Origin of the sequence: Microcoleus sp. C2D2 (genome assembly GCF_036702495.1) — a bacterium.
Taxonomy (GTDB): Bacteria; Cyanobacteriota; Cyanobacteriia; order Cyanobacteriales; family Microcoleaceae; genus Microcoleus.
Map to the genome: position 1 here is coordinate 1 of NZ_JAUBTO010000016.1, position 57,671 is coordinate 57,671.

Genomic DNA, 57,671 nt, shown 5'->3' on the forward strand with positions numbered 1-57,671 from the left:
ATTGGGTCAACAGGTAAAAGATGAGTAATTTTACTCATTGACAATAGTGCTTTTAGCTTAACTTGTGAGTAATGAGTCTAGCCCCATCTTTCCCGATTTTTGCGATCGATATTCACACATTTCTGGACCCAGCAACCGGGTTTTTTCCCGAAAATCCTCCGTTGAGGGCGATCGATCGGGCGTGGAAAAACCCGGTTTCTGAGCGTCAAGAGTGCGTCAGTCTTATACTCTTGATTGCTATCAGCTCAGACTATCGGGATCTATCCCCAACTCCCGCAATCGCTGAGCTAATCGATCGGAACGTTGGGCCAATCGATCGGCGCGCTGGGATTCCTGTTGGGCGCGCTGGGATTCCTGTTGGGCGCGCTGGGATTCCTGTTGGGCGCGCTGGGATTCCTGTTGGGCGAGTTGCGCTGATTCTTTCACCTGTTCTTCAGGAGTCAGATAACGTTTTCCCTCGGCATCATACCAATACAACCACTCCCTTGTCACCCCAGAATAATTGCCCCTTTCACAACCAATTCCCAAACCAATTTCTGGCATCCAAACTGGATGTCCTGGCTGTAATTCATACTTCCCATTGACTAACTTATGTACTTCCAAACGGGGTTTACGGCGGCGGCGGGAAGAATAAATGACGTAATAAAGTACGCCTAAAGCTTGATATTCCTCCAACTTTGTGGTGTATTCTTTGCGGTAATTTTGGGAAACTACTTCCAGCACAAAAGTCGGCAGAACATTTTCATCCCACAGGACGTAGCTGGGACGCAATTCTTCATCATAAAACCTTTCTACACCTAAACTCAAGAAAGCATCGGGCACAATGGCAGGTTTGTCTGGGTGATAGTAGATACCCATATCTATGCCAAAGAACCAGTCCATGCGTTCTGCCCAAAGTATGAGCAATATTGCTTTTAGCAATCCTGGTATTAATTCTTGCAGTTCGTTATCCACAGGCGTTTCATCAGAGTCTGGTAGTTCATCGGCTGAGGGCCAATGCCTCGGGAATTTGTAATCTAACATGGCGGCTTTCCTCAAAACTCATTAAGATTATAGCGTTTACTTGTTTTGCGATACTTGTTTATCTGGCTACCAACTACTTTATAAATACTAAAAGAATATTTATTTAATGAACCGCGAAGGCGCGAAGGACGCGAAGGAAGAGAAAGAATAGAAGGAAGAAGATAGGTAATCTCGACTGAGTTAATCTGAATGAATTTTTGTAAAATATTTGCTGAGATTTACGCGATCGACTAAACTATGTCTAACCAGTCGGTTCTAATGGGGAGCAGCCGTTAGAGGAAACGGGGAAAGTTCGGTGCAAGTCCGGCGCTGTCCCGCAACTGTAATGAAAGTCATGTCGCTTTTTGAGTCAGGATGCCCGCCGATGTGTTAGTTTACATAGTCTCCTCTGCGAGGTTCAGCGTGAAGACCAGAAATCGGAAATTGGTCAGCTTGGGATTGATGGCTGGCTTGAGTTGTTATATTGTCCTGGGTTCGGCAACGCCCGCCGCAGCTATGCACATTTCGGAAGGTTTTTTGCCGGTGCAATGGGCTGCGTTTTGGTGGATTGTGGCGTTGCCTTTTTTTGCCTTTGGGTTGCGATCGATTACTCGCATTACAAAAGAACACCCGGAACTTAAACTATTGCTTGCTTTGGCGGGTGCGTTTACTTTTGTGCTTTCTGCTTTAAAAATTCCTTCGGTAACGGGCAGTTGTTCTCACCCGACGGGTACCGGTTTGGGGGCAATTTTGTTCGGCCCTTCGGTGATGGCTGTACTGGGGGCTTTAGTCCTGTTGTTTCAAACGTTACTCTTAGCGCATGGTGGCTTGACAACGCTGGGAGCGAATATGTTTTCGATGGCGATTGTCGGCCCTTTCGCTGCGTATTTTCTCTATCGATTGCTGTTGCGAACTGGTAGCCAGCGGGCAGCAATTTTTTGTGCGGCGGCTTTGGCAGATTTACTGACTTATGTAACTACTTCGATTCAATTAGCATTAGCTTTTCCGGCAGCAAGTGGCGGTTTTATGGCTTCGTTTCTCAAGTTTGCTGGCATCTTTGCTATCACTCAAGTACCTCTGGCTATTAGTGAGGGATTGCTGACTGTATTAGTCTGGAATTGGCTGCATTCTTACGGGAAGGAGGAGTTGGAAACTTTGAAATTATTGAGACAGGAGTCATAAGCCGTGAATCAAAAACCTACAAAAAATTACCAATCTACTTCGCGACAAAATTGGCTGTTGGCTGGCGCTGTGATTGTTATAGCAGCGTTTCCTCTCGTTTTTGTGCGAGGTGAATATGGCGGTGCCGATGACCAAGCTAAGAAAGCAATTACGGAAATTCAACCGGGTTATAAACCTTGGTTCAATCACTTGTTTGAGCCGGCTAGCAGCGAAATTTCAAGTCTATTGTTTGCGTCTCAAGCGGCGATGGGGGCTGGCGTAGTTGGGTACGTCATTGGGTTGTATAAAGGCCGATCGCAATCTCGGCAGGAGTCCGATCGTAAATCGTCGGAATGAACCATCAGATTGATAGTCTGGCTTATACAAATCGCTTGCGGGGGTTGCCGCCATCTCACAAGTTATCCTTTGCGATCGCTCTTTTAATTCTGTCTCTAGTTTCTGGGGCGATCGTCCAATTGTCGATCGGTCTTTGGTTGGCTGTCTGGACCGTCATCTATGCGGGTATTCCGGGGAAACTGTATTTGCGGTTGCTGTCGCTACCGTTGATGTTTTTGCTGACAAGTTTGCCTGCTTTGGCGATGGGTGCGGTTGAGTTAAGTCAAATCCAAGAAATTCAGTGGGATATTTGGCAAGGTTGGGGCCTTAGCACCGGCACTTTTTATCTGTATGTGAGCCGCACCGGAATATACCAAGTGAGTCTGCTATTAGCCCGCGCCTTCGCATCGACAAGCTGTATGTATTTCATCCTCTTGACGGTTCCATTTACCGAAATCTTGCAGATTCTCAGACAATTACGCTGTCCAGAGTTAGTCACAGAACTGCTATTACTAATGTATCGGTTTATTTTTAGCTTATTGGCGATCGCCGATGAACTTTGGATAGCCCAAAACTCGCGCTGCGGCTACCGCACTTGGAAGCGGGGAATGCACAGTTTAGGCATTTTAATCGGGCAATTGCTTCAGCGAACTTTGGAAAACTACCGTCAAGTATCGCTGAGTTTAGCGTCGCGCGGCTTTAATGGAAAACTGCGAGTTTGGCATTCTTACCCTTATAAACCTTCGCGAAGATATACATTGGAAGCCGTGTTTGGTTGCACGGTTTTAACTTTGTTAGGTGTTGTCTTTTAATCTAATTAAACTTTGGGGCTGGTCGAAGCCAACACCACTCATGGTTTCAAGAAACAGGATTGTAAAAATTAGATGTGCACCACCTTAGCACTTCTAAATGAATTGTGGGATGGGCTTCTAGGCCGTCCAAGCTAGAAGCAAACCATCCCAAGCTTCATTTTATCAATATGACTTTTATGAACTAAAGTAATGATTTTTATGAATTGACCTTACAAGAAACCTATTGAATAATTGTAATCAATAGCTATTATGTAGGGGTATTATATTATGAACAAACGGCAGTTCAAAAAAATACTTTATTTCTTAATGACCTTTTTGACCGTATTTATGGTCACAGTCACTCATGCAGCAGCCCAACAACTACCGTTTGGCAATATTGCTGCGGAATGAAACCCGTAAAAATGGAGAAAATGGAGCACAATTACCTGTAATTAATGTCAAGAAATGTAAGTCTGTCGTTGTGGAAACTGTGGCCGAATCACCAGTAGTAAATGTGCATTCGGTGGAGTCGCCGGAGTCTCCTAATCATTCACCAGTTGCTCAGTATGTGGCTGTTGTTGAAACTGATATTGACTCGGCATTTGGTGAATTGACTGACGATATTTGAGTTAATTTGTGCAGTTTTAATAGAGAATTTTTGTCCTCTATTAAAGCTTTTTGTTGAGCCTGAAGGTTGACATTTATGAAAGTTATAGGCACAAAATTATGACCTTTATAGTTGGAAATAAACATATGTATTTACCAAAGTCGATCGCAATTACTTGTTTTACACTCCTAGCATTATCTGGAAATGGACTGTCTGCGATCGCAGCAGAAACGCAACCTGCCAACAAAACATTTGGTGATTGGTGTCGCAAAAAAGCTGATTTGAGTCCTGAAGCTAGACATACTGTTGAGGTGATGTTGAAGGAAGCAGGGACTACTGAGTGCGATGCGGCTAATCGGAAACTTTCGAGTCTCACGGAACTCACCCTCGATAACAATAAAATCAGCGATATCAAACCGCTAGAATCCTTGACTAACCTGATTGGAATCGGTCTCAATAATAATGAAATCAGTGATATCAAACTGCTAGAATCCTTGACTAACTTGATTGCGCTCAGTCTCGGAAATAATAAAATCAGTGACATTAAACCCTTGCGATCCTTGACTAAGCTGAGTTCCCTCGCTCTGAGCAATAATAAAATCAGCGATATCACACCGCTAAAATCCTTGACTAACCTGACTCAGATCTTCCTCGACAACAATCAAATCACCGACATTACACCCTTACAATCCTTGACTAAACTGAGTGTACTCTTCGCCAACAACAATAAAATCAGTAACACCAAACCTTTGCAGTCTTTGACTAAACTGACGAATATCTTCCTGGGCGACAATCCGATCGCTCCCAAAACTTGCCCTGTCAAGCCAGAGTCTATCTGTAATTGGGAAAGAGTAATTGAATTATAAAATTTTCTAGCTCCAAAAATTAGAGGCACAAAATCGTGACGCTTATAGTTGGATACAAACACATGAATTTACCAAGGGTGATGGCGGTAGTTGCTTTTAGTGCGATCGCTCTATCATCATGTGGAAATGGACTATCTGCGAAAGCCGCAGAAACGCAGCCGCGAAAAAGTGGAAAAACATTTGCTGACTGGTGTCGCGCTCAAGCTTCTTTGAGTCCTGAAGCTAAACATACTGTTGAGGTGCTGTTGAAGCAAGCAGGGACTACTGAGTGCGATGCAGCTAATCAGACACTTTCGAGTCTTACAGAACTGGACCTCGACAACAATGAAATCACTGATATCAAACCGTTAGAATCCTTGACCAAGCTGACTGACCTCCGTCTCGAAAACAATAAAATCAACGATATTAAACCGCTAGAATCCTTGAGTAAGCTGACAGTCCTCGTCGTCAAAAACAATAAAATCAGCGACATCAAACCGCTAGAATTCTTGACCAACCTGACTTCGCTCGGTCTCGACGGCAATACAATCAGCGACATTAAACCGCTAGAATCCTTGACTAAACTGACTGGGATTGGTCTCAGCGAGAATAAAATCAGCGACATCAAACCGCTCGAATCTTTGACTAACCTGACTGGTCTGGATCTCAGCAAAAATAAAATCAGCGACATCAAACCGCTAGAATCCTTGAGTAAACTGACTGATCTGGACCTCAGAAACAATCTTCTGGGCGACATCAAACCGCTAAAATCTTTGACTAACCTGAGTCAGATAGGTCTCAGCGACAATTCAATCAGCGACATCAAACCGCTAGAATCCTTGACTAACCTGACTCGGCTCCACCTCAGCAACAATCTTCTGGGCGATATCAAATCGGTAGAATTCTTGACTAACCTGACTGAACTCTTGCTCAGCAACAATCAAATCAACGATATCAAACCGCTAGAATCCTTGACTAAACTGACTGGGATCTTCCTCAGCGACAATCAAATCAGTGATATCAAACCGCTAGAATCTTTGACTAACCTGACTAATCTCGTACTCGGCAAAAATCAAATCAGTGATATCAAACCGCTAGAATCTTTGACTAAACTCACTGACCTAGAACTCAACAACAATAAAATCAGCGACATCACGCCCTTACAATCCTTAACTAATCTGGATGGACTGTTGCTTAACAACAATCAAATCAGTGATATCAAACCGCTAGAATCTTTGACTAAACTGACTTGGCTCTCCCTCAGCAGCAATCAAATTAGTGAGATCAAACCGCTAGAATCTTTGACTAACCTCATTGAGCTAGAACTCAGCGGAAATCCGATCGAACCCAAAACTTGCCCTCTCCAGCGAGAGTTGGCCTGTAGTTGGGAAACACCATTTGTATTCTAAAAGTTGACTGTTCAGCCAAACAGCCAAATTTGCTAAAACTCTTGTGGGGGTGGGCATCCTGCCCGCCCTAAAAATACAAATATGACTTTTATGAACTTAATTAGTGAATTTAATGAATTGACTTTAACAGAAATCTCTTGAATACTGATTGTAGTTAGCAGCTTTTCTGTAGAGTCTGTATAAATTATATAAGGAGAAAAAATTATGTCCCAAGATACTAACCAAAGAAAAAGTCCCCCGCCGATCTTTTTTATTGTTGCTCTCGGCTTAATTGCATTTGGCGGGTACAAGTTCCTTCCCGGTTTATTCGCACCCCAAAGTCCAAATATATCTACTTCTACTTCTACTCCTACACCTACATCGGCTGCAAGTCCATCGGATGCGAGTCCATCGGGTGCGAGTCCATCGGGTGCGAGTCCATCGGGAACGATCGCAAGTCGCATCAGTTTAGGAAACCAGATATTGCTAACATCCCAAACAACAGCAGCAAAAGAAGCAGGCGTTAAAGCTTTTGCCAAGGGAGATTACCAAGGTGCTGTCCAAAATTTTCAGGCTTCGCTGCAACAGAATCGCAACGACCCAGAAACCATTATCTATTTGAATAATGCCACAGCCAGCAATGGTTCTTTCTTAAAAATTGCTGTCAGCGTCCCCATTGGTACTAACCCCAATATCGCCCAAGAAATCCTCCGAGGTGTCGCCCAAGCTCAGGATGAAGTCAATAAGAAGGGTGGCATCAACCAGGTCAAACTGCAAGTAGAAATTGTCAACGATGACAACAATCCAGGAGTGGTCAGAGAAGTTGCAAAGACATTGGCCAAAGATCCGAGTATACTAGCAGTTATTGGACACAATGCTAGCACCGCCTCTGTCGAAGCTGCTCCGATCTATCAGCAAGAAAAACTGGTAATGGTGACACCGACGAGCTTTGCCAATAATCTATCAGGATTTGGCAGCTACATATTTCGCACAATCCCCAATATTAGCGTCATGGCGGCTCCCTTAGCAGAATATGCCGTCAAAACAGGCAAAACTAATATTGCCATTTGTTATGACTCCCAAGCACCGGATAACATATCATTTAAAGATGAATTTGTGGCATCTCTTACTGCTGCTGGAGGCAAATTAGTTCCCACTATTTGCGATTTTTCATTACCCTCTTTTAATCCCGAAAGTGCGATCGCCGATGCTGTCAGCAAAGGTGCACAAGGATTGATGTTAGCACCCCACATCGATCGCATTGACCGTGCGATTTCTCTGGCTCGCATCAATCGAGGCAAATTGTCACTCTACGGCAGCACGACAATGTATACCTTTCAAACATTAAAAGACGGACAAAAAGACGTTGACGGGCTTGTTTTGCCGGTTCCCTGGCATCCTGAAACTAATCCCGGTAGCGGTTTCTCAGAAAATTCCCGCCAGCGTTGGGGAGGAATTGTGAATTGGCGAACAGCAACGAGTTTTGACGCGGCTCAAGCTGTCATCGCTGGATTGCGACAAAGCAATACGCGGTTCGGGTTACAACAAGCACTCAGAAATGCGAGTTTTTCAACACCGGGATCCAGCGAGGATGTGAAGTTTTTGCCAACGGGCGATCGGGCTGGTAAGCCGATTTTAGTGCAAGTTAAACAAGGAGGAAGCACTGGCTATAACTTTGTCCCGCTGCGGTAAGTTTGTTAAGTGCGATCGGACTCACATCTTGCACATTCTCAATCAGCCTTTCAGGTGTGGGTGCTCCTGCCCACCCCCACCTGAAAATTCCCTCTTTGTGGAACGAACAGGCATCTTGCCTGTTTATTAGCATGATTAAAATCTATTTTTCTGTTGAATTAGCATAATTTTTAAGATAAACTGAAATGAGTAGATTAAAGGAGAGCGTTGTGTATGATCGCGCCAGTTGAAACCAAAACCTACACGGCCCAGGAATATCTAGAATTGGAAATCAATTCTCAGGATCGGCATGAATTTATCAATGGGGAGATTGTTCTGATGGCTGGCGGCACACCGGATCACAATGAAATTACCACTAATTTAGTTGTTGCGCTGAAACTGGCGTTAAAAGGGAAACCATATCGGACTTTTAGTTCGGATCAGCGGCTGTGGATTCCCCAGCTTAATAATTATACTTACCCGGATGTGATGGTGGTTGCGAAACCGATCGAGCTGCAATCTGGACGGACGGATACAATTACCAATCCTCTGCTGATTGCTGAGGTGCTATCTAAAGGTACTAAAGCTTATGACCGCGATGAAAAGTTTGCTGCCTATCGCAGTATTCCTAGTTTTCAGGAGTATTTGTTAATCGATCAATATCGGCTACGGGTGGAGCAATATTCTAAAACTGATGCGAATAAGTGGATTTTTTCGGAATATAGCTGTATGGGCGATCGGCTCAGTTTAACGTCTGTTGCTGTGGAATTTTCGCTGGCCGATTTGTATGAAAATATTGAGTTTGGTGAATAGGCGGACGGTTTTTTGTCAAATATCCCAAATAGTGGTAATATTCCCGTATATCGATCGGCTCTGATGGAGAACAGCCATCAGACGCAAGGGGGAAAGTTCGGTGCGAATCCGGCGCTGTCCCGCAACTGTAATGAGATTATTGCATCTCTGAGTCAGGATGCCCGCCGATTTGTTTACCTGTTGTTTTTCATCTGCGAGGTATGGATGATGGTGAGTTTATTATTTTTTTAATTATTGGATTGAGGTTTTTTAACCGCAGATATCAGCAGATAAACGCAGATGAACGCTGATGTAATTCGATCTGTGTTCTGAAGCGTATGTTATTTTAATGGAAAAGAAATGCGAATTGAAGATAGTGTTTGGCAGGGGAGTTTTGGCTACTGGCAAAACTTGTTTATTCACCAGAATATTTTGCCGATCGGACATACTGCTTGGAATGGCTTTTTGCATCGAGGACGAGGCTTGGTTGCTTGCAAAATTAATACTCCCATTAACGGTTCTGTGAATTGGAGCGTAGATACTATCAACTACGATCTGCAATTTATTTCCCAATTGTACGCAACTGCTTATTTGCAACAACTAGAACTCGAGGAAAACACTGTTTCAAATCTGCTCTCTATTATTGCTAGCTACGATCCAAAGGAAGCAATTATATTTTTGTCGATCGCTAACGGTCAGATTGATATCAATTTGTTGCAAAACTTGGCAATTTCTCCTGTTGAGTGCTATGAACAGGTATGCAAGCGCTGGGAAGAATTTCAACTCTGCCCCAAATCCTAAAACTTACTAAATTTTCCGAATGTCGCAGCCAAAATCAATCGAAGTTTCCAAGGTAACTCGCTACCAAAATGCAGCGCTTAATTACTATTTGGGCCTGACAGATTCGCCCTACCTTCACTACGGCTATTGGGAAACCCTACCTGTGCCCGCTGAGGAACTGACGATCGCCCGATTGCGCATCGCTCAGCAAGCTTATACTGTAAAACTGTTGGATGCTATCCCCAAAGGCACTCATACGATACTGGATGTGGGCTGCGGGATTGGCGGAAATGCGGCTTATTTGCTCGATCGAGGTTTTGCAGTGGAAGGACTCGCACCCGATCCGTTCCAACAACAGCGCTTTGTTAAGTGTACGGGCGATCGGGCAATCTTCCACCTCACCAGGTTTGAAGACTTCAAAGCAACCCATTTCTACGATCTTATTCTCTTTAGCGAAAGTAGCCAGTATATGTCGGCTGTGGATATTGCTAGCGGTGCCGCCAAAATCCTCAATCACGGTGGCTACGTGCTGCTTGCCGATATGATGCGCTCCGATCCTAACTATAAAGAGGGAATGTTCTCTAATTGTCATGTTGTTACGGAACTTCATGCAGCATTAAAGCAGGCTGGATTCACTTTAGTAAAAACTGAGGATATTTCCGCCCATATTTTGCCGACAATCGATTTGTATGTCGATACTTTCCGCAGGTATGGACTGAATACGATGATCTATGTTGCAGATTTAATTGCGATCGCAGTTCCCCCCGTCCACAAATTCCTGCGCTGGATATTTCGTCGCTGGTTCAAGAAGCTGGTGGTTGAAGGATTGGAGGCGAGCCAACTTTTTGAGCAACATCTCTGTTATGAACTTCAACTTTGGCAGTTGTCAAAATCAGATGCAGGCTGACACAAATACCATGGTAATTGGTAATCGGTAATCGGTAATTGGAGGCACAGCCTCCGGGTAGTTATTCCCAGGCAGAGCCTGGAAGGCTATAAAAAATTAAAAATAACGAATATGTCTGAATGGATTCTCGAATTCGATCGCACTTCCTACTCCTATCCCTGCGGTTCGCGATCGGCAATTCATGATTTAAACCTCAAAGTTCCCGCCGGGAAACGCTGCGGGCTGATCGGTCAAAACGGCTGCGGCAAAACTACCTTTTTTCTGTTAGCAAATGGCTTGTACCAACCGCAACAGGGAATTATTCGCTGGAAAGGCGAACCGTTTTGCTACGATCGCAAATCTTTGATGCAACTGCGCCAACAAATCGGACTCGTCTTTCAAAATCCCGAACATCAATTAGTAGCTTCGACGGTAGAAGAAGATATTTCCTATGGATTGTACAATTTAGGCTTGACAGAATCGGAAATTGCTCAACAGGTACAGCAGGCGATCGACCAATTCGATCTAAGCGAACTCGCCCGCGAACCAATTCACAATCTCAGTTTGGGGCAGAAAAAGCGGGTTTCCATCGCCGATATCATGGTTCTCAAGCCGAAACTGCTGCTGTTAGATGAACCTACCGCCTATCTCGACCCGCGTCACACCCGACAACTGATCGGTTTACTGCAACAAATTCATAACGCCGGAACCACTATCCTTTTGGCAAGTCACGACCTCGATTTCATCTACCGCTGGGCAGATTGGGTGTTTGTGATGGATCGAGGAAAATTGATTTTAGAAGGAACACCGGAAACAGTTTTTGCTCAGCGGGATGTCTTGGAACAATTGCAGCTTGGGGTACCGCTGGCGATCGAGCTAATCGAGCAAATAAGGGCGATCGTGGAGAAAGATGATAACTCAAAAAGCCACACTTTTGAGCAATGGCAACAACAGATTTTACAAGCGCGTCGGCTGCTTTAAAGATTAAGCAGTTGTGTCATCTGCCCGGACAGGAACTTCATAGCGCAACTCTGCGAAGGCTTCTCCATAAACCTTCGCGGATAAAAGTCTTAGCGGGGGTGTTGCGATCGTGCGCGGTAGCAAGGGTGCTCCGCTACCAAGTGTCACCGATGCAATTGACACAATTACCTCATCAAGCAACCCGCGATCGTAAAATTGACCAACCAGATCGCCACCTCCTACAAGCCAAATATTCTGATTTCCTGCCGCCGCCATCATCTCTTGATGGACAGGTAAGACATCCCCTTTCACAAATCGAATATCTGCACCCTCGATCGCAGGCATAATCCGAGAGGTAAATACCCAAGCCGGTTGTTCATAAGGCCATGCTTGGGGACGATCGGCACCTTCATCGATCTGATGGGTCAGAATCCATTCATAAGTAGTTGCTCCCATTGCTATTGCCCCTACTTCGCGGATGAAATTAGGATAGCTGTCTCCCGCCTCGCCGAACTGAAACAACCAATCGAGAGAGTGGTGTGAATCAGCAATAAAACCATCTAAGCTGGCGGCAGTGTAATATTGAGTTTTCATTAAAAGTAACGTCTCAAATGCCTTTACGGATGAAAATACCCAACCCTTTCTATTGTATATCGTTCAAGTGCGCCTTGTCTATAATTTAAAAAAGTGAAAAATCGCGATCGCACTCTTTACCTTCATTTCCTATTATTTGGTGAGGAGATGAAGGAGGCGGCTCATTGGTTAACTGCCTGGTTCTTTTGACTACCTGAATCCTTCCATCTTGATATCCAAACTAGGAAAAGAGCGATCGCATTCTTGAGCAGTCTGAATCAGAAGTGTAGTCCACTTCAACGTCACAGCACCAAAAATTCCAGCGATAATGACGCACACTAGAAAGAAAACCTTAATCGCTTCACCATTTTTGCCGGAAACCAAGCCCCAAATCAAACCAGCAGTAATGAACCCATTACAAGTATTGTTCGCAGCTCGTCATCATCAAAACCACCTAACCTGTGCTTGATTGCTTTAAAGCTACGCCTTTGCCACTTCTCATGCTCCAACAGTTGTCTGGCCACTTGTTCTGCCATAAATTCAGTTCGCATCTGGGCAAACTCAAACTTTATTCTTCGCTCTTGAAGAAGAAAAGACGCCAAATTAGTAACAATTGCTGTTCCAAAAGCTGTGACGATAGATGTTAGGACGGTTGTAAGCATAACTTCTAATCCTCAGATAACTTTTTTGGGTCAAAATTTACGTCTCCTATCATCGCTTCTGCGTCGGCGAAAGCTGCCACTAATTTTTCCGGGGAGCTACTACCAGTGTGAAATCTCCTTGATTCAGCTCTTAAGTGTCTTTGAGCTTGACGAAATCCATTACCTTTTCGTTTAAGATCTGTTGTGTTAATCAAAGCTAATGAAATTGCGCAGATTGCAGAAAGCACTTTTGTTCGATGAGTTCATAGTTCTTCAACAAAGGTAGCCACAAGTAAAGATGACACGATTGAACTTACTCCCAGAAACAGATAAATGGAATGTAAAATATATGCATACTGATGCCATTTTTTGATGGGAGTCTCAATTTTTTCTGGTATTTATTGCATCACAAAATTAAACTATTAATTAAATGGGTAAATTGTTGAATTAGGAGAAAGAGCGATCGCACCTGCAAGCTTCATTTCCGGTTATTTAGTGAGGAGATGAATGGGTGACTAGGTGCGATCGTCCGTACAACAGTTAGACCGCTGCGCTTCTGGCGTTTAAACTTGTGGGAACTTAACCGAACAATGCAATAGGACTATAAACAACTCTCCCATCTTCAGGAGTTGCTCTCAGAACTTGCTTACGGTTGCGAGGAGCAGCACTAAGGTGTATCCAGTTAGGATCCTCAAGCGTACCAAATTCAAGAATAACCTGATCGAACTCTGGGCAGTTTTGATCCACCCATTCTGCTAATCTCCTTGTGCTGACACTAGCCGGAATTACATCTGCTGCAAAACCCAGTCGATGATCGCTATTACTAACGCCCCCTACGGCTCTGTTGAGTTCCTCTGAGCGAAACCCAGATGAGATTTTTATGGGCCCAAGCGCATCACGAGCAGGTTGAAGAATTTTTTCACATAATGTCTGAAGATTTCTAATCTCTTCTGCATTAGGAGTATTATCAATTCCTAAGCGATCTGCTGTTGAAGACTTAACTAACTCCCAAAGGTGAAAGTTTGTAGTCAACTTCATATTAAGATCCACCATTTAAAGCCACCTATTCCCCAATTGCTAGAATTGCAAAAGACAAGAGTTTATCTGTCGGAAGTCCATCTTCGATAGTTTCTGGCTCATCAAATGCCTGCCTTCTTTCGTCATCGCCTTCAAATTAAACTTGTAAATAAGCTGGCATTGTGACAGATTTCTTACTATCTACTTCAACAGGTCTGCGTAAATCTCAAACCTCGTAAAGAGAGCCCGCATGGGGATGAAAGGTTGTAGGTTTTCCCAAAAGGTTTTCAACTTCCCAGCGATACATCCCAAGCTTTAGAAACTGGAAGAGATAGCCCAATTCCCAAATACTATTGTTTTTGGGAATTCATCAGCTATTGCGCCTACATCTAGATCCATAGAATTGCTCCTCAATTCTGGATGATTAAAAGCCCAATACGAGTTTAAAACACTCGGTATTGCAATATCTCCCTATGAAAGATAAACTACAATACACCAGTAAGTCATCTAGCTCTATTTAGCTCCAGCACGCTCTAGTGCGTAAGCAAATTTCTTGGCGTAAGCTTCAATCTCAGATGCTTTATCGTCACCGTTGATCACTCTCCTAGCATTGTAATAATCAACAGTTTGTCCTTTCTCTGGATCGCCAATATAGTGCTTTAATGCATGATCTGTGAAAGAACCTTGAAACATCCCATAAAACATTATGACGGATGCAAACTTAGGATCTTTTACAGCTTCAGGATCCTTTGTAAAGTCTGGGCTGTTAGGATAAAAACTACGTACAATGGGAGTCATTTTTTCATAGTTTCTGCGCCCGGTCAGTTGAACGTAGCCACGTCCGCGAAATCTAGCACCATCGCCTGGTTGGTTGTTACCCAAGTCGGAGCGATTGTCATACCGCCTAAAGTAATCATCATCCCCGTATTCCGAAATTGGCTGCATGGTAAATGCAGTTTCATGATACACAGTGGCAAGCATATACGCTAACCACCCAATACTGCGGATATCCCAATTGACTTTGAATTCACCCGTTGGTGCAACTGGTGGAGATTCCCAAAAATCGAGAATTGATTCCATACCATCCACTTGTCCTTGACTAAGCTTGCCATTGAATAATTTATTTCGGACACTATCGTAAAAATCTGCTCTATTCATCACAAAAACTCCATACAAAACCTCTGGCTTAACTAAAAGAATAAACTACCCCCGATCGCCCTGCCGGTGAGAAAAAGTGACAAGTTTTTGTAAACTTACGTAAATTCCCTTAAAGGCTGCTAGCAGTCAATCGATTTTAGATGTTAAATTTTATTGAGATAATGGAATTGACTTCACAGCCTGTACCTGGGGCTTGTAACCCTATTGATTTCGCTCAATTGTGTAAATTTCTTTTTTTTCCTGAAAAGCAAATCGCAGTCATGGAACCTCAGTAAATTTACTTAAGAGATCAAAATCGCTATGACAGCAGAAGAAGCGATCGCTCTAGTTGATAGTCTGTTACAATCCGCAAACAAAAAGCAAAAACTCAATGACATTCAATCCCTCGTCTTTCTGGAAACCTGGGAGGGACACTCTTATCAAGAGATAGCCGCGCGCTTAGGTTACGAACTCGACCATATCAAACACGTCGGTTCGCATTTGTGGCGAAATCTCTCTCAACTTCTTGGGGAAAAAGTCTCAAAGCAAAATCTTCAAGCAGTCTTGCGCCGATACCAGCATGGCAGTGTAGCCATCTTGCCGGCTAGCGAAGGAGATAACAGAACTCAAGATTGGGGAGAAGCGATCGATGTTTCCCACTTTTACAACCGGCAACAGGAACTAGAAACTTTAGAAACTTGGATTAGCAGCAATTCTACCCGCCTGATCGGTATTTTTGGAATTGGCGGTATCGGCAAAACTTCTCTGTCTGTCAAACTCGCTCAACAAATTCAATCTCAGTTTGAATTCGTGATTTGGCGGAGTTTGCAGCAAGCACCAACCTTAGATGTTATCCTCAGCAATATTTTACCGATTTTAACTAATTCATCAGCCAGAAACAATAACTCTATTGATGTTCTCATGGAACAGTTGCGACAAAAACGCTGTTTGTTAATTTTCGACAATATGGAGTCGATTTTGCAAGCAGGAAATCGCAGCGGACAATATCAACAAGGGTTTGAAAATTACCGACAGTTATTGGCGCGCATTGCTGACGAACCGCACCAAAGTTGTCTGATTTTAACCGGACGAGAACAACCGGGCGGGTTTGCTGTGCGATCGGGGGAATTTTTACCAGTGCGATCGCTTAAACTCTTGGGAGTTTCACCGCGAGTATGCCAGCAAATCCTCGCGGCTAAAGGATTAAATTCAACGCTATTGCAGTGTCAAGATCTTGTCAACTACTTTGGCGGCAATCCCCTCGCCCTCAAACTTGCGGCAACGACTATTAAAACACTTTTTAGCGGTGACATTCACGCATTTTTAGTGCAAGGAAATACTGTTTTTAGCGATTTCTGGGATTTGCTCGATCGCCAGTTCGAGCGCTTGTCTACCCTGCAACAACAAATCATGTACTGGCTCGCCATTAACAGAGAAGGAGCGACTCCTGCGAAGTTAAAATCTGAAAATTTGCCCAAAGTTTCTGGACGGCAACTGATGGAAGCATTGGAGTCGCTGGCTGAGCGATCGCTCATTGAATATCGGCGATCGCCCGACAATACCGCATCGACAAGTTTAACGCTACAGCCAGCGATCGTCGAGTATCTCACAGAACGCTTGCTCCAAACTGTTGAGCAAGAAATTATCACAAACAAACTTAACTTATTGAAAACTCATGTATAAATTGAATTTCCAACCGAAGACTACATCCGCGACGCACAAATTCAACTTATTTTGTATCCTTTAATTGAACGTCTCTTAACCCATTTTGAAACTGCAATTCAACTCAATCATATCAAATCCGTTAGCATCGGAATAGTAAATTCGAGTTCACTGTTGACGGTTGACTGTTGACGCCGCGAACAGTGAACAGTCAACCGTCAACCGTCAACATCATTTCGGTGTAACCGGAAATGATATCAAACAGCACCTAGGCAATATTTTAGTTTGGTTGCGCGATCGAACAGCAAACCAGACAGATTATGCTGCGGTTAATCTGCTGAATTTATCCAGCAATCTCAAAACCGATATCAGAGGCTTTGATTGCTCTTAGGATTTACGCAGGGGTGGTCAGAAACCGGGTTTTTTACGAAAATACTGCGTTGTGGCCTGCAGATTCGGTAAAAAACCCGGTTTCTTTGTCGGAGTGGGTCCAGGACTGATTAAGTGCGATCGTACCAACTTTGCAGCGCCAAGCGGTGAACTTCGCGCCAACTAATATTTTTCACTCGGGCAATGGACGCGCAATCTTCGTATTCCGGCTGCACATTAGCAATCATTTGTCCAGACTTCGCAACTTTTATTTGCACTTCGCCGTATTCTGTTTGAACTGTCTGGATTTCTCGATGTAAAATAGTTCTTTCTTGAGTCGATCGCCTAATTCCCAGAGTAGTAGTCTCGCGAAAGATAACTGCTTCGCAAGCATCCTGAAATTGCGGATGACAAATCGCAGTTAACAAAACCCCCAGCCGCGACTTTTTCATCACAATTGGGGCAGTAAAAACATCCAGAGCCCCGGCGGCAAACAAAGCATCAAAAACATAGCCGATCGCCTGCGGACTCAAATCATCAATCTGCGTTTCCAATACCGCAATAGTTTCTAAGGAATTGGTAATCGGTAATTGGGAATCGGGAATGGGGAATTGGGAATTAGTAGCCGTCTTTCTCCCACTCTCCCACTCTCCCCCTCTCCCCCTCTCCCCCTCTTCCTTCTCCCCAATCCAGAGGCGCAAAATATTAGGAATTGCCAGGTTTCGAGAACCTGCACCCAAACCGATCGCCTGAATTTGCATCGGCGGTGGCGGGCCGAAACCAGCGGCGAGAGTACAGGCGATCGCAGTTCCCGTAGGAGTACACAATTCGCGATCGATACCATTGCTATAAACCGGCACTCGGTGCGTTTCCCACAACCGCATCACCGCCGGCGTCGGCACCGCTAACTTACCGTGGGCGGCCTTCACCGTACCCCCACCAGTCGGCATCGCCGAAAAGTAAAACTCCTGAATATCCAACCAATCCAAACCCAAACAAGTACCGACAATATCAACAATTGCATCCGTCGCCCCCACCTCGTGAAAGTGAACCTCGTTTGGGGGGATACCGTGTACGGCACCTTCTGCCTCTGCTAAGAGGCGAAATACGGCCAAACTCCAGGCTTCCACGCGCGGAGGCAATTTTGCAGAGACGACGATATGCTCAATTTCGGGCAAGTGGCGATGATGAGTGTGGCTAATTTCGGCATCTGCTTCCCCGTGACTGTGAGAATGTTCTTCCCCGTGATGGTGGTGGTGGCCCTCGAAAGTCGGGGATTCCGTTTCCGACGGATCGAGTGTAAAGTCGGTAGCGGGATTTTCTGGTTTTAACGACAAATCCGCAGCTAAATCGACATAAAATTTTGTTGCTTGTTGAGTATTGCGGTGGACTAATTCCGTCCGCAACTGGTACTCTGTCGAAATGCCCAGTAAATTAAGTTTTTCGATTAGGTAGTCTAAAGGAACGCCGCCGTGGACGAGAGCCCCGAGGCACATATCGCCAGCAATGCCGGTCGGACAGTCAAAATAAGCTATTTTATTCATTATTAACAATTAATTTTCAGCATTGATTGTTTCACTCGATATTTCGATCGCCCACTTAGCCTGCAAAATCTTAACATGGCAACTATTTACGAAGTGCATCCAGTTGCACCCCAAAAAAACAGGATCGAGAAAATTAAAAAAGCTCTGAAAGATGGGGCAGTGATGCTTTATCCGACAGATACAGTTTACGCGATCGGCTGCGATATCAACTCCAAGTCTGCAGTAGAACGAGTCAGGCAGATCAAGCAACTATCCAATGATAAGCCTTTAACGTTTTTGTGTTCCTCTCTGTCAAATATCACCGACTATGCTGCAGTCAGCGATGAAGCATACAGAATTATCAAGCGATTAATTCCCGGATCTTACACATTTCTGCTGCCAGCTACCAAGCTAGTGCCGCGGTTGGTAATGAACCCAAAACGCAAAACCACCGGAATTCGAGTTCCCGACCACCCGCTTTGTTTTACACTGTTGGAAGCTTTGGGAAATCCGATTATTTCAACATCCGCTCACATTACCACTGATGATGAAGGTGAAGCACCAGTCCCTGCATCAAATGCAGAAAGCTTTGGCAAAGCTGAACTGTTTGACTGTTTTTCAAAGTTAGTGGATGTCATTGTCGATGACGGTTCCGATCCGGGATATCAAGTTTCTACCATTCTCGATTTGACCGAAAGCGAACCGATTGTTGTTCGCCGCGGTTTGGGATCGGAAGCTGTCGCCGTTTGGGAAAATAAATAAAATTTCAAGGGGCGGGTCAATCGATTTTAGATTTTAGATTTTAGATTTTAGATTGACCCCACGGATAAATGCGGGGGCTTGAGGATTTTCGATTTTCGATTTGGGATTGATTCCACGGATAAATCACGTGGCGGGTACCACCTTTGAAATTCTTGGTCAGGACTTGAGTCCTTGTTTATTCCCAGCTTGAGGAATTCCGTCATCACTACAAACATTTGTTATTTTCCCTCTTTTCTTCTAATCCGCTGGGAGTGGACCTCGTTTTTTCCAGAGCGAATTCTCTTCGCCGATGCGCCGATTCGCTTTTCTGCTTGGGATTTTTCTAGTTTTTAAAGGGGAATAAGTTCTGGGAAATTGACCAACACTTGCTCGTTGGTAAGTTCGTCTCCCAACTGTGCGGGAGAAAAATGAACTTGCACAGCTCGCAGCCTTTGCTGGTAATTTAAATTAATCAGTGCTTTTAAACCGACTTTCAGCGCGCTGATGTCAGCTAGGTCAGTTTCTAGGGCTGGAACTTCGCCTTCATAAGCAACTGTCAGCATCACTACCACATTTCTAGTTACCGGCAAAGACAAGGGGGATTTTTGATCGTAAACCGAGGTGCTGTATTGAGGCTCGCTGAGATAGCGATCGGCTGAATCCGTGAAAAGTTCATCCACATAATCGCCGGCTTCGCCTTCATTCCAAAAAACATCGCCTTCATTGGCGGCTGCTTGCCAGTAGTTGTCGTATTGCAACAGGTGATTGCAAATTTCTACAAGACCTTCTCCTAAAACTGCTAGGTTGCCATCGGCATCAATTGCTTGTCTTGCTGTGCGGTTGAGAACTCCTAACAGCGGTGCAACATCTTCGCCTGTTAGGTGAACGAACACCCGGCAAACTGCCAATCGAGTTTGACCTGTAAATTGATTGAATCGATCGCGCCAAGCATTCATACCTATAGTTGTAATCTGTAGGGCTATATTTCCCACCGTAGCAGGCGATTTGAACTTTTGCCGTCTACCCTCAGATTGATATGAAAAGTATTTCTGGCGAGAGCCTCGGCAACATAATGTCTCGCTTTGAGCCATCTAATTCTTTCTTCAGTTTTCAATCGGATCAAATACACTAGGGAGACGGCACTGCCGTCTCCTGACGGGGAGCGGCGATTTTTAATAATTGATATAAAATTGAGGATTGTAGCAAGACTTTTTTAAATTGGTATTAATTCGGCGGTTTTTTGCTTCGCCGGAATATGATATTGTGCGGTATCGATTTATCGGTCATTGTTTGCTGGGCTGGGCGATCGCAATGACAGGAAATTTTGACACTCCTGGCCCTAAAGGCGTGAGGATTCTTAGTTCAAAGACTGGACTTAAATTAAGAACGTTGCCGCACCTAATCCAGAGGTCTAGTCTCCCTAAGCGTTTACGATCTCTAGGATCGAAGTTCCGACATGACCTGTCGTACCTATCCCGCGATTCAGGATGTTAATTGCAGCATTATGATCTCTATCGATTTCGCATCCACATTTACAAATATGAGTACGAGTGGATAGAGACTTCTTAACGATTTCACCGCATTTACTACATTCTTGGCTAGTGCAAGCAGGGTTTACTGCAATGGTAATCCGACCAAACACTTTTCCAAAATATTCTAAGAACATTCTGAACTGATACCAAGAAGCATCGCTAATTGAATTTGCCAGACAATGATTTTTAACCATGTTGGACACCCTCAAATCTTCATAGACTACTACATCGTTTGATGTGATTACGCACCTTGCTAACTTGATAGCATGGTCTTTACGCTGCCTACTTATTTTGAGGTGTCGCTTACCTAAAATCACTCTAGCTTTGCGGCGATTTGAACTCCCTTTTGTTTTCCGACTTACTAAGCGTTGAGTACGTTTTAACTGCACTTCACCCTTACGCAGAAATCTAGGATTAGGAATCATTTCGCCATTTGAATCGGTGTAAAACTCCTTTAGCCCTACATCTAATCCGATAGTTTTCCCTGTTGATGGGGCTAACTCAATTCTGTCTACTTGAATGCAAAATTGAGTGTAATATCCATCTGCTCTTTTAACCAGTCTCACCCGTTTAATCTGCTCTGGCTGATAGAAATTTAGGTCACGAGTGCCTTTTAACTTTAATCTGCCAATCCCGCATTTATCGGTAAAGGTGATTGACTTTCTATCTGCTGAGAGTTTCCAAGAATTGGTCTTGTACTCCACAGAACGGCAGTCTTTTTGGAACTGTGGGAAACCAACTTTTTTCCCTTTAATCCCTTTTTTGACGTTTTCATGGAATCGAGAAATACTAGCCCACGCTCTTTCTGCACTTGCTTGCCGAGCCATTGCGCCTAACTTGTTTGCAAAGTCAAACTCTTTAGCCCAAATAGCACAGTACTTAGAAAGATCGAACCAAGATTTAGCCCCACCATTTATCCACAAGCGAATAGACTTGTTGCGAATGAATTGACAAATTCTAATCGCTTCATCAATCGCTTGAAATTGGTTCGGTTTTGCATAAATCTTAAATTCTAGAGTTAGCATCTTTTTTTCTCCTGTTATTCCTATGATAACATATTCATCATAGGAATAGATCAATTAATAAAAATCCCCCGAGAAGGGGGAGGCTCTAACCCCGAATTTTTGGTATGGGTAGATAATTTCACCTCAAAAAACCTCCAATCTTGCAAGATTGGAGGTTCGCTGAGCAAATACTTGGGTTTTAGATAACTATTTGAGGCTCGCGCTTTGGACTTGTTCGATCGCAATTTCCGAACTCAACTCGGCAACTGGCGAAACCGGCAAATCCAGCTCGCCGCCCGGAGCTTCTGGGTGTTCGCGAACGGCTGCAACCGCATCTGCTGACTCAGCTACAGCACCCGCCGCCGCCAAATCGACCAACGCCGGAACTTCCAGGTATTCAGAAACACCTGTATCTGCGATCTGAGCTAGAGGCTCATGACAAACTTCAAAATTATCGCTCATCGCAGCGCAAGCAGCAGAGGCGCGCTTGCCGGCACGGTAGCTCATGTAGGCTGCACCGCCACCCAAAACTCCAGCCAAACCTAAGAAACCGAGAACTGCTGTTTTGTAGGGTTTCCAGGGATTCATTCGATCCGAGCCGCCGGAACCTAGGAGCGTTGTCGCAGAACCAGATTTAGCCGCCCCAGATTTGTTGTAGGAACAGGGGTAAGCAGATGCGGCGTCACCTAGTGCGATGCTGCTTGCGATCGCGACGACCGAAGCAATGCCAGCTAACACTTGAAACTTCTTCATGGTGTTCTGGAGATTGTAAAGGATAATTAAAAAATTAATGGTAACAGCTCTTTACAAATGTATCAACTCTAGGCGCCACCAAGATCGCGCATCGATCGCAAATGTCAACTATAGCCTCACGCAATTCAAATTTAAAGTTGCCCGCTTAAAAATATTAAATACTTGCTCTGTAAGCGTTTTGACCAAAAATGCCTTTTTCTTAAAGTCAGGTGAGCCCGGTCGCGCGCGATCGCGCCCATATTATAAAATCTCAAGTGAGACAAGAGAAAAATTAAGGACATGGCGACCCACACTTGATGAGAAACTACTTTTAACGGTACTTTTGAAAAGACTTAGTTATTGGAAAAACTCTTATTTTTATGACAGACAGCGGGAATCAAGGCATTCAGCGATCCCCTCGGCGATTGTTGGTGACGGGCGGAGCTGGATTTATAGGATCGAATTTTGTGCATCACTGGTGCAGCAGCTATCCGGGCGATCGAGTAGTCGTACTCGACGCTTTAACCTACGCCGGAAACAGACAAACCCTGGCAACTTTGGAAGGAGGAGAAAATTTTCGGTTTGTGCAGGGGGATATTTGCGATCGTACCCTAATCGATACCTTGCTGAAAGAAGAAAACATCAACACAGTCGCCCACTTGGCCGCAGAATCCCACGTAGACAGGTCAATTATCGGGCCAGGAGCCTTTGTTCAAACAAACGTTGTCGGAACCTTCACACTTTTAGAAGCCTTCCGCAAGCATTTAGAAGCAATTGATGAGTTCTCTCTCAAAGCACAAATGCGCTTCCTCCACGTTTCTACCGACGAAGTTTACGGCAGTCTCGGCCCCGACGACCCAGCATTTACAGAAACAACCGCGTACTCGCCCAACAGTCCTTACTCAGCTTCCAAAGCTGGTAGCGACCACCTCGCCCGCGCTTATTTCCACACCTACGGCGTCCCGACAATTATCACCAACTGTTCAAACAATTACGGTCCGTATCACTTCCCAGAAAAGCTCATTCCATTAATGTGCATCAATATGCTATTGGGCAAACCGCTGCCAGTATACGGCGACGGTCAAAACGTGCGAGATTGGCTCTACGTGCTCGACCACTGCCGCGCTTTAGATGCCGTTATCCACCGCGGCAAACCAGGGGAAACCTACAATGTTGGCGGTAACAACGAGGTAAAAAATCTCGATTTAGTAAAAATGCTGTGCCAGCTAATGGACGAATTAGCTTCTGATTTGCCCGTGCGTCCTTGCGAACAATCGATCGCATTTGTCAAAGACAGAGCCGGGCACGATCGGCGTTATGCTATTGATGCCACCAAAATTAAAACAGAGTTAGGTTGGACTCCCTCAGTAACAGTTGAAGAAGGTTTGCGACAAACTGTGGAATGGTACTTGGCCAATCGTATGTGGTGGGAACCCCTGCTTTCGGAGGAATATCAAACTTACTACCAGAAAATCTACTCTAATTAATCTACTCTTGGGCGCACGGGCCGCCAGAAACCCGAACCGATAAAAAACCAGGTTTTCAAGCTCAAGAGTGCGTCCAAAAAGGTTTCGGTCTTGCCGAATTGCTTTACATTTAAACTCAGCCGCGCAGAAACCGGGTTTGAGGGAGGAAAATCTTTCGTGGAGTGCGATCGCCAGGAGTTAAAAAACCCGCTTTCTTTGGTATCAGCGCCTAACTTCAGATTTAATTAGGTGGACGTAAATATCACAAACATTTACTTTTGTCAAATTTTGTGAAGATTTAGTTAACAATCATCCCAAACGCATAAATTCAAGTGTTTCTGGCGGATAATTTGTATAGAGTTACCAGGTTAAGTAAGCATTTTAGAAGCTTTTACTAAAAACAGAAAGTAGCAATGACCGAAATCAACTGGCTCAAGCACGTCCAAGAACCTAAATACTGGCTGTTAGGCATCGCCTCCGGTTTGATAGCCCTGCACCTAACTCTGACTTCTAGAACAAACGACACTGACCTATTCGGCACAATGTTACTGTTTTGGGGAGTCGTGGCATTTCTCATTTGGGAAAGGCACGAATCGTTAACTTTTGAAAGCGGAGTTTTCGCCAGCTTTTTTGGGGCCTCGTTAATTGCTTTAATATTGCTCAAAAGTTCGTCGATATCTGGATACGACTTGTTTCTCAGAGCAACACCTTTTTTGTCTGGAATCAGTCTCGCATTGCTGGCTTCTGGCACAAAAGGACTGAAACAATATTGGCAGGAACTTCTAATTCTTGGCTATACAGCTATTCCTCCCGGATTGATCGGAGTATTAGTTGATATAGCCCTATTAACAGCAAAGTTTTCAGCTTTTATCCTGCACTATCTAGGATTTGAAGTTTTGCGGAAAGGGGTTTTGCTAATCCTGGAAAAGGGAAGCGTAGAAGTGTATCACGGCTGTTCGGGGGCGAATGTGATTCTACAATTGTTAGGAATGGCTGTAATTTTCTTGCTAATGTTTCCAACAACGGTGGGTCAGAAAATTGTAGTGCCACTCGTGGCAATAATTAGTGCATTTGTAGTGAATGCTGCGCGAGTTGCTCTCCTGGCAGTGCTGGTATCGCTATCTCAACCCGAAGCATTTAAATACTGGCACGAAGGAAGTGGTTCGGTAATCTTTTCGATGATTGCTGTATTTATTTTCGGTTTATTCTGCTGGTTTGCAATTTTGAAAGACCAACCCCAAAATAAGGAAGAACAGAATTGCTAATGGCTATTACCTCTTGGAAACCAGTTAGGCTTTCCCTGTTGGCTGTTACTTTGGGAGGGGTTTTGTTGGTTGCCGGAAAATTGGTTTTCTATCCATCTGCCCCCAATAATCAGGCAACCCCGTTTGAGTTTCCCGAGTCGGTGCCTCTAGCCGATTGGGAACTGTACAAGAGCGCGCCGCTCGAAATTAGCGACAATTCACAAGTCAAAGCTGCCAGGAAATATGAATATCAAAAAAATAGCATGGCTCTAGAAATAGAGATGCGCTATGCCGTAGGCACCATTGGGGAAGTGGAAGATATGATGAAGGGACATACAGTTCTCAAGTCGTCTCCTGGTAAACTAGCATTAGTAAACACTCAAGGCGCGGGGTTTCACGGAATTTTGCAACTGAAAAATCGACTGTATTTGAGTTCGTGTATCAATCCTAGCGGCGGTGCTACAGTCACTTCCCAACAGTTTAGATATAATCGAAATACTCGCGATTGGCACCCCAACCGCATTCTGTTTTGGTTGTTGGGTCGGGGAAATATTCAAGACCTGCGCTGTTTGTGGACTCAGATGTCTGTGCCTTTGGATAAAACAACTCCAGAAGATGCCAAAAAAATTCTAGAGAATGCTTGGGTTTCTTGGTATCGGTGGTGGCAGCCGCGATTTCCCGAGCCTTGAGCCGAGTCAGTCGATTTTAGATTTGAGATTTTAGATTTACTCCACAGATGAATCTGGAAGCTTGAACAAGAGTCTAAAATTTTTGACTCTCCACGACAGGAGTACGTGGCACGGTATCCGTTTTTGGGCGGGATCGAGAGAGATTTTTCTTAACAACAACTCTGATGATTTTATGAATGACGTACAAGGCGATCAAGGTTTTTCTATCTACAGGCTGCGTTGGATTGGCTACGGTCTATTAATTTTGTCTGTATTAGATACGATTGCAACTCTTATACCAGCAAATTTTGGCAATCGCCTCTGGGAATTGCAGACGATTGGGGCAATAGTGGAACGGGTGCCAGTTCCTCTACTGGCAATGGCGCTGATATTTTTTGGAGAAGGGTACGACCGCAGAAGTTTGGAAAACCTTTTTTTGAAGCTTTTGTCTTGGGTGTGTCTGCTGCTAGGTCTGGTTTTTCTATTAATGCTGCCTTTGGGAATTTTTGGCACTATCTACGTCAACAACCAAAACAACCAGCAAATTGATACTCAAGCAAAGCAACAATTTGCTCAGTTGCAGCAGGTGGAAGAACGGCTGACTAAGGGTAGTCCTCAAGATTTAAAGAATTTGGCGGCGGAACTTACCCGTTTGGGGGTACAAGCGGATACGGAAAACCCACAGCAATTGAAAGACCAAATTCTTTCGAGAATTACTCCGGCTAAGGAACGGTTGCAGACGCAAAAAGACGCGGTTCAGTCAAATCAGCGCTTGGGGTTATTTAAAAATGCTGTTAAGTGGCTGCTGGGCGCGCTGATTTCTAGTGTTTTGTTTTTTACGCTGTGGCGCGGTACTGATTGGGCTCGGTAGTAGTTTTGAGTTTTGAGTTTTGAGTTGGTAAGGTGCGCATTGCTCACCCTACCAACTTATAAATGCAAACAGAAGCCACACATTTCAACTTCTATTATTTAAGAGTCTGCACTTCAGGATATGCCAAAATTTTCGCGTCAGCCGTCAGCACCGGACACTCATGTATTTTCGCTGTTGCTACAATAATTTGGTCAGCAGGATGGCGGTGAAAACCCGTGAGTTTGGTTGACTGATTTTTGAGGGATTAAGGTTTCTATTCGCTTCTGTATTTTGGTAGAAATGCGAAATACTAGGAGTCCTTTGACTAGCTCAATACGGATAGAACCCTCGCTCGGTAAGCTGTTGAGTAAACGGTGCAGATTGAGAAGCAAATTACTTGTTATAGTAGCTCGGTTTAAATGTTATCGGAAGGTGCGGAATGCGCACCCTACAAAGTTAAGAACTTAGGTGCTGTATGAGGGTATTTTCTAGTTTGTCTGCAATCCCTTCGACCCAGTTTTCATCTTGTTTTGTGTAGCTGCGGGGTGCGTTAGCACCTAAGATTAAAACGCCTTGAGTGCCGATTGGCTGACAGATGACTCCTTGAGTATTTTCTGGCAAATAGTCAAATTCAATTCGCCCGGGATAAATATTGAGATTTACTAAATAAACTGGTTTGTTTTTGTCGAACACTCGCTGCAAAATCGGCCCGGGTTTGACTTCGGGATTGATGCCTAAAATGCCGCGCCGCAATAGGATTTTTCCTTGATACAAAATCACGATCGACCTTGTGGCGGTATTTGTCAACAGCAAACGCGACGCCCAGGCTAATTCTATTTTCACAGCCTCAGGCAAATCCGGCGCAAATTCAAAACCTTCTTCGCCTATAAGTTTTACCGAATCCGGCGATCGCGCTTGCACCTGCTGCCACAGCAAACCTGTTAAAATCAGCAGAGCGCTGATAATTACTCCCAAAGCGTCCGATCGAGCTTGAGAATCTGTGATTTGCTCTGTCAGCAAGCGGTTGACCATTAGCAGCGTACCTGCTAACCCTCCTGCAACTAAGGGCAATTGCCGCAAAACTCTATTGGGATCAGATTTTGTCATTAGTCATTAGTCATTAGTCATTAGTCATTAGTCATTAGTCAACAGTCAGCAGTCATTAGTCAGTAGTCAGTAGTCATTAGTCAACAGTCAACAGTCAACAGTCAACAGTCAACAGTCAGTAATCATTAGTCATTAGTCATTGGTAATTGGTAGTTGGTAATTTAACTAATGCCAACTGCCAACTGCCAACTGCCAACTGACTTTATCCTACTTCTCCAATTTCGACAATTCGCTGGAACAGATAGCCTGTGCCCCGGGCGGTGAGAATTAATTCGGGATTGCTGGGGTCGTCTTCCAACTTGGCCCTAAGCCGCGAGATGTGAACGTCCACTACGCGGGTGTCTACGTGGCGTTCTGGCGTGTATCCCCACACTTCCTGCAAAATTTCCGATCGCGAAAAAGGCTCTCCAGAACGGCTGACAAGCAGTTCTAACAGGCTGAATTCCATGCCCGTGAGCCGAATTCGTTCGTCGCCTTTGTAAACTTGGCGCTTGTTTGTGTCAATCCTAATATTGGTGACGTGGATGACTCCGGAACTGGGAATCCCCGAGGCGCCGTTTTTGTCAACCCTCCGCAGTACCGAACGGATGCGGGCTTCGAGTTCTTTGGGAGAGAAAGGTTTGACGACGTAATCGTCGGCGCCCAATTCTAAACCGGTGATGCGATCGGCTACGTCTCCCAAAGCAGTTAGCATGATGATGGGCACGTCTGACTCTTTGCGCAACTCCTGACAGACGCCGTAACCGTCTAGCTTCGGCATCATCACGTCCAAAACCACTAAGTCGGGTTCGGTGTTGCGAAATGTTTCCAGAGCTTCTTCGCCGTCAGCAGCGGTGACGACATCGTAGCCAATCATGGAAAGGCGAGTCTCCAGAATGCGGCGGATACTGGCTTCGTCATCGACTACCAGAATTTTTTCTTTATGGTTTTCCAAGTTACCGAGCACTCCTTAAGTTACATTTCAGATAGTGTTAATTTTTTGTACCCTATCATAGAAGACACCAATTGAATCATGTGTGGGGCTCGGTCTGAAAGCTTGATAATTGCTTTAACTCAAACTTTTCTAAATGTTAGGGTGACTATTTATCATATTGACACTCCCCGGTCTCAAGGCGCAGGGATTCTTGGTTCCGCGTCGTGAATTGCTGAGATAGGTTTGCACCAACCTCAGTAGCGGTCTCAACTCCCCAAACGTTTATTGGATCTCGTCCAAAAGTTCCGACGTGCCCCGTCGTACTTAATCCTCGACTCAGGATATTTCTAGCTGCATTGTGGTCTCTATCTAGGACGCATCCACACTGACAAGCATGGGTACGGGTGGATAGAGTCTTTTTCACCACTGTCCCACAGCTAGAGCATTCAAGGCTCGTATAAGCTGGATTTACGGCAATCGTGATTTTCCCAAACACCTTGCCGAAATATTCCAGCCAAATACGGAACTGATACCAAGATGCGTCGTTAATCGATTTTGCAAGGCAGTGATTCTTTACCATATTTCGCACTCTCAAATCGACCTAGGCCACTACATCGTTTGATGTGATTACGCACCGCGCTAACTTGACAGCATGGTGCAATACGATTGCCTACTTATTTTGAGATGCCTCTTACCCAGAACCACCCGTGCTTTGCGACGATTGTTTGAACCCTTAACCCCCTTTGATAAGCGCTTTTGGGCCTTCTTTAATCTCAATTCACCTGTGCGGAGGAATCGGGGATTGATTGCTGTTTCACCCTTTGAATCGGTATAGAATTCCTTCAAACCCACATCTAACCCAATAGCATTACCCGTTGCGGGGATAGATTCAGAGCGGTCTACGGAAATACTAAACTGAACATAGACACCATCAGTTCTCTTCACCAGTCGAACCGGTTTTACTTGGTCTAAGCTATAGAACAGCAGAGTGCGAGTCCCTTTCAGCTTGAGTTTACCTATCCCACATTTATCGGTGAAGGTGATTGATTTTCGGTCTTCTGCCAGTTTCCACCCAGAGGTTTTGTATTCTACAGAGCGACAATTTTTCTGGAATTTAGGGAAACCTTTTTTCTTGAGAGTCTTTTTCTGGCAATTTTCGTAGAACCGAGTTATTGCAGCCCATGCCCGTTCTGCACTAGCCTGCCTTGCCATAGAATTTAATCTATTTGCCAAGTCAAATTCTTTTGCCAGAACAGCACAGTTCCGAGACATCTCTAACCAAGACTTAGCGTTGCCATCCATCCACAGCCTGAGCGATTTGTTCCGAATAAACTGAGTTATCCGAATCGCCTCGTCTACTGCAACGAACTGAAACGCTTTGCCGTAGGCTTTGAACTCAAGAACTAGCATAGAATTTCCTCCTATTCTTATAGTAGCACACCTAATATAAGAAGGGCTTGAAATGCTACTATAGATTAACAAGTAGCCCTGAAGTGCGGGGCTTTAAACCCATCTTTTTGGTAAACAATGCCTAAGCCTCGAATACAATATATTTGTCGGGAATGCGGGTATGATTCACCACAATATTTTGGCAGGTGTCCTAGCTGTCAGAAGTGGGATTCTTTTGACGAGCAGGTAGAACAACCTACTGCAGGTGTGCCGCGGGCTGGTTTAACTGGGGTGACAACTAAGACAGTGGGCGGTTCGCCCCCTGATAAGTCGAAGGGTCAACCAAGGGTATCTTTCAGATTATCGCAGATTGCTGACCAAACTCAGTCTCGCTGGCCTTCGGGTTACGGGGAACTCGATCGAGTTTTGGGAGGCGGGATTGTTCCCGGATCCCTGGTGTTGATTGGGGGGGAACCGGGAATCGGGAAATCGACGCTACTGTTGCAGGTGGCGAATATGTTGGCCCGCAAGGATCGGATACTGTATGTCAGTGCCGAGGAGTCCGGCCAGCAGGTGAAGTTGCGATCGCAGCGTTTGGGCGTGGCTAATCCGGTTGAGTTGTCAAGCAACGGCGGGCATAAATCCGATCGCAACGGGGAAGCTAAAACGGATTCCGAGGACAATTCAGCGGAGAATTTCTATTTGCTTCCCGAGACGGATTTAGAAGTTGTTTTGCGGGAGTTGGAAGCGCTGAAACCGAATGTGGCGGTGATTGACAGCATCCAAACTATTTATTTTGCTAGTTTAACATCGGCTCCGGGTTCGGTGGCTCAGGTGCGGGAATGTACATCTGCTTTGATGCAGGTAGCGAAAAGGGAAAATATTACTTTATTTATTGTCGGTCACGTTACGAAAGATGGAGCTTTGGCCGGGCCGAGGGTTTTGGAACATTTGGTAGATACTGTACTGTATTTTGAGGGCGATCGCTTTGCTTCTCATCGACTTTTGCGATCGATGAAAAACCGTTTTGGCGCGACTCACGAAATCGGCGTTTTTGAAATGGTAGCCCACGGTTTGCGAGAAGTAGATAATCCGTCGGAGTTGTTTTTAGGAAATAGAGATGAATTTTCTCCCGGTACTTCGACGACTGTTACTTGCGAAGGAACTCGACCGATTTTAGTGGAAATTCAGGCCTTAGTCAGCCCTGCAAGTTTCGGTTCCCCGCGCCGCACTACTACTGGTGTGGACAATGCTAGATTGCAGCAAATTTTAGCTGTTTTGGAGAAAAGGGTGGGGATTCCTTTATCTAAATTAGATGTGATTTTGGCGACGGTGGGCGGGTTGAAGGTGGACGAACCGGCGGCGGATTTGGCAGTTGCGATCGCCGTTGTGGCCAGTTTTCGCGATCGGGTGGTTGATGCACGCACTGTCTTGCTTGGGGAAGTTGGTTTGGGGGGACAGGTGCGGCCGGTTTCGCAATTAGAGTTGCGGCTGAGGGAGGCGGCGAAACTGGGTTTCAAAAGGGCGATCGTTCCTAAGAATCAACCCGTGCCAGATTTGGGGATGGAGATTATTCCGGTGGCGAAAGTAATCGATGCAATTATTGCGGCGATTCCGGCTACTCCGGCTCAGTTGCAGTCGGTTGATTTGGAGTTGCAGTCGGTTGATTTGGACGAAGATGATTTGTTGAATTGAGTTAGAATAGTAATGTTGGAAATTGAGAGTAAGGAGGCATAAATTATGTATCAAGTAGACATTATTGAGGCAAAAGAAAAGCTTCTGGAATTAATCGAAGCGGCGATGAGAGGCGAAGAAGTGGCGATTACTCAAGATAACCAGCCTGTTGTAAAATTGGTAGGAATACCCCCAGCTAATAAGAAGCGCTGGCCATCCAAAGCTGGGAGTGCTAAAGGAATGGTTTGGATGTCCGATGATTTTGACGAACCGCTAGAAGAGTTTAAGGAGTATATGGAATGAGGTTGTTGTTGGACACTCATACTTTCATTTGGTATGTCACGGACAACCCTAGACTTAGCGCCCATGTCAAACTGCTAATTGAAAATGAAAATAACGAGAAGCTAGTCAGTATAGCTAGCATCTGGGAAATGGCGATTAAGCACAGCATAGGCAGGCTAAACTTTAGTCTGCCTTTTATGGAGTTTGTCGGACAGCAACTCACTGTTAGCAATATCGGACTACTGGAGATTAATCTCCAGCACATTGAGGTTGTGGCTTCACTGCCTTTGCATCACCGTGACCCATTTGACAGGCTGATAATTGCACAATCTATGGCGGAACAGATACCGATTTTGAGCGTTGATGCTATTTTTGATGCTTATGCGAGCGCGGGTGTGGTGAATTAAGTTAGTTTAAAAATAAAGAGGCGAAGATAAAACAATTTAAAATCATCATGGAAAAACATTCCGATGGTTATGTAGCCTATCCCCTTGGTATCAAAGGTGCCGTAGTTGGTGAAGGTGACACCTATGAAGAAGCCTTAGCTGATGTCAAGTCAGCTATTCGCTGCTACATAGAAGTATTTGGCAAAGAAACAATGGAAAACGAATTACCTGCGATCGAGACTTTTTTAGTAGAAGCAGACGTGGCTATTTAATGTCAAAGTTTCCTGTCGATGCTTCTAAAAGACGAGTCATATCATGTCCGGTCGATTCCCTCCGCTTCGCTTCGCCCGAAATCAGGTAGGGGCGGGTAAACCTGCCAATATCTGCCAACAATCTCCAATCTCAAAAACCCGCCCGGCCGGGATATTATGGTCAATCGATCGGACATGATATCATCAGAACATTTCAGTTGTTGAGTTTTCGGATTATTAGAGAACGCGAACATATTGTCATGGTGCGATAGAATCAGGATGGCACGGAGACTCCGTTAGTAATGCCTAACCACGATAAAATAAAATCAGGGACACTGAGAGCAATTTGTACTCATGCGGGAATTTCTAGAGAGGAAATTTTAATAGCTTATGCACAAAGTTGAGTGCAGATGCTATCTACGATAACACTTGAAATATGTCAAATTAGAGATTGCCTTTTTTGAGGTGCGTTTTCAATCAAACATGAAAAAATCAAAAAGACGTAAAAATCAGTGGTCAAATGAACTAAACGACATCATTCGAGGTGCATCGGGCGGCTTTTTGTTCGGTACTCCCCTGCTTTATACCATGGAGGTTTGGTGGATCGGTTCGTATACTAAACCAGCGGAAATGTCGATCGCGATCGCAACTACCTTTATCGTCGTTTTCTTGCTGACTCGCACTGAAGGTTTTCGCAAAACTAAGGACATCCGCTGGCGAGATGCTGCAATCGATACCGTAGAAGCAATCGCCATCGGCATTGTCTGCGCGGCTTTTGTCCTGTTTTTGCTCAGGGAAATTACCCCGGAGACTCCGCTGCAAGAAACTTTGGGGAAAATTATCTTTGAAGGCCTGCCGTTTTCCTTGGGAGTTGCCCTGGCAAGAGGTTTCTTGAGCGGCGATCGCTATCAAAGTTCAGACAGCGAAAACGAACCTACCATTAATCCAACTCTAGCAGATATCGGCGCTACTTTAATCGGCGCGATGATAATTGCTTTCAATATCGCCCCAACTGACGAAATTCCCATGCTAGCAGCAGCGATTTCGCCGCCTTGGCAATTAGCAATTATCGCCGCTTCGCTGCTAATTTCCTACGGTATTGTATTTGTAGCAGGCTTTACTTATCAAGCAAAACGGCAGCAACAGCAAGGGATTTTTCAGCGTCCCCTCAGCGAAACTGTCATGGCCTATTTAGTGTCGCTGGCGGCTTCTGCATTTATGATGTTTTTTTTCCACAAACTCAGTTTTGACGACCCGTGGTCGATTTGGTTGAGCTATACGTTAGTATTGGGATTGCCCGCGACTATTGGCGGCGCCGCAGGGAGGTTGGCAGTATGAGTGAAAGTAATAACGAACAGCAACAAAAAAGAACTCCTGCTGAATGGGCGACATTTGCGATCGCCTGCTCGATCCTTTCTATACTCATCGGACTCGTACTCTATAACTGGCTGACTAAAAAACACGAACCTCCGATTATTTCTGTCACTCGCAACACGCCTATTCGCGAAACTCAAGGGCAATTTTACGTGCCGTTTACAGTAACTAACACGGGCGGCGAAACGGCCGAATCAGTGCAAATTATTGCCGAACTGCGCGTCAACGGCGAAGTCTTGGAATCCGGCGACCAGCAAATTGATTTTTTGTCAAGCGGCGAAACTCAAGAAGGAGCTTTTATCTTCAGCCGCAACCCCAGTCAAGGTCAATTGATTGTGCGATCGAGCAGTTATAAACTACCTTAGTAGTGCTAAATAAGTAATGATACATCGTAGTGATGTACAAAATAGCACTTCACTACTATGTGATTTTCTAGCGATTAGGAAAAAGACAAGGTTTTTCCGGTAGTGCCCTAGAAGTAATGATACTAGATTAGCAGTAGTTCTTGGTAATCTATCCCTGACAATGCCTCTTTGTCCTAACTGTTCTTCTTGCCAGACAGTCAAAAACGGTCGCATTCACAACAGTAAACAGCGGTTTAAGTGTGTTAAGTGCGATCGGCAATTCGTTGAACATCCGCATTCATAAGGTGATTGAGCAGGAGACACGAGAACTAATTGATCGATTGTGGTTAGAACGTATTTCACTTGCCGGGATTGCTCGTGCGATCCAGATTTCTCAGCAATGGCTCCAACCCTACGTTAATGAGAAATATGCTGGGATACCCCGAAGCGTCGATTGAAGCCGTAGGAGAAGCCAGTTATTTACCTGTCTCCTTTTTCTCCGGATTTAAATCTAATTAAAAGTAAAAGAGTCTAAGCTCAAAGAATATCTACGTTCGGTTGGTGCACGTAAGTAGTGACACCTGAGAGTCAGCAATTGTACGGAGTCGAATCGCTCACTCTCAAAGATATCAAAAATTGGTTCACTCATTGTTGTTACTGTACCTCATACGGTTGAAAACCGCTGTAAACGAAGGCGGGCGAGGCGGATTTTAAAAGGGCAAAATCTCTCCTAGCCATGATTAGGGGTTAAACCCCCCACTACAGACCATTGATATTTTTTTGCGCCTATTTACTTCGCCGCGGGATGTGCTATCATCAAAAATATAAAAATTAGATAAAAAATGTGATCTATTTTACAATAGTTCAGACATCATTTTTAAGCTAATTAACCAAAAAACATTTTTTTCAGGGTTCACTATTAAAGAAAGAATGAGATTTTTAGGGAAACTGCCGCTACTATTTACTTTCGCACACCATCAAATACTCTACTGTTAACAGAGGTACAATATTTATGAATATTAAGGCTAAGTACAAACTCATCGAAAAAATTAATGTGGGTTTAAATACAGTAGTTTATCGCGCAGATAGGAGGGAAGATCATACTGCTGTGATTATCAAAACCCTGATCGCAGACTATCCTACTCTCGAAGAGATTATGCAGTTGAGACATGAATATGAAATCTCCCGACATCTCAATTTAGAAGGTATTGTCAAGGCTTATGGATTGGAAAATGATCGTAATGGTCTAGCAATAATATTGGAAGATTCAAAAGGAGAAGCCCTCAACAACTTTTTGAATCATCGCCAACTAGAACTCAAAGAGTTTTTGGAAATTGCTATTCAGTTAGCAGATACTCTGGGTAAGTTGCATGACAACAAAATTATTCATAAAGATATTAAGCCGACAAATATCATCATTACTCCTGCTACGCTCGACGTAAAAATTACTGACTTTAGCATTGCCACGCGGTTGTCTAGAGAAACCTCAACACTCAGCCATCCCACTTTACTAGAAGGCACACTCGCCTATATATCGCCAGAGCAAACAGGGCGGATGAATCGCTCAATTGACTATCGCACCGACTTCTACTCTTTAGGTATCACCTTCTATGAAATGCTGTGCGGTGAAGTGCCATTTCAGGCTACAGATCCGATGGAATTAGTTCACTGCCACATCGCTAAACAGCCTGTCCACCTCTGGGAAATTATATGGGGGTACGAGCAAAAGAGCAGAGTAAAAATTACCAGAGACAATCCCACCTTTAAAAGTCAAAATCGTGAGATTATCAAAGCGATTTGTGACATAGTGATGAAATTATTAGCCAAAACTGCTGAAGATAGATATCAAAGTGGTTATGGTATCAAAGCGGATCTAGAACAATGTTTAAATCAATTACAACAAACTGGCAATATTTCAAACTTCATACTGGGTGAGCGTGATAAGTCCGGTCAATTTCTGATCCCACAAAAACTGTACGGACGAGAAGCACAAGTAGCCACACTGATGGATGCCTTTGAGCGGGTTAGCACTGGAACAGCCGAGCTCATGCTAGTTTCCGGTTACTCAGGAATAGGTAAATCTTGCTTAGTTTATGAAATCCACAAACCCATTGTCGGAGCAAGGGGTTATTTTATCGCTGGCAAGTTTGACCAATTTAAACGTAATATTCCCTATGGAGCTTTAATTCAAGCTTTTCAAGAACTAATTCGCCAAGTATTAACAGAAAGCTCTGAAAAAATCAACTTGTGGAAACATAAGATTTTAAATGATTTAGGTCAAAATACTAGAGTTATAATTGACGTTATCCCGGAATTGGAATTGATCGTTGGTGAGCAACCTGAAGTTTCTCAATTAGGGTCAAGCGAATCACAAAACCGTTTCAATCTGACCTTTAAACAATTCATTCATGTTTTTACCCAAAAAGCACATCCGCTAGTTTTATTTTTAGATGATTTGCAGTGGGCCGATTCTGCTTCTTTGAAATTGGTTCATGTGCTGCTAACTGACCGAGATAGCCAATATTTATTGGTGATTGGGGCCTATCGAGATAACGAAGTCAGCCCAACTCATCCGTTAATGCAGACCTTAGATAGTATTTATTCCTGCGGGTCAATAATACATAATATCGTTCTCCAACCGTTGACACTTAGTACAGTCAATCAATTAGTTGCTGACACTTTGGGTGACAACCGCTCATCAGCAGTCCCCTCTATTGCTGGTTTTTCCGAGCAATACGGAGAAATTGAGGGAGAAAGTTTGCTTGCTAAAAACAATCACAATGAAAGAGAAAAGTGCAAGTTATTAGCTGAGTTAGTTTTCAATAAAACTCAAGGCAATCCCTTCTTCCTCACTCAACTGCTCACCTCCCTGTACGCCGAAAAACTGTTGAAATTTGACTTCAGTATTGGCAGATGGCAGTGGGATATGGGGCAAATTCAAAGTGTGGCGATCGCAGATTATAATGTCGTAGAGCTCATAGCCAGAAACATTCAAAAACTGCCTCGAGACAGCCAGAAAGTTTTAAAGTTAGCAGCTTGTATTGGCAACCGATTTAATTTAGACGTTTTGGCAATAGTAAGTGAAAAATCTATATCAGAAACGGCATCTGCTTTATGGGATGGGCTTCAGACTGGTTTAATTCTGCCCATCGGGGAAAGTGCTTACAAAATACCGTTACTGTGCAAAGGTAATGAGTCCTTGATAATAAGCAATAGCCAAGGAACCCCGTCAGAAATTAATACTTACAAAGTATCCTACAAATTTTTGCATGACCGGGTTCAGCAAGCGGCTTATTCTCTAATTCCTTCTGAGGAACAAAAAACCACCCACCTAAAAATTGGTCAACTCCTGTTACACAATACAGCTCAAGACACCCTAGAAGAAAATGTCTTTGATATTGTTAACCAGCTAAATATCGGAGTAGAATTCATTACTGAGCAAGAAGAAAAATACAAGCTGGCTCAATTAAATTTAATGGCTGCTCGAAAAGCCAAAGCAGCATCAGCTTATGAAGCTGCTGTTATGCAATTAAGAGTAGGGTTAAAACTCTTACCACAAAACAGTTGGCAGAGTAACTACGATCTGACACTAGCACTTTATGTAGAAGCCGTAGAAGCAGAATATCTTACTACCAATTACGAAAGGTCTGCAACTCTTGCTGAAGTTGTTCTGCAACAAGCTAGCACCCTACTCGAAAGAGTGAAAGTATACGAGCTACAAATCCAGTTTTATATGGCTCAAAGTCAGATGTTAAAAGCCATTGATACCGGGCTGCAAGTGCTGGATATGCTGGGTGTTTCCTTGTCAAATGACGTAGGTGACGGGGATTTTGTGGTTGAGCTACCAGAACTCACGGATTTAGACAATATTCCAGAAATGACAGATCCGTATCAATTAGCAGCCTTGCGGATACTGATCAGCCTTCATTCTCCTGCTTGCGTAGTCAAGCCAGATCTTGTACCCGTGCTTATACTTACCCAAACGAAGCTGTCTGTTGAAAGGGGTCATTCAGCACTGGCTGCTTTTGGTTATGCTTTTTATGGCTATATTATATATTCAATGACTGGGGATATAAATGCAGGCTATCATGCAGGTCAGCTAGCTTTAAAGCTGTTGGATAAATTTAATGCTAGAGAATTTCAATGTAAAGTATGCGTTTCATTTTATGGTATGATCGAGCCCTGGAAGGTTCATATTAAGGACACATTAACATCACTACTGGAGGCGCTGCAAAGCGGACTGGAAACTGGAGATATAGAGTATGCGGGCTATATTGCTACTATCTATTGCTCTGGCATTTTTTTGACGGGAAAGCCGTTAGATATAATAAAAGAAGAGCAAGAGCAATATCTTAATTTAGTATTCAAACTAAAACAAGACTATTCTATTTACTACATCCAGATACTCCACCAACTGACTCTAAATCTTAAAAATGAAGCGGAGGTGAAAACTCAGTTAGTTGGCAAGAGTTTCAATGAAACACAAATGTTGCCTGTTTTCATTGAAACTAACAATAGAATGTTGCTATTTATTGTTTATCTCGCCAAGACGATCCTCTTTTATCTATTTAAAGAACCTAAAAATGCTGTTGCCAATGCCAGTTTAGCAGCAGAACACGCAGTTAGTGTCATGACCATGGTAGTTGCTGCTGCTTACAACTTCTACTATTCCTTGGCTCTCCTTGCTCAGTATTCCCAAGTTTCAATATCAGAGCAAAAAGAATACCTTGCTATTGTAGAAACTAATCAACAAAAAATGCAAAAATGGGCATTTAATGCTCCGTTTAACTTCCAGCATAAGTATGAGCTTGTAGAGGCGGAGAAAGCACGGCTTCAAGGGCAAGTTCTAGAAGCAATGGAATATTATGACCGAGCTATAGCAGGAGCTAAAGAACAAGGATACATTCAGGAAGAAGCACTAGCATCGGAACTAGCAGCCGAGTTTTATTTCTCCCTAGGCAGAGACAAGTTTGCTCGAATCTATCTGACACAAGCTTACTACGGGTATATTCGTTGGGGAGCAAAAACTAAAGTTAAAGATTTAGAGTCTAGATATCCTTTGGTATTTTCCGAGATGCTGAGGCGAGAATCCATAGGCATAGAGATTAATAGGACAACAACAACATCGACCACGGGATCAAGTTCGGCGGTTCTGGATTTGTTCACTGTGAACAAAGCATCTTTGGCCTTGGCTGAAGAAATAGTTCTTGATAAGTTGCTAGATAAGTTACTTAAAATTGTGATGGAAAATGCTGGAGCTACAACGGCCTGCCTAATCTTAGAAAAAAATGGAAAGTTAGTGATAGAAGCTACAGGTGTTGTGGATAGAGATGCGGTTGTATTGTGTTCAGAATTACCCGTTGAAAACACTGAGTATCTGCCCATTACCATAATTAATTATGTAGGCATAACTAAAGAAAATGTGGTGTTAAATGATGCAGCAGTGTCACAAAGATTCATGAACGATCCTTACATCAGAAAAACCAAACCCAAGTCAATATTATCTATGCCTATTATTAATCAAGGCAAGCTCATTGGGATTATTTATTTGGAGAATAATATCACAACAGGTGCCTTTACAACGGAGAGGCTAGAGGTATTAAAAATACTTTCTTCACAGATAGCTATATCTCTTAAAAATGCTATGCTCTATGGAAAATTGGAAACCGCAACTCAAAACTTGAAAACAGCTAATGAACAATTAGAGGATTACAACCAAACGCTTGAACAAAAAGTAGAAGAGAGGACTCTGGAGCTCAAGCAAAAAAATAGCCTGCTGAGAGAACAAGCAATTCAACTTGAACTCACCCTCAAAGAATTGCAAGCGACACAGACTCAGCTAATTCAAACTGAAAAGATGTCAAGTCTGGGGCAAATGGTTGCTGGTATAGCTCACGAAATTAACAACCCAATTAACTTTATCTACGGCAATCTTACCCCCGCTAGCGAATATTTTCATGACTTGCTGGGGTTGCTGAATCTCTATCAGGAGCAATTGCCTAATGCAACTCCTGAAATTCAGAATTTGGCAGAAAATATCGATCTGGAATTCTTAATTTCCGATTTTCCAAGACTGCTTGATTCGATGCAGGTAGGGGCAGACCGCATCCGCCAGATTGTCTTGTCGCTGCGGAATTTCTCGCGCTTAGATGAGGCGGAAATGAAAGAAGTAGATATCCATGAAGGGATTGATAGCACTCTGCTATTGTTGCAAAATCAGCTAAAAGCTAAGCCAGAAAATCTAGGTATTGAAATTGTTAAAGAATATGGAAATCTACCTATGGTAGAGTGTTACGCTGGCTTCCTGAACCAAGTATTTATGAATATCCTCAGGAATGCGATTGATGCTATAGAGGAATCATGGGTGAATTATCCTATAGCATCAATCTCAAGTAAAAAATCACAAATTCGTATTGGCACCAGTCTCATAAATAGTAACCAAGTAGAGATTCGGATTGCCGACAATGGAGCGGGGATGACCGAGGAAGTAAGGCAGAAGGTTTTTGACCCTTTCTTTACTACGAAACCTGTCGGCTCTGGCACTGGTTTGGGGCTGGCTATTAGCTACCAGATTGTAGTAGAAAAACATCATGGTAGCCTGACTTGTGTTTCCGAGCCAGGACAGGGAGCAGAGTTCGTGATTGAGATTCCTCTCAAGCAGGAAACTCAGCAAAATTGAGATTGATTTAGCTTGTGCTCGCTGCCAGGCATTTACTTTCCTTGTGGCATTAGAAAAGCGACGGGGCCCAGAGTAAAGATTTTCATCGCTCGCTTCAAAAGCGAGATTAAATAGTGACCTTGCTCACCAAAACACCCCGCTTAACATATTTAATAAAATAAGGCAATTAGGTGAGCAAAGGAAAAGTCTACCGAAGCTAGGTTTATTGGGTCGTTGCTCACCACTCTCACCCCAATCTGACGGCAAATTTATTTAAATAATTTAAGCTTTTTGGCAAGGATCCGATCTTAAACTCTGCAACGCTTATGGGAACCGAGCAAAAAACTCAGTATTGCTTGCTCGAAGGAAGAATAAAATGCTAGGTAATTTTCAGGATACGTGCATCCACCAGCTATTTGAGTTCCAAGTAAAGCTCACGCCTGAGGCTATTGCAGTAATTTTTGAAGGGAAGCAGCTAACTTATCAGGAGTTAAACTCTCAAGCTAACCAGTTGGCGCATTATCTGAAGACTCTCGGTGTCAAACCAGAGGTATTGGTCGCAGCCTGTGTGGAGCGCTGTTTAGAGATGGTAGTAGGTCTATTGGGTATTCTTAAAGCTGGCGGAGCTTACGGGCCACTAGATCGGCATTATACACAAAACAGACTGGCGTTCATGTTGGAACATTCTTAAACGCCTGTGTTGCTTACACAATAGCATTTAGTCGAGTCTCTTCCGGAACATAGAGGGCACGTCATTTGTTTAGATGGGAATTCAGAAACAGTAGCTTGCTTTAGCGAGGAAAACCCAGACAGTGGGGTGACACCGGATAATTTAGCTTATGTGATTTACACATCCGGCTCTACTGGTCAACCCAAGGGAGTAGCGATCGCCCATAGCGGTGCAGTTAACACGCTCCAAGATATTAACCAACGCTTTGAAGTAGCAGCAGGTGAGCTCGCCCCGATCCGGATCGCTGACCCTTGCTCTTTCGGAACTTACGCTTTTGAACCCTTAACCCCTCTTAAAACCCACCGGAATTACGCATTTTAGTTCATTAGTCAAAACTGAATCTAATGTAGATTAAACTACAAAATTCTGAGTTGTAAAAAAGTTTGTAGTACATCTTGACAACTCTGTGATTATTCTAAATAATTCATCCCCTTGAGGGGTGAGGTAATTATTCTGAATAATTACCTTGAGGGGTGAGAGGGGTGAGGGGTGAGGGGTGAGAGGGCCGAGGGGTGAGGGGTGAGGGGTATCAAAAATAAAACTCTGCTAGATTAAACGAATCGCACTTCCCAGAAAACCACATGGCTTTATATACAGATAATGCCCAACCGGAAGGTGAAAGCTCATCGTCAGCGCTACTAGAAATAATCTCTGGGTATAAAAGAACCCAGGTTCTTTTTGTGGCGGCTAAACTGGGAAGTGCCGATATTCTGAGTAACGGCCCTAAAACTGCCGATGAACTTGCCAAAGCTACGAGTGTAAATTCTCGTAGTATTTATCACCTGATGTGCCTGCTGGTAAGCATGGGTGTTTTTTCGGTTCAAAAGAATGACAAGTTTCAGTTAAATCTGCTAGGGAAATACCTGGTAACTGGTACTTCTGATTCTTTATGAGGTATAATTCTGGGAAATGCTGATGAAGGGTATGAGGCCTGGGGTAATTTACTCGACGGTGTAAAGACAGGAGAATCCTCATGTGACAATAGTTTCAAGATGAGTGTATATAGCTAAGCTACTTTAAGCATAATTCTGAGGCGGCCAGAAATTTCAATGAGTGAATGAAGAAGATGACAAGGGAGTCGATTCTTCCGCTTTTTGAAGCTGACGATTTTTCATAAGTTATAACACTTGTGGAGGTGGGATGGAACATTGGTTCCTTAACAGCTTTTATTTTTAATAAGAATCTCAAGATGCCAGCCATTTTGTTCGCTCGGTAAGACTTTGTTGTCGGTGCCAATCAGGTTTTGGAAGTGGCGGGAGTTAAAGATAGGTGTCAAATCGTGGGAGGAAACTTTTTTGATTCTGTTCCCCGTGGTGGCGCTCTTTACTTACTCTCTCGCGTTCTCCTGAATTGGGACGATACTGATGCGATTAAAATTCTTAAAAAATGCTAGCAAGCTAGGACACCTAAAGACAGGTTGATGGTTGTTGATTTTATTTTTTTCCAACAGGGTAAAGTTGTCCACTTATTGGTGTGAACAGGCTAAATTTGCTCGTTATATGCGGTACTTTTAACAGAGGATGAATTTTCTAATTTAGTTTCATCATCTGGATTCAAAGTTACTAATATTAGAGAAACCAAAAGCCCAGTAAGTGCGCTCGAGGCGAAAGTTGCTTAGCTTAAAAACAAGAACGTGGTGGGGGTGAATTCTTATAAGAGCCAGCATCACAGAGGATAGTTTTGCAAAACACGCAATCAATCAAATTAGGGTGCAAGGAAGTGTCAACTACAGATCCGATCGAAGAACTACTACGTGAAGAAGCCAACCAGATCGCCTATTGGAAGCAGCAACTAGCAAATCTGCCAACACTGCAACTGCCGACAGACCGATCGCGATCGCCAATGCAAACCTTTCGGGCTGCAAGGCAATGTCTAGCGCTACCTCAAACCCTGAGCGAGGATCTCGCCAAATTAAGCCATCAAGAAGGTGTTACCCTCTACATGGCACTGCTGGCAGCGTTCAAAACCTTACTCTATCGCTACACGGGGCAGACCGACATTGTTGTAGGCACTGTCACCGCAGGACGCAACCAGCCAGAGATTCAGCAGTTAATCGGGTGCTTGGTCAACACTGTGGTGCTGCGTACCGATCTCAAGGACAACCCTACTTTCCGGCAGTTACTCGAAAGAGTGCGGGAAGTGACTTTGGGAGCATTTGCTTACCAAGATTTTCCTTTTGAGAAGTTGGTAGAAGAACTGCAACCAGAGCGAAATTTGGGTCAAAACCCCCTGTTTCAGGTTGCTTTTGTTCTGCAACCGCCAATGTCAGGCGTTGATTCGATGATGAATTGGAGCCAGTTAGATAGAGATATCGAAACGGCAAAGTTTGATTTGGCCCTGGAATTACAGGAGAGACCGGAGGGCTTAGTCGGTCGTTTTGAGTACAGCACAGATTTGTTTAATGCTGACACGATCGAGCGGATGGTAGGGCATTTTCAGACTTTACTAGAAGGCATTGTCGCTAACCCAGAACAGAAAATTGCCCAGTTGCCTCTTTTAACCGAGTTTGAACGGCAGCAGTTAGCGGGGTGGAATAATACCGAAACCGATTACCCCAAAGATGCTTGTATACACCAGTTGTTTGAACAGCAGGTAGAGCTCACGCCCGACGCGATCGCATTAGTTTTTGAAGAGCAACAACTTACCTATAAAGAGCTGAATCAACGAGCTAATCAGTTAGCGCACCATCTTCGCAATTTGGGTGTGGGTGCAGAGGTACTGGTGGGGATCTGTGTAGAGCGATCGCTAGAAATGGTAGTGGGATTGCTCGCCATTCTCAAGGCTGGCGGCGCTTACGTTCCGCTCGATCCGGCGCATTCCAACGAGCGCTTGAACTTCATGCTAGAAGACGCTGGGGTTGAAATACTGATCGCGCAGTCGCATTTAGGTGAGAAAATTGACCGCGCATTGCATAAAATTTTCCTAGATTCCGACTGGCAGAATATCGCGCCCGAAAGCGAAGAAAATCCATCAAGTGACGCAACCCCTGACAATCTCGCTTATATAATCTATACATCAGGCTCCACCGGAAAACCCAAGGGCGTTCAAGTCAACCACCGCAGCGTCGTTCATCTTTTTGCAGCCACTCGCCCTCTATTTAATTTTAGCGATCGCGACGTTTGGACGGTTTTTCACTCTTACGCTTTCGACTTTTCCGTCTGGGAAATTTGGGGAGCACTTCTTCACGGTTGCAAACTAATCGTCGTTCCCCTGGAAGTGACGCAATCGCCAGCCGCATTTTACCAACTGCTGTGTTCCGAGCGAGTCACCATTCTCAATCAAACTCCTTCAGCAATCCGCCAACTGATTGACGCTAAAAAAGCTGCCACTAACTTTCAACAATCGAGCCTCCGCTTAATTGTTTGCGGCGGGGAAGCTTTTCCTACAGAACTCGCTGCTCAATTACTTGAGTGGAACATACCCCTTTGGAACTTTTACGGCCCGACTGAAGCGACTGTCTGGACAGCCATTCATCCCATAAAATTAATTGAATCCGAGCGCCCTTACATTCCAATTGGTCGCCCCCTTCCCAACACCCAGCTTTATATTTTAGACGCCAATTTGCACCCCGTTCCTGTAGGCGTTTTGGGCGAACTTTATATCGGCGGCGCGGGACTGGCGCGAGGCTACCTCAACCGTCCTGAGCTGACGGCGCAAAAGTTTATTGTCAACCCCTTGAGCCAGGAGCCAAGCGCACGTCTTTACAAGACTGGGGATTTGGCTCGCTACCAGAGGGACGGCAACATTGAGTACCTGGGACGTATTGACCATCAGGTCAAAGTACGCGGTTTCCGCATCGAACTAGGGGAGATTGAGGTAGTTTTGAGCCAACACCCTGATGTGCGAGAGTCTGTGGTTGTGAAGCGGGAGGATGCGTCGGGCAATCAGCGCCTAGTAGCTTATATTGTTTCCAACCTCACACCAGAACGTACTCCCTTCAAAAGTGAGTGTCTGGCAGAATTTGACGGGAACCCGGCGGTGAAACTTCGCACAGAAGACATCTCATTAGGTGGCGTCGGCCTCCTGGGCGTACCAGATACTTGTGGATCCGGTCAAACCGTCCGCCTGCGCCTGCATATGCCCGGATTCGATCGGGACCTATGGTTAGCGGGAACTGTCGCTTGGTGTCGGGGAAACCAAGCTGGGATTGAGCTGGCTCTGGGTGCGGTCGAACAAGATCTTTTTCAACACAGCATAGAGTATCTTCTGGAAACGCATGGCTTCTGGAAAGTTTTGCAACGCACAGCCGTCGGGAGTTTACGCAATCTTCTCAAGCAGAAACTGCCCAACTATATGATGCCCTCCAGCTTTGTGTTTTTGAATGCCTTGCCACTGACACCCAACGGCAAAATAGACCGCAAGGCGCTGCCAGAGCCAGATAGTTTTAACGCACAGTTTGATTCTGTCGCACCCCAGACAGAGATCGAAGAAGCGATCGCTACAGCTTGGCAACAAGTATTGCACCCAGAAAAAGTTGGTGTAGATGATAATTTATGGGACATCGAACTCGGCGAGAGCCAGGCGATATTGAGCCAACACCCGGATGTGCGGGAGTGCGTAGTTATGAAGCGGGAAGATGCCTCCGGTAATCAGTGCCTAGTAGCTTATATCGTTTCCAACCTCATACCAGAACGTACTCCCTTCAAAAGTGATTGTCTGGCAGAATTTGACGGGAACCCGGCGGTGAAACTGCGCACAGAAGATATGTCATTAGCTGGCGTCGGCTTAGTGGGCATACCAGATACTTGTGGGCCCGGTCAAACCGTCCGCCTGCGCCTGCATCTCCCTGGTTCCGGTGAAGAGCGGTGGTTGGCGGGAAGAGTCACTTGGTGCCGGGGAAAGCAAGCAGGGATTGAGTTTGCTCTGGGTGCGAGCGAACAAGATATTTTTCAACAGAGCATAGCGTATCTTCTGGAAACTCAGGGTTTCTGGAAATTTTTGCAACGCACAGCCGTCGGGAGTTTACGTAATGTTCTCAAGCAGAAGCTGCCCAACTATATGGTGCCCTCCAGCTTTGTGTTTTTGAATCATTTTCCCCTAACAGCCAATGGCACGGTAGACCCTCTGGCGCTACCAGTTCCAGACGCTCTTAACCCGCAGTTGCAAACAACTTATGTTGCACCCCAAACTGAGCTAGAGCAAATTATTGCTACCGTTTGGCAACAGGTATTACACTTAGAAAAAGTAGGTGTAGAGGAGAATTTCTTCGCTCTAGGCGGTCATTCATTACTGATGATTCAGGCTCAGAATAAACTGCGCGAAGTGGTGGACATAGAGGTTTCAATGATGGAAATGTTTAAGTATCCAACCATCAGCTCTTTGGCAAAATACTTAAGTGAGGATCCAGAGGAAAAATCCTCTTTTGGGCAAAGTCAAGAGCGCGTTAAGAAACAAAAAGACGCAATCAATCGCCAAAAGCAAAAACAGCGCTTGCAAGGAAAGAATAAAAATGGATAACTCTGAAACTTCCGAGTCTATAGAAGGTATCGCTATTATCGGCATGGCAGGTCGCTTTCCTGGTGCTAAAAATGTTGATGAGTTCTGGCAAAACCTACGCGATGGTGTGGAATCTATTTGTTTCTTCTCTGAAGAAGAACTAGAATCTTTAGGCATTGACCCATCAGTGGTGCGTGACCCCCGCTATGTAAAAGCAAGAGGGGTACTAGAAGATATTGAGTTATTTGATGCTTCATTCTTTGGGTTTAATCCTAGAGAAGCTGAAATCACAGATCCACAACACCGCTTTTTCTTGGAGTCAGCTTGGGAGGCTCTAGAAAATGCTGGGTACAACTCAGAAACTTACGAAGGTTCGATAGGGGTTTACGCAGGCGCTGGGACTTTCAATACTTATTTCTTGAATAACCTTTATCCCAATCATCAGCTTAGAGAATCAGTTGGAGATTTCCAACTTGCGATCGCCAATGAGAAAGATTTCCTAGCTACTCGCGTTTCGTATAAATTAAACTTGAAAGGACAGAGTATGACTGTGCAAACAGCCTGTTCTACTTCATTGGTTGCTATTAGCATGGCTTGCCAAAGCTTGCTGACTTACCAATGCGATATGGCTTTGGCTGGTGGCGTTTCTATAGGCGTTAACCAAAAGACAGGATATTTTTATAAAGAGGGAATGATTTTTTCACCCGACGGACACTGTAGAGCCTTTGATGCTAAGGCACAGGGAACTGTTAGCGGTAGCGGTGTAGGAATTGTGGTTTTGAAAAGATTAGAGGAGGCTCGCGCAGACGGAGATTATATTCATGCGGTGATTAAAGGTTCTGCGCTCAATAATGATGGTGGTTTCAAAATTGGCTACACAGCTCCCAGTATAGATGGTCAGGCGCAGGCGATCGCAGATGCTCTGGCGATCGCAGAAATTCCCCCTGAAACCGTCACCTATATAGAAGCTCACGGAACCGGAACACCTCTGGGCGATCCGATCGAAATCGCTGCGCTGACGCAAGCTTTCTCACTTGGAACTAAGAAAAAAGGCTTTTGTGCGATCGGTTCGGCAAAAACCAATATCGGACATTTGGATAGTGCGGCTGGTGTCACTGGGTTAATCAAAACTGTCCAAGCTCTCAAACACCAATTAATACCACCTAGCTTGCATTTTGAACAAGCTAATCCCAAGATTGATTTTGCCCACAGTCCCTTTTACGTTAATACTAAACTTTCCGAATGGAAAGCAGGTAAAACGCCGCGCCGTGCTGGAGTTAGTTCCTTTGGCATCGGTGGAACTAATGCTCATGTGGTACTAGAAGAAGCACCTAGTGTAGAAAAATCTGGAGAATCGCGACCATCACAACTGTTGGTTTTATCTGCAAAAACTAGCTCTGCACTTGATTGTGCAACGGTAAATTTGAGCAACTATTTAAAGCAGCATCCAGATGAAAATCTTGCTGATGTTGCTTATACGCTTCAAGTTGGTAGAAGAGCTTTCAGCCATCGACGGATAGTAGTTTGTAATGACATTGAAGAGGGCGCGATCGCTCTCGACAATCTCGATGCCAAACGAGTTTTTACCAACTTACAAGAGTCCAAAAATCGACCTGTCGTATTTATGTTTTCAGGACAGGGTTCGCAGTACATTAATATGAGCTTGGAACTCTACCAAATTGAAACAACATTTCGCGAACATATCGATATCTGTTCGGAAATTCTTAAACCTCACTTGGGAATTGATCTGCGCCAGGTACTTTATCCAAATGAAGCACAAGCAGAAGCAGCTACAAACCAATTAAAACAGACTGCGATTACACAGCCAGCACTGTTTGCGATCGAGTACGCTTTAGCTAAATTGTGGATGTCTTGGGGAGTGCATCCCAAAGCGATGATTGGTCATAGCATTGGTGAATATGTAGCAGCTTGTTTGGCGGGAGTTTTCTCCTTAGAAGATGGCTTATCCTTAGTAGCTGCACGAGGTAAATTAATGCAACAACTGCCTAGTGGTTCCATGCTTGCAGTTCCACTTCCAGAACAGCAAGTGCAAGAATTTTTGGGCAATAAACTCGATTTAGCTGTGATTAACGGAGCATCTATGAGCGTGGTTTCAGGTGCTACTGATGCCGTAGATGAATTGGCACAAAAACTACTCGAAAAAGGTGTAGATTGTCGCGGATTGCACACTTCTCATGCCTTCCATTCACAGATGATGGAGCCAATTTTAGAACCCTTCACCGAACAGGTGAAAAAAGTTAAGCTGAAAGCGCCTAAAATTCCATATTTGTCTAACGTTACTGGTAATTGGATTACAGCAAGGGAGGCGACAAACCCGAGTTATTATGCTCAACATTTGCGGCAAACAGTACGCTTTGCAGAAGGCTTACAAAAGCTATTAAAAGACCCAAATCAAATATTGCTAGAAGTGGGGCCCGGACGCACGTTAAACACGCTAGCAAAACAGCATCCTCATAAGGGGGCCCAGCAGATTGTACTTTCTTCATTGCGCCATCCACAAGACCAAAATTCAGATGTAGGTTTCTTACTTACTACATTGGGTAAACTCTGGTTAGCAGGAGTACAAATAGATTGGTCTAAATTTTATGCTTCGGAGCAGCGTTATCGTCTCCCATTGCCAACATATCCGTTTGAGCGCCAACGTTACTGGATTGAAGCACCAGGAATCGAGCAACTGATTAAAATTGCATCTTTACCAGATGAAAATTCCCAACCAGTAGATTCAACACCACATCACTCTCGACCGAATTTACACAATACTTATATTGCTCCTAGAGATGAAATTGAGCAAACTATTGCTAGTATCTGGCAAGAATTTTTCGGGATCGAGAAAGTAGGAATTCATGATGACTTTTTTGATTTAGGCGGAGACTCATTATTAGCAGTTCAACTAATACCTAAATTAAACGAAACACTGCAAAAATCCTTGTCTCCTCATAGCCTATTGCAATCATCGAGTATTGCTGCTTTGGCTGCATTCATTAAAGACAATGCCGACTTATCGGATAATTCTAACCAGCCACTACAGCCAGCTTCTGAATCTTTGTTAGTAGAAATTCAGCGCGGTAGTTTTAAACAACCTTTGTTCTTAGTCCATCCGGTAGGAGGCCACGTTTATATTTATCGGGATTTAGCGCGTTATCTAGGTTCCGATCAGCCTGTTTTTGGAATACAAGCGGACGCTTCATTTCTGGAAACAGAGTCTTTTACTAAAGTTGAGGAGATGGCTGCTCGCTATATTGAAGCAGTGCGCGGTCAACAACCTGAAGGCCCATATTTTTTGGGTGGTTCTTCCTTTGGAGGAACTGTTGCTTTTGAGATGGCGCAGCAACTAAACGCCCAAGGTGAAAAGATAGCACTGCTAACTTTAATAGATACTCCTGGGCCTGGTCAAATGCCCGTTTTAGCGATGGAAGATGATACAGCTATTTTGGTATATTTACTAGGCGTTGGTTTCAATATGTCTCTTTCTATGGAGGTTCTTCAAAAACTTGAACCAGAGGAGCAACTTCTCTACTTTTTGGAGCAAGTAAAGATTGCTAATAGGGTAGTTCCTCCAGATTTTGGATTACCTCAGATTCGCGAGTTTCTTCATCTGTTTAAAGTACACGTCCAAGCGATGCGACATTATATACCCCAAAATTATCCGGGTCGAATCATCTTTTTCCGTGCTAACGAACAAACTGAAGTTAATCCTAAAAATCCAGAATTGCCCTGGATGCAGGTTGCAGCAGTCGGTGTAGAGGTAGGAGAAGTGCCGGGGAATCATATCACTATGAATTATCCTCCTCATGTTCAGGTTATGGCTGAACAACTTAGAGTATACCTTGATGAGGCAAGGCAGCTAATTGAGACGAGAGAGGTACTTTGTGGCGCCCAAGCGCACTTTTGACCTAACAGTTTGTTTGTTGAGTCAGTGTTGCTAAATGTGGAGACGACAGTAATCTCTATATTTCTGGATACTGCCTCTTTAATTCTTAAATAGATAACTTTCAAAGGAATTCCCATGACTTTATACGCAGATAATATCCAATCCGAAGGTGAAAGCTCATCCTCAGTGCTACTAGAAATGATGTATGGATATCAAAAATCTCAGGCACTTTTTGTGGCAGCTCAACTGGGAATTGCAGATATTCTCAGTAACGGCTCTAAGACTGCTGAGGAACTTGCAAAAGCTACTGGTGTAAATTCTAGGAGTATTTATCACTTGATGCGATCGCTGATCAGCGTTGGTGTGTTTTCTACAGAAGATAATGACAAATTTCAATTAAATCCTATGGGTAAACATTTGTTGACTGGTACTTCTGATTCTTTACGGGGTACAGTTATGGCGATGGGTGATGAGATGTATCAGGCGTGGGGCAATTTACTATACGGTATAAAAACGGGAAAAACTGCATTTAATTATACTTTTAATAGGGATATTTATAGTTATTTGAAGCAAGATTCGGAGGCGAGTCTAAATTTTAATGAGTGGATGAAGGAGACGACAAGAGAGTGGCTGCTTCCGGTTCTTGAAGCTTATGATTTTTCAGAAGTTAAGACACTTGTCGATGTGGGAGGGAGCATTGGAACTCTAACGGCTGTTATTTTGAATGCGAATCCCAAGATGCAAGCTATTTTGTTCGATCGCGAAGATGTGGTTGTTGGTGCGCAGCAGGTTTTGGAAGGGGCTGGAGTTGCAGATAGGTGTCAAATTGTTGGAGGAAACTTTTTTGATGCGGTTCTCCCTGGTGGGGATCTTTACTTAATTTCTCGCGTCCTCGTCAATTGGGATGATACTGATGCTATTAAAATTCTTACTAACTGCTACCAAGCTATGACTGTTAAAGACAGGCTGGTGGTTGTTGATTTTATGTTACCTAAAGGCAAAATGTCCCCGTTTATTGGTCTCACCAGTCTAAATGCGTTCCTTCTGTTCGGTAAATTTATGCGTACAGAGGATGAATTTTATAATTTACTTTCATCGGCGGGATTCAAGGTGACTAATACGTTCAAAACCACGGGGCCAGTAAGTGCGATCGAGGCGAAACCTGCTTGACATTACCAGGTCTAAAAACACCGGAATTCTTCTGGTGTAGGATTCATATTTCTCAATTAATCTCGATCCTCTTATAGCAATTATGAAAAGTTCTGCAACAATCACAAAAGTAGGTTGGGTGGGACGAAGTGCAACCCAACATCAGGACTGTAGCAATATTTTTCATAATTGCTATTATGGGGACTTGAACAAATTTCAAGTCCACACAAAGCCTAAACCTGCTATGTGTCAGGCAAATACGTCACCATTATGTTGCAGCCAAGCGAAAAAACGATCGTACTTCTCCTCGTGCGATCGCGTTGCTAGCGATTTCAATCGCCCGCTTTATGGTCGATATCCATCTATCCTACTTGACAAACTCTTCCCGACCTACTCCCTCTCTCTTGCGGAGACTATCCGCAGACAGGGCACCAACAATGATATCTTCCTGCCCAGTGTAACGCAGCAAAATAACTTTAAATGTAGCAAGTAACGTGATAAATAGAGTAACGTTTTCACGCGCACAAAACTGCTTGAGTTCTAAGCATAGCTCCTCATCAAGCTCAACAGCTTCAGTCCTTTTAATAAAGGACTGAACTGGTGATCGCGGATAATCTAACGGAACTTGCGATACAGGTAGCTCACTACCTAGCTGCTTCTGCCAGTATGCTTCCTGTTCAGCTAGATTGAATTTGAAATATCGCCTTTGATTGACATTCATTTAATAATTACTCTATAAGTTTAACCCTGATAACTCGCAGAATATATCGGCTCTAAAATAACTTGAAATTCTTCGGCAGTTTTAAGTCAAATCTATAGCGGTTCTCAAAAAAGTGAGGTATGCCCTATGCCCTATGCCCTATGCCCACGGAGGCCTATGCCCTATGCCCATGAGTACCTCATATGAGAGCTCGAAAGGCTATATCTCGTTTACCGCGTACAATGCTGAGAAAATATTACTACAACTAAAACTCGTATTAAATGCACTCGTCTCCTCATACAAAAGCATTCATCTCCTCGGCTTTCTCTCCTTGCTGATAATCCTTGCGGACAACAACATAATTTCCCATCACTAACACATCAAGTTTTGCAAAAAGGAAGGTCTCCACCGCCTCTTTGGGCGTACAGACTATCGGCTGTCCACGAACGTTAAAGGATGTATTCAGCAAAACAGGTATGCCGCTCACTCTGCCGAACTCGTTAAGCAAAGTCCAAAACTGAGGGTTATCTTCCTTTGACACCGCTTGAACCCGTGCCGACCCATCTACATGGGTAATCGCTGGCAGTTGTTCCCGATAAGCCGCTCGCACCTGTGTTACAAAAAGCATGTAAGCGTAAATCGATTCATCTCCCTTATCTATTTCAAAGAATTGCGATGCCCCCTCCACCGTAACTGCGGGAGCAAAGGGTCGGAATCCTTCACGCTTTTTAACAAGCTTGTTGATGCGATCGCGCATTTCTGGCTCTCGTGGGTCTGCCAATATACTCCGATTACCCAAAGCACGCGGTCCGAATTCCATTCGTCCTTGAAACCATGCAACAATCTGCCCTTCAGCTATGCGCTTAACAATCTCCCTAGCCAAATCATCAAATGAGGGGAAAAAGGTACTTTCGCACTCTTGTCGGTCCTCCAAGATATGCCGGATTTCTTCAGTCTCATAACTTGGACCCCACAAAGGTTGTGCCATCTTTGTGGAACACAGATTGCGTTGATGAAGAGACTGAATGTACAGTGCTGCACCCAGAGCAGTTCCGTCATCACCGGCAGCTGGCTGAATAAACATATTTTTAAACATCCGGCTGCGTTTAATTACGCCGTTTGCCGTGCAATTGAGAGCCACACCCCCGGCCATACAAAGGTAGTTTTGACCAGTCTCTTTTTTGAAGTGCCGCAGAACATGCATCAGACACGCTTGAAGAACAGATTGCAAGGCCGCAGCAATGTCCATATAATTCTGAGTTATTTCAACATCTGGCTCTCTTGGCGGACCAAAAATATCAGTCAATACTTGTAGGGTTCCACTATATGTTTCCTTCTCCTCTTCAGTCTGATTTTGAAAGAGTACAGGAATTGTATATGTTCCATCATTTTGAAGATTAATTAATTGCATAACCTGGCTAAAGTACCGACGGGGATTCCCATAGGGGGCCAATCCCATCACCTTATACTCGTCAAGACCAAAGCAGAATCCTAAATATAAGGTAAAAACACCGTACAGTATCCCAAGAGAGTGGAGCGTTGGCAATTGCTTGATAATTTCGATTTGGTTTTCCTTACCCACGGCAATGGTTGTGCTATGTTGTTCACCCATGCCATCAGTGACGAGGATTAGTGATTCCTTAAAACCACTGAGATAAAACGTACTCGCAGCGTGTGCCATGTGGTGTGGTACCTGCACCAACTTCTTAGCCCAATCAAAGGAATCAAAGTGTTCCTGAAGACAGCGTACCTGAGCCTCTCGCGAATAAACCTCTGCAAACTGTTGCTTCGCCAGATCGCTATGCTCATAAAACGATCTGAAGGGTTCGTAACAAAAGCCATGAGCAATATAGTCGATAGAATCTGGTGCGAGATTAGAAACTTGAAGGCAATATTTGATGGCATTTATAGGGAAAGAACCAGTTGCTTTTTCCCTCGTGAATCTTTCTTCCGCCGCTGCTGCCTTTATACCGTCCCTAGTGACAAGAGCTGCCGCTGAGTCGAAACCTTGAGCAATTCGGTATTGTCGTGCCGAAAGATTGGGAAATACTTTCTTTTTGAAGAATACACTGTTGTGGAGTCCACTTATGCCAATTACATTCATAAAGAAATAGCCCCTAATAAGTCCTTGTTCCCTGAAAACAGATCACTGCTAAATCTTGAATCAGATGCCTATGAGCGATATCAGTTTGTGTGCGAAGTTCATCCAGAGTCTTGCACCAACGCCAAAAACCGGGTTTCTTGCGATTTTTGCTGCCTGAAAACCTTGATTCTTCGTTGAGCAACCCAGTTTTTCCGGTCTTGTTGAGAATGTTGCAAGATCTCAATTTCCAAATTGGATTCTACCATGCTCCCCTAGGGCGTGTCATCAGTTGAGCCAAATCACGGTAGCAGCGAGGTAAATTGCACCCAGAAAGTTAACTTTGAGCTTGTCGTAGCGGGTGGCGATCGCACGATATTGCTTGAGGAAGGCAAAAAAGTTTTCAATTAAATGACGGGCTTTGTATAAGTCTTTGTCGTAGTCGCGCTTGGTAGTGCGGTTAAGCTTGGAGGGGATCGCGGCGGTCTTGGTTTGCGCCTGGAGAACATCGATTACCCGTGCATCGGCATCGTATGCTTTGTCTGCAAGTAAAGTGTCCGCCCTCTGGTCAGGCAATAGGACATCTGCACCGTCTTGCGTCACAGGCAAGTCCTGGCGTGAGGTGAAAGCTGACCGGATTTCCCTTCTTCATCGACCACTGCATGGATTTTGGTGCTCAACCCGACGAGTGCTACGTCCAATTGCTTCCGTGTCTGCATCCCCCCCTTTACACCCGCGCTGTGTTGGTGGGCGCGGACAATTGTGGAATCAATCATCGCGTACTCGTTGTCTGCCTCGGAGGCTAACACCTCAAATAGCTGGTAAAAGTATAGTCATTTATAGGCATGGGAGGCTTCAAGTCCCTCCCCCTTCACTTTTACTTTGAGCGGATTAACCCGCATTGGCCCAACTACGCAGCTCCCTATCCCATCGCTGAAGGCATTTGGGATTGCTTTTCTGAGGATGTTGTACGAAGCGTTGATATCAGAATTAATTAACTGACCAGTCGATGTTTTGTACAAACCTCGCTTAATACGCTTACCAGTAAACATTGGCTCTTTTTCTGTTTTCCCGTAGACAGGGATTGGGTCTAGACCCACGAAGTTGGCCCGCGATGTGTAGGATTCTTCCTGCACAATTACTGTGATTCCCACCAACCGAGCTTTGTACTCCAACATTTCAATTAATCGAGAGTGAGGAATACTAACAAAGTTTTGGTTGGTTTGCTTCCCTAGATCAATTTCAGTTTTCCACTGTGCATTCTTGCCAATTACTAGCGTCCCAATTTGTTTTGTATTTAAAATCGCAACAATCAGGCGACTAGCATGATGCAAGTAATTATCAACTTTTTGGTTGCGACAACGAGTTAAGCGCGCTCATCCGGGGTGAAGTTTTGCGGTTCCCTTTTAACTGGGATTGTAATCGTGAAGAGCGTTTGTTGTAGAACTGGTTAATCGATTTCAATGGTCGCCCGTTAATCAACAAAGGGATAAATCCCGGCTGATTTGAAGTTAACGCCACTAAATTGTCCAGTCCCAAATCAATACTAGCTACAGAGTTGGCATTGCCAAGGGTGGACTCCGGTTCACTTCGACTACACTCAGTACAAGCATCATAAATCACCTCAATTACATAGGAATCACATTTCGGAACCAGTCTAACTTGACAAATCTGGTTGGGATTGACTTGGGTTTTAATTGAAAGTTCAGTGCCGGAAAGTTTAATGATTCCTTTCTTCAACTGTTTGCTGCTAATTGCTTGAATCGTGTAGACGAGAAGATTTCGCCCTTTAGTCTTATCTTTGTACTTTGGCAATTTTGGGCTGCCCGTGAATGTTGAAGAGTCAGCTTTGTAAGCTTTAACGGCTTCAAAAAACGATTTCCAATTCTTGTCTAGCACCATTAAGATTTGCTGACTTACTTTAGCAGGCAAAGCCTTATATGCTTCGTGAGACTTCATCAATCGGTTCATTTCGTTGTAATTGACATAGCCCCACCCATAAATAAAACTCTGACGAATGACGTAATTGGCGGCATTGTAGAGGTTTTTGGACTTGAAAGCTAGTTCGTCTATTTGGGCGAAACGGTGTTCCGTTGATTTAATGATGTGCCTCTCTGTTAGTTGCATTTGAGACTTGCGTTTTTTGGGCTATGCGTATTCCTTATTCAACACTCACAACAATATAATACCATTATTGTTTATAATTGCTTATAAACTCAATGAAGTTTTACAATACCAAAGCGACGACGATAGGTTTCCACCACACAAGGGAACGAACGTTTCCTGAGTTGGCGTCGCAAGCGCTTACCTATCCCTCTTCTGTCACTCTCCGAAGTAACTAAGTAACAAAAAAGCCAGATTATCCATCAGGGAAATAAGGTTGAAATTGATTCATGACCTGGATTAAATCATGAAATTCCAGCCATAAATGATGATTGGGGAAGTAGTAATTTCCCAGTAAGTTCGAGTAATTCTCTTGCCAAAAATGATTTTTCTAAAATACCTTGTTTCAGATATTTGATTGCTAAATATTTTTGTAAATTTATATCATTTGTTTGGTCTAACGCTCTGACTGCTTGGCATCCGAACACTGTAATTACTTCTAATAGCTACAATCCAAGGGATTTTAGATCGATCGAGTATTCTGATAAATGAGCTACTTTCTCCATATAAGCTATCTGCTAATACGAATTCAATTTTAAACCCCAACTCAATTAATTCTGTAATAATTAATGAGGCTAATTTAATTTTGGTTTGATAGTTATCTCCTGCTTTTAATCTTCCTTGGGGGGTTCTCTGGAACTTACGGTGATATTTTTACCTAATCAGAAAAACAAGCTAATACGCGCTCTCGAAAATTGTCTTGCGTTAGAAAAGCCATATCCTTGTCGCATAATCAACTTGATTCGATTGTTTATCCCTCCCATG

47 protein-coding genes, 5 pseudogenes and 2 riboswitches (1 of these 54 running past the window's edge) are annotated in these 57,671 nt (G+C 44.1%); of the genes and pseudogenes, 32 read left to right on the plus strand and 20 right to left on the minus strand.

Translation table 11 applies throughout. The features are described from left to right. Window positions 1-240: 240 nt before the first annotated feature. A complete protein-coding gene (locus QUB61_RS07785) occupies window positions 241-1,023 on the minus strand; it encodes a Uma2 family endonuclease (RefSeq protein ID WP_333132619.1) in 783 nt (260 codons plus the stop codon). A 233-nt stretch (window positions 1,024-1,256) separates the two neighbouring features. Beyond that, window positions 1,257-1,403, plus strand: a riboswitch (cobalamin riboswitch). A 61-nt stretch (window positions 1,404-1,464) separates the two neighbouring features. On the opposite strand from QUB61_RS07785, the gene QUB61_RS07790 reads away from it, so the two are divergent. From QUB61_RS07790 to QUB61_RS07840, 11 genes are all read left to right on the plus strand, one after another. Beyond that, window positions 1,465-2,184 carry an energy-coupling factor ABC transporter permease gene (locus tag QUB61_RS07790; protein ID WP_333132652.1) on the plus strand — a complete coding sequence of 240 codons (720 nt, stop codon included), beginning with the start codon at window positions 1,465-1,467 and terminating at the stop codon, window positions 2,182-2,184. 3 nt (window positions 2,185-2,187) lie between these two features. Continuing rightward, window positions 2,188-2,520, plus strand: coding sequence for an energy-coupling factor ABC transporter substrate-binding protein (locus QUB61_RS07795; RefSeq protein WP_333132620.1), 333 nt, complete (start codon window positions 2,188-2,190; stop codon window positions 2,518-2,520). Then, on the plus strand, window positions 2,517-3,311 hold the full coding sequence (cbiQ, locus tag QUB61_RS07800; RefSeq protein WP_333132621.1) for a cobalt ECF transporter T component CbiQ: 795 nt from the start codon (window positions 2,517-2,519) through the stop codon (window positions 3,309-3,311). The genes QUB61_RS07795 and cbiQ overlap by 4 nt, the downstream gene beginning before the upstream one ends. Before the next feature lie 343 nt (window positions 3,312-3,654). After that, on the plus strand, window positions 3,655-3,918 hold the full coding sequence (locus QUB61_RS07805) for a hypothetical protein (protein WP_333132622.1): 264 nt from the start codon (window positions 3,655-3,657) through the stop codon (window positions 3,916-3,918). Between the two features lie 125 nt (window positions 3,919-4,043). Further along, on the plus strand, window positions 4,044-4,763 hold the full coding sequence (locus QUB61_RS07810; protein ID WP_333132623.1) for a leucine-rich repeat domain-containing protein: 720 nt from the start codon (window positions 4,044-4,046) through the stop codon (window positions 4,761-4,763). A 62-nt stretch (window positions 4,764-4,825) separates the two neighbouring features. Next, complete coding sequence (locus QUB61_RS07815) at window positions 4,826-6,151, plus strand: leucine-rich repeat domain-containing protein (RefSeq protein WP_333132624.1); 1,326 nt, start codon at window positions 4,826-4,828, stop codon at window positions 6,149-6,151. A gap of 204 nt (window positions 6,152-6,355) precedes the next feature. Then, the gene (locus QUB61_RS07820) at window positions 6,356-7,822 is read left to right on the plus strand and encodes an ABC transporter substrate-binding protein (protein WP_333132625.1); all 1,467 of its coding nucleotides are present in this window, start codon (window positions 6,356-6,358) and stop codon (window positions 7,820-7,822) included. Window positions 7,823-8,035: 213 nt separating this feature from the next. Next, the gene (locus tag QUB61_RS07825) at window positions 8,036-8,614 is read left to right on the plus strand and encodes a Uma2 family endonuclease (RefSeq protein ID WP_333132626.1); all 579 of its coding nucleotides are present in this window, start codon (window positions 8,036-8,038) and stop codon (window positions 8,612-8,614) included. A gap of 38 nt (window positions 8,615-8,652) precedes the next feature. Then, window positions 8,653-8,797, plus strand: a riboswitch (cobalamin riboswitch). Between the two features lie 156 nt (window positions 8,798-8,953). Next, window positions 8,954-9,394 (plus strand): hypothetical protein, encoded by a 441-nt coding sequence (locus tag QUB61_RS07830; RefSeq protein ID WP_333132627.1) that lies wholly within the window; start codon window positions 8,954-8,956, stop codon window positions 9,392-9,394. A 19-nt stretch (window positions 9,395-9,413) separates the two neighbouring features. Then, window positions 9,414-10,280: a methyltransferase domain-containing protein gene (locus QUB61_RS07835; protein WP_333132628.1), complete on the plus strand. Its 867-nt coding sequence runs from the start codon at window positions 9,414-9,416 to the stop codon at window positions 10,278-10,280. 111 nt (window positions 10,281-10,391) lie between these two features. Beyond that, window positions 10,392-11,240 carry an ABC transporter ATP-binding protein gene (locus QUB61_RS07840; RefSeq protein WP_333132630.1) on the plus strand — a complete coding sequence of 283 codons (849 nt, stop codon included), beginning with the start codon at window positions 10,392-10,394 and terminating at the stop codon, window positions 11,238-11,240. 3 nt (window positions 11,241-11,243) lie between these two features. On the opposite strand, the gene QUB61_RS07845 is transcribed toward QUB61_RS07840, so the two are convergent. The 5 genes from QUB61_RS07845 to QUB61_RS07860 form a co-directional block, all read right to left on the minus strand. Further along, window positions 11,244-11,813, minus strand: coding sequence for a dihydrofolate reductase family protein (locus tag QUB61_RS07845; protein WP_333132631.1), 570 nt, complete (start codon window positions 11,811-11,813; stop codon window positions 11,244-11,246). A 189-nt stretch (window positions 11,814-12,002) separates the two neighbouring features. After that, complete coding sequence (locus QUB61_RS39810) at window positions 12,003-12,188, minus strand: DUF1304 family protein (protein ID WP_445300623.1); 186 nt, start codon at window positions 12,186-12,188, stop codon at window positions 12,003-12,005. Further along, on the minus strand, window positions 12,185-12,454 hold the full coding sequence (locus QUB61_RS07850; protein ID WP_333132632.1) for a hypothetical protein: 270 nt from the start codon (window positions 12,452-12,454) through the stop codon (window positions 12,185-12,187). Before QUB61_RS07850 ends, QUB61_RS39810 begins: the two co-directional genes overlap by 4 nt. Before the next feature lie 558 nt (window positions 12,455-13,012). Further along, window positions 13,013-13,486, minus strand: a complete 474-nt coding sequence (locus tag QUB61_RS07855) for a D-Ala-D-Ala carboxypeptidase family metallohydrolase (protein WP_333189894.1) — start codon at window positions 13,484-13,486, stop codon at window positions 13,013-13,015. 477 nt (window positions 13,487-13,963) lie between these two features. Then, window positions 13,964-14,608 carry a hypothetical protein gene (locus tag QUB61_RS07860; RefSeq protein ID WP_333132634.1) on the minus strand — a complete coding sequence of 215 codons (645 nt, stop codon included), beginning with the start codon at window positions 14,606-14,608 and terminating at the stop codon, window positions 13,964-13,966. Window positions 14,609-14,908: 300 nt separating this feature from the next. On the opposite strand from QUB61_RS07860, the gene QUB61_RS07865 reads away from it, so the two are divergent. Together QUB61_RS07865 and QUB61_RS07870 are read left to right on the plus strand one after the other, a co-directional pair. Then, window positions 14,909-16,270, plus strand: coding sequence for an NB-ARC domain-containing protein (locus tag QUB61_RS07865; RefSeq protein ID WP_333132635.1), 1,362 nt, complete (start codon window positions 14,909-14,911; stop codon window positions 16,268-16,270). A gap of 160 nt (window positions 16,271-16,430) precedes the next feature. After that, a complete protein-coding gene (locus tag QUB61_RS07870) occupies window positions 16,431-16,640 on the plus strand; it encodes a hypothetical protein (protein WP_333132636.1) in 210 nt (69 codons plus the stop codon). Between the two features lie 109 nt (window positions 16,641-16,749). Here the strand turns inward: QUB61_RS07870 and larC are convergent, their stop codons facing one another. Beyond that, window positions 16,750-18,162 (minus strand): nickel pincer cofactor biosynthesis protein LarC, encoded by a 1,413-nt coding sequence (larC, locus tag QUB61_RS07875; protein ID WP_333132637.1) that lies wholly within the window; start codon window positions 18,160-18,162, stop codon window positions 16,750-16,752. A gap of 75 nt (window positions 18,163-18,237) precedes the next feature. Here larC and QUB61_RS07880 point away from each other — a divergent pair, with 75 nt between their 5' ends. After that, window positions 18,238-18,903 carry an L-threonylcarbamoyladenylate synthase gene (locus QUB61_RS07880; protein WP_333132638.1) on the plus strand — a complete coding sequence of 222 codons (666 nt, stop codon included), beginning with the start codon at window positions 18,238-18,240 and terminating at the stop codon, window positions 18,901-18,903. A 329-nt stretch (window positions 18,904-19,232) separates the two neighbouring features. Here the strand turns inward: QUB61_RS07880 and QUB61_RS07885 are convergent, their stop codons facing one another. From QUB61_RS07885 to QUB61_RS07895, 3 genes are all read right to left on the minus strand, one after another. After that, complete coding sequence (locus tag QUB61_RS07885; protein WP_333127634.1) at window positions 19,233-19,838, minus strand: DUF1517 domain-containing protein; 606 nt, start codon at window positions 19,836-19,838, stop codon at window positions 19,233-19,235. A gap of 464 nt (window positions 19,839-20,302) precedes the next feature. Further along, the gene (locus QUB61_RS07890; protein WP_333127517.1) at window positions 20,303-21,439 is read right to left on the minus strand and encodes a transposase; all 1,137 of its coding nucleotides are present in this window, start codon (window positions 21,437-21,439) and stop codon (window positions 20,303-20,305) included. 186 nt (window positions 21,440-21,625) lie between these two features. Next, entirely contained in the window at window positions 21,626-22,171 is a 546-nt protein-coding gene (locus tag QUB61_RS07895; protein ID WP_333127519.1) for a hypothetical protein, read from the minus strand. 359 nt (window positions 22,172-22,530) lie between these two features. Between QUB61_RS07895 and rfbB the strand changes: the two genes are divergently transcribed. The 4 genes from rfbB (at window position 22,531) to hpsJ-A (ending at window position 26,399) form a co-directional block, all read left to right on the plus strand. Next, window positions 22,531-23,637 carry a dTDP-glucose 4,6-dehydratase gene (gene rfbB, locus QUB61_RS07900; protein WP_333127521.1) on the plus strand — a complete coding sequence of 369 codons (1,107 nt, stop codon included), beginning with the start codon at window positions 22,531-22,533 and terminating at the stop codon, window positions 23,635-23,637. Window positions 23,638-24,029: 392 nt separating this feature from the next. Beyond that, window positions 24,030-24,881, plus strand: coding sequence for a cyanoexosortase A (crtA, locus tag QUB61_RS07905; protein WP_333127523.1), 852 nt, complete (start codon window positions 24,030-24,032; stop codon window positions 24,879-24,881). Beyond that, on the plus strand, window positions 24,881-25,549 hold the full coding sequence (locus tag QUB61_RS07910) for a cyanoexosortase A system-associated protein (RefSeq protein ID WP_333127525.1): 669 nt from the start codon (window positions 24,881-24,883) through the stop codon (window positions 25,547-25,549). The genes crtA and QUB61_RS07910 overlap by 1 nt, the downstream gene beginning before the upstream one ends. A gap of 172 nt (window positions 25,550-25,721) precedes the next feature. Further along, a complete protein-coding gene (hpsJ-A, locus tag QUB61_RS07915; protein ID WP_333127527.1) occupies window positions 25,722-26,399 on the plus strand; it encodes an HpsJ-like protein, cyanoexosortase A-associated in 678 nt (225 codons plus the stop codon). A gap of 435 nt (window positions 26,400-26,834) precedes the next feature. Here the strand turns inward: hpsJ-A and QUB61_RS07920 are convergent, their stop codons facing one another. The 3 genes and pseudogenes from QUB61_RS07920 to QUB61_RS07930 form a co-directional block, all read right to left on the minus strand. Continuing rightward, on the minus strand, window positions 26,835-27,485 hold the full coding sequence (locus QUB61_RS07920; RefSeq protein ID WP_333127528.1) for a cofactor assembly of complex C subunit B: 651 nt from the start codon (window positions 27,483-27,485) through the stop codon (window positions 26,835-26,837). Window positions 27,486-27,687: 202 nt separating this feature from the next. Then, on the minus strand, window positions 27,688-28,419 hold the full coding sequence (gene rpaB / locus QUB61_RS07925) for a response regulator transcription factor RpaB (protein ID WP_071587789.1): 732 nt from the start codon (window positions 28,417-28,419) through the stop codon (window positions 27,688-27,690). 145 nt (window positions 28,420-28,564) lie between these two features. Further along, window positions 28,565-29,808: pseudogene (locus tag QUB61_RS07930) on the minus strand (RNA-guided endonuclease InsQ/TnpB family protein). A gap of 117 nt (window positions 29,809-29,925) precedes the next feature. Between QUB61_RS07930 and radA the strand changes: the two are divergent. The 14 genes and pseudogenes from radA to QUB61_RS07995 all read left to right on the plus strand — a co-directional run bounded on the left by radA (window position 29,926) and on the right by QUB61_RS07995 (window position 51,984). After that, complete coding sequence (radA, locus tag QUB61_RS07935) at window positions 29,926-31,482, plus strand: DNA repair protein RadA (RefSeq protein ID WP_333127530.1); 1,557 nt, start codon at window positions 29,926-29,928, stop codon at window positions 31,480-31,482. Window positions 31,483-31,527: 45 nt separating this feature from the next. Then, window positions 31,528-31,764, plus strand: coding sequence for a type II toxin-antitoxin system prevent-host-death family antitoxin (locus QUB61_RS07940; RefSeq protein ID WP_333127532.1), 237 nt, complete (start codon window positions 31,528-31,530; stop codon window positions 31,762-31,764). Then, window positions 31,761-32,150, plus strand: a complete 390-nt coding sequence (locus QUB61_RS07945; RefSeq protein WP_333127534.1) for a type II toxin-antitoxin system VapC family toxin — start codon at window positions 31,761-31,763, stop codon at window positions 32,148-32,150. Before QUB61_RS07940 ends, QUB61_RS07945 begins: the two co-directional genes overlap by 4 nt. A 47-nt stretch (window positions 32,151-32,197) precedes the next feature. Further along, the gene (locus tag QUB61_RS07950; RefSeq protein WP_333127535.1) at window positions 32,198-32,401 is read left to right on the plus strand and encodes a hypothetical protein; all 204 of its coding nucleotides are present in this window, start codon (window positions 32,198-32,200) and stop codon (window positions 32,399-32,401) included. A 462-nt stretch (window positions 32,402-32,863) separates the two neighbouring features. Next, the gene (locus QUB61_RS07955; RefSeq protein WP_333127537.1) at window positions 32,864-33,718 is read left to right on the plus strand and encodes a TIGR02587 family membrane protein; all 855 of its coding nucleotides are present in this window, start codon (window positions 32,864-32,866) and stop codon (window positions 33,716-33,718) included. Further along, on the plus strand, window positions 33,715-34,119 hold the full coding sequence (locus QUB61_RS07960) for a TIGR02588 family protein (protein WP_333127539.1): 405 nt from the start codon (window positions 33,715-33,717) through the stop codon (window positions 34,117-34,119). The genes QUB61_RS07955 and QUB61_RS07960 overlap by 4 nt, the downstream gene beginning before the upstream one ends. A gap of 160 nt (window positions 34,120-34,279) precedes the next feature. Continuing rightward, entirely contained in the window at window positions 34,280-34,402 is a 123-nt protein-coding gene (locus QUB61_RS39815) for an IS1/IS1595 family N-terminal zinc-binding domain-containing protein (RefSeq protein ID WP_445300221.1), read from the plus strand. A gap of 708 nt (window positions 34,403-35,110) precedes the next feature. Then, window positions 35,111-40,777 carry an AAA family ATPase gene (locus tag QUB61_RS07965; RefSeq protein WP_333127541.1) on the plus strand — a complete coding sequence of 1,889 codons (5,667 nt, stop codon included), beginning with the start codon at window positions 35,111-35,113 and terminating at the stop codon, window positions 40,775-40,777. A 355-nt stretch (window positions 40,778-41,132) separates the two neighbouring features. Then, window positions 41,133-41,807: pseudogene (locus QUB61_RS07970) on the plus strand (AMP-binding protein). A gap of 260 nt (window positions 41,808-42,067) precedes the next feature. Beyond that, entirely contained in the window at window positions 42,068-42,379 is a 312-nt protein-coding gene (locus QUB61_RS07975) for a methyltransferase family protein (RefSeq protein ID WP_333127543.1), read from the plus strand. A 386-nt stretch (window positions 42,380-42,765) separates the two neighbouring features. Further along, window positions 42,766-42,879 carry a methyltransferase gene (locus QUB61_RS07980; protein WP_333127637.1) on the plus strand — a complete coding sequence of 38 codons (114 nt, stop codon included), beginning with the start codon at window positions 42,766-42,768 and terminating at the stop codon, window positions 42,877-42,879. Window positions 42,880-43,250: 371 nt separating this feature from the next. Beyond that, a pseudogene (locus QUB61_RS07985) lies at window positions 43,251-46,943 on the plus strand (amino acid adenylation domain-containing protein); the annotation flags it as partial. Then, window positions 46,936-50,835 carry a beta-ketoacyl synthase N-terminal-like domain-containing protein gene (locus QUB61_RS07990; RefSeq protein WP_333127547.1) on the plus strand — a complete coding sequence of 1,300 codons (3,900 nt, stop codon included), beginning with the start codon at window positions 46,936-46,938 and terminating at the stop codon, window positions 50,833-50,835. The pseudogene QUB61_RS07985 and the gene QUB61_RS07990, both read left to right, overlap by 8 nt. A 114-nt stretch (window positions 50,836-50,949) precedes the next feature. Further along, the gene (locus QUB61_RS07995) at window positions 50,950-51,984 is read left to right on the plus strand and encodes a methyltransferase (protein ID WP_333127549.1); all 1,035 of its coding nucleotides are present in this window, start codon (window positions 50,950-50,952) and stop codon (window positions 51,982-51,984) included. Window positions 51,985-52,330: 346 nt separating this feature from the next. Here QUB61_RS07995 and QUB61_RS08000 read toward each other — a convergent pair whose 3' ends face one another. The 7 genes and pseudogenes from QUB61_RS08000 to QUB61_RS08030 all read right to left on the minus strand — a co-directional run. After that, window positions 52,331-52,684: a condensation domain-containing protein gene (locus tag QUB61_RS08000; protein ID WP_333127551.1), complete on the minus strand. Its 354-nt coding sequence runs from the start codon at window positions 52,682-52,684 to the stop codon at window positions 52,331-52,333. Window positions 52,685-52,958: 274 nt separating this feature from the next. Then, window positions 52,959-54,767, minus strand: coding sequence for a carbamoyltransferase C-terminal domain-containing protein (locus QUB61_RS08005; protein WP_333127553.1), 1,809 nt, complete (start codon window positions 54,765-54,767; stop codon window positions 52,959-52,961). Window positions 54,768-55,031: 264 nt separating this feature from the next. Then, entirely contained in the window at window positions 55,032-55,346 is a 315-nt protein-coding gene (locus tag QUB61_RS08010) for a transposase (RefSeq protein WP_333127555.1), read from the minus strand. Then, on the minus strand, window positions 55,343-55,552 hold the full coding sequence (locus tag QUB61_RS08015; RefSeq protein WP_333127556.1) for a hypothetical protein: 210 nt from the start codon (window positions 55,550-55,552) through the stop codon (window positions 55,343-55,345). Before QUB61_RS08015 ends, QUB61_RS08010 begins: the two co-directional genes overlap by 4 nt. Window positions 55,553-55,576: 24 nt before the next feature. After that, window positions 55,577-56,870 (minus strand): annotated as a pseudogene (locus tag QUB61_RS08020) (RNA-guided endonuclease InsQ/TnpB family protein). Window positions 56,871-57,179: 309 nt separating this feature from the next. Next, window positions 57,180-57,533 (minus strand): annotated as a pseudogene (locus QUB61_RS08025) (transposase); the annotation flags it as partial. A 35-nt stretch (window positions 57,534-57,568) separates the two neighbouring features. Further along, window positions 57,569-57,671: the 3' portion of a transposase gene (locus QUB61_RS08030; RefSeq protein ID WP_333127557.1), read on the minus strand. It continues 257 nt past the right edge of the window; the window shows 103 of its 360 coding nt (coding positions 258-360); its start codon lies beyond the right edge, outside the window; it ends in the stop codon at window positions 57,569-57,571.

Bases quoted from the DNA above. Each gene is read 5' to 3' on its own strand.
- QUB61_RS07785 (WP_333132619.1), bottom strand. From the start codon at position 1,023: ATGTTAGATTACAAATTCCCGAGGCATTGGCCCTCAGCCGATGAACTA.
- QUB61_RS07790 (WP_333132652.1), top strand. From the start codon at position 1,465: ATGGCTGGCTTGAGTTGTTATATTGTCCTGGGTTCGGCAACGCCCGCC.
- cbiQ (WP_333132621.1), top strand. From the start codon at position 2,517: ATGAACCATCAGATTGATAGTCTGGCTTATACAAATCGCTTGCGGGGG.
- QUB61_RS07805 (WP_333132622.1), top strand. From the start codon at position 3,655: ATGCAGCAGCCCAACAACTACCGTTTGGCAATATTGCTGCGGAATGAA.
- QUB61_RS07810 (WP_333132623.1), top strand. From the start codon at position 4,044: ATGTATTTACCAAAGTCGATCGCAATTACTTGTTTTACACTCCTAGCA.
- QUB61_RS07815 (WP_333132624.1), top strand. From the start codon at position 4,826: ATGAATTTACCAAGGGTGATGGCGGTAGTTGCTTTTAGTGCGATCGCT.
- QUB61_RS07820 (WP_333132625.1), top strand. From the start codon at position 6,356: ATGTCCCAAGATACTAACCAAAGAAAAAGTCCCCCGCCGATCTTTTTT.
- QUB61_RS07825 (WP_333132626.1), top strand. From the start codon at position 8,036: ATGATCGCGCCAGTTGAAACCAAAACCTACACGGCCCAGGAATATCTA.
- QUB61_RS07830 (WP_333132627.1), top strand. From the start codon at position 8,954: ATGCGAATTGAAGATAGTGTTTGGCAGGGGAGTTTTGGCTACTGGCAA.
- QUB61_RS07835 (WP_333132628.1), top strand. From the start codon at position 9,414: ATGTCGCAGCCAAAATCAATCGAAGTTTCCAAGGTAACTCGCTACCAA.
- QUB61_RS07840 (WP_333132630.1), top strand. From the start codon at position 10,392: ATGTCTGAATGGATTCTCGAATTCGATCGCACTTCCTACTCCTATCCC.
- QUB61_RS07845 (WP_333132631.1), bottom strand. From the start codon at position 11,813: ATGAAAACTCAATATTACACTGCCGCCAGCTTAGATGGTTTTATTGCT.
- QUB61_RS07850 (WP_333132632.1), bottom strand. From the start codon at position 12,454: ATGCTTACAACCGTCCTAACATCTATCGTCACAGCTTTTGGAACAGCA.
- QUB61_RS07855 (WP_333189894.1), bottom strand. From the start codon at position 13,486: ATGGTGGATCTTAATATGAAGTTGACTACAAACTTTCACCTTTGGGAG.
- QUB61_RS07860 (WP_333132634.1), bottom strand. From the start codon at position 14,608: ATGAATAGAGCAGATTTTTACGATAGTGTCCGAAATAAATTATTCAAT.
- QUB61_RS07865 (WP_333132635.1), top strand. From the start codon at position 14,909: ATGACAGCAGAAGAAGCGATCGCTCTAGTTGATAGTCTGTTACAATCC.
- larC (WP_333132637.1), bottom strand. From the start codon at position 18,162: ATGAATAAAATAGCTTATTTTGACTGTCCGACCGGCATTGCTGGCGAT.
- QUB61_RS07880 (WP_333132638.1), top strand. From the start codon at position 18,238: ATGGCAACTATTTACGAAGTGCATCCAGTTGCACCCCAAAAAAACAGG.
- QUB61_RS07885 (WP_333127634.1), bottom strand. From the start codon at position 19,838: ATGAATGCTTGGCGCGATCGATTCAATCAATTTACAGGTCAAACTCGA.
- QUB61_RS07890 (WP_333127517.1), bottom strand. From the start codon at position 21,439: ATGCTAACTCTAGAATTTAAGATTTATGCAAAACCGAACCAATTTCAA.
- QUB61_RS07895 (WP_333127519.1), bottom strand. From the start codon at position 22,171: ATGAAGAAGTTTCAAGTGTTAGCTGGCATTGCTTCGGTCGTCGCGATC.
- rfbB (WP_333127521.1), top strand. From the start codon at position 22,531: ATGACAGACAGCGGGAATCAAGGCATTCAGCGATCCCCTCGGCGATTG.
- crtA (WP_333127523.1), top strand. From the start codon at position 24,030: ATGACCGAAATCAACTGGCTCAAGCACGTCCAAGAACCTAAATACTGG.
- QUB61_RS07910 (WP_333127525.1), top strand. From the start codon at position 24,881: ATGGCTATTACCTCTTGGAAACCAGTTAGGCTTTCCCTGTTGGCTGTT.
- hpsJ-A (WP_333127527.1), top strand. From the start codon at position 25,722: ATGAATGACGTACAAGGCGATCAAGGTTTTTCTATCTACAGGCTGCGT.
- QUB61_RS07920 (WP_333127528.1), bottom strand. From the start codon at position 27,485: ATGACAAAATCTGATCCCAATAGAGTTTTGCGGCAATTGCCCTTAGTT.
- radA (WP_333127530.1), top strand. From the start codon at position 29,926: ATGCCTAAGCCTCGAATACAATATATTTGTCGGGAATGCGGGTATGAT.
- QUB61_RS07940 (WP_333127532.1), top strand. From the start codon at position 31,528: ATGTATCAAGTAGACATTATTGAGGCAAAAGAAAAGCTTCTGGAATTA.
- QUB61_RS07945 (WP_333127534.1), top strand. From the start codon at position 31,761: ATGAGGTTGTTGTTGGACACTCATACTTTCATTTGGTATGTCACGGAC.
- QUB61_RS07950 (WP_333127535.1), top strand. From the start codon at position 32,198: ATGGAAAAACATTCCGATGGTTATGTAGCCTATCCCCTTGGTATCAAA.
- QUB61_RS07955 (WP_333127537.1), top strand. From the start codon at position 32,864: ATGAAAAAATCAAAAAGACGTAAAAATCAGTGGTCAAATGAACTAAAC.
- QUB61_RS07960 (WP_333127539.1), top strand. From the start codon at position 33,715: ATGAGTGAAAGTAATAACGAACAGCAACAAAAAAGAACTCCTGCTGAA.
- QUB61_RS39815 (WP_445300221.1), top strand. From the start codon at position 34,280: ATGCCTCTTTGTCCTAACTGTTCTTCTTGCCAGACAGTCAAAAACGGT.
- QUB61_RS07965 (WP_333127541.1), top strand. From the start codon at position 35,111: ATGAATATTAAGGCTAAGTACAAACTCATCGAAAAAATTAATGTGGGT.
- QUB61_RS07975 (WP_333127543.1), top strand. From the start codon at position 42,068: ATGGCTTTATATACAGATAATGCCCAACCGGAAGGTGAAAGCTCATCG.
- QUB61_RS07990 (WP_333127547.1), top strand. From the start codon at position 46,936: ATGGATAACTCTGAAACTTCCGAGTCTATAGAAGGTATCGCTATTATC.
- QUB61_RS07995 (WP_333127549.1), top strand. From the start codon at position 50,950: ATGACTTTATACGCAGATAATATCCAATCCGAAGGTGAAAGCTCATCC.
- QUB61_RS08000 (WP_333127551.1), bottom strand. From the start codon at position 52,684: ATGAATGTCAATCAAAGGCGATATTTCAAATTCAATCTAGCTGAACAG.
- QUB61_RS08005 (WP_333127553.1), bottom strand. From the start codon at position 54,767: ATGAATGTAATTGGCATAAGTGGACTCCACAACAGTGTATTCTTCAAA.